This window comes from Alcanivorax sp. S6407 (genome assembly GCF_023016115.1).
Lineage (GTDB): Bacteria > Pseudomonadota > Gammaproteobacteria > Pseudomonadales > Alcanivoracaceae > Alcanivorax.
In genome coordinates this window covers 574,514-625,767 of sequence record NZ_JALKBH010000004.1, presented here as the reverse complement: position 1 = coordinate 625,767, position 51,254 = coordinate 574,514, and the positions used below count along the sequence as shown (strand labels likewise).

Genomic DNA, 51,254 nt, shown 5'->3' with positions numbered 1-51,254 from the left:
CATAATAACCGAAAGGGACAAGTTAAGGGCTAGGAGGAAGTTAATACCCCGCTGGAGGCCAGGAGCCACGGGGGCTGTAGAGGATTATGTCTTTTTAAGACGGAAAATCCCCAGGACCCCAACAGGGAAACGATTCTAGAAGCCATAGATCAATGTGCTCCCGTCAAAGCGTACCTGCATGTTGGCATTCGGCCCGCTGCTGTCACTGATGCGGAAAGCATTGGCGACCCCCTGGGTCTGGTCACGCATGAAACCGTAATCTGTCACCGCATCCGGTCGATGGGGATTACTACCATCACTGTAGGTGGCACCCGGGTTATTGGTTTCCACTACCATGGCGCCAATGTTCAGGAAGGTCTGCATGTCCAGGTATTGTCCCGGGCCTTTCGAGGAAGGGTAACTCATCTCGATGGCGGCCAGGCTCTTTGGATTACAACCTGCAATCATGCAGGAACCATCCGCACGCTTGAATCGATCCGGATCGTGGTAGGCAGTATTACTGGCAGGGAGCGTTACCCCCTCGAAGCGGATATCGGTCAGGTTCAGATAGCCATAGAACTGCTTCATCACCAGCCAGTTGCGTTCCTTGTCGACAAACTCCATGCCCAGGCGGCAGGGACTGTAGCCATTGGTATCAGGAACACAGTGATTCCCCCTGACATGGTTATTGTCATTGGTGGCTATCACATTGTTGTGCATCTTGACGGTCAGCTGGATAGCGTTCTGCCCGGTGACAGCGCCCATTTCCGCATCATTGAGTGGTTCAAGGCTGCCTGCGCGGACCAGGGTTATCGCCATGCCAGCCAGAAGAACAATGCTCTTGGTTATTTTTGTTATCACTTTACCGCCTCCCCTAGCAGAAGGTGCTACTGCCATAACAGTTTTGCGCGCGGTGGAAATTCAGTTCCGGATTCACAATGGGAAAGCCGGGAGCTCCCAACAAGGAAACTGCATCACCAATACTGAGGCTGCCCAGTTCCATATTGTCGTTATAAACATCCACCAGTTTTGCACTGGGCGCATTCATCCACCAACCTGTATTCGCGGGTACAGCATAACCACTGGCACATCGTGGTGTTGCCTGGTTTGTCGTCGCACAGGCATCAAGCGCCACCCCCATCAAACCTGCATCCGCATACTCTTGAGTGGGACTTATCTTGCTGTAACGAGGATATGCGACCGGCTCACGCTGGAAAGAGAGAAAGAAATCACCAGTATTCTCAAATGCAAGACCATGAACGGTACGTGCATCCGCATTCAGCTGGGCGTATACATCGTTCAATCCGATGAACTCAAGGAAAGAAACAACACCATCCCCGTTCAGTTGCAGCTCAGCCGCTCTCAAACCAAGACTTTGCATACGGGTACCGGCCAGATCCACAAAGATTGAATCGCTTTGACTGGTACCACACAGATCCACTGTTGTCGTTGTTCGTCCAGTACACCCCCAGGCATCAAGAGGAACGATTCCAATCACTGCCGCCTTTACTCGCATTGAAAGAGACAGGTCTGTACCGAGGAAACCACTCACTGTATTCAATCCTGAATGACACCCGACCACTCCGCTCCCAGTAAATGCTCCGGGATTGCAGGCACTGCCAAAGCCGGTATTTTCTTCGTTGGCGACTCCTTGGTAATAACGTCTACCCGTGGCCATAAATCCATCCACAGTTGCAGCGCCAATCTTGATCCCCACGACTTCACGCATGGTTCTGGTGTCATCATTCTTGATGGCAAATTCCATATAAGGCCGATCAAGAATCACAGGACTCTGTGGCTCTCCGGGCTTGTAACCATTCCGTCCCATCATGCTCACGTAGTCGATATCAATATCGCAACCCGCATGACCGGATAGAAGGTCATTCACCCCCCCGCAACCCAGCTGAAGTTTTGTCATATTCAGATTGAGCTGCATTTCACCATCCATACCCACGCGATAAAAATTGAAGGGAGTTGAGTATGCATTGGGGTTGGCCAGTTCATCCCCCCGGACCATATCGGCAACAAAAAGGCCCTGTCCTGATACCGTTCTGAGCTCAGACTCTTCCAACTCAACCAGTCCAGATTGATTCAACGCACTGACTTTTGTCGTAGCCAAAACCAAGAACAGGGAGAGTGTTTTTATTGTTTTTTTATTCATACGTTTCCCCTTACGGGCTCCCTGCTCCGTAACTGGTAAACTTCATATAGTTCATCTGTAGACCTTCAATGCGGGAGTCGCCAATGTTCACCACATCGGTACGGATAACGGGTATCCCCGCAAGTTCAGGTCCATAACAAGGTTGAGACCAGAAAAGCCCGCACCCGGATGAACTGGTTTGGATCTCTCTTGTGTAAGGACGGCTAGCAACACCGAATGTGGTTGAGGGGTCTACTTTGCCAGCCACATATACATGCGCTGACCCTGCATCTACTGAGTAACTCCCCCCATAGCCACAACGGTAAGGGTCTCCGGTGGTTGCTGTGCAGCTATCGGACCTCGCGTAATATCGACCATTCGCGTTATAGGAATCGTCATGCAATGTCAGTCCGTTATTTCTGTTAGCGGTAACACCTCTTGGCGTATAACCATCTGCAGTACACTCTTCTCCACCTGGACAAGTGAACTGGCTATTCCCGGGACGCACATCTACTGCCGTCAAAAGATAGGCGAAGGCATCAAAGTCATCGCAGTTTGTACACTTGCGAAAGAACATTCCGTCAGTGGTGCTGTTATAGGTATTACGATCCGGGTGGGAAACAGGTGAAGCGGCACCAACACCATGCATATCCGGGCAACCTATACCACGACATGTCGTCCAGTCCCCCCAGCGGGAATAGCCATGGGTAGTGTTGTATTGGGCAAGCCAGGCTTCTGCACCCGAAAATCCATCGTATAAAGCCCCCCCATGCTGGCTAACAATATATTGTTCGTAATCCGATACGTTGGGACTTCCAATGTTGTGCAAATAGGCAAGCCGTGCAGTGATATAGCCTGCCACACCGTTTTCATAACTCGTTCCACCCAATACATAACTGCCACGAACCAGATCTTCGTCTACGGCATAGGTATAGAAATGTCGCTGTGCATTATTGAGCTGATCGTAGGGACTCGAAGAGGGGTCACGAAGGAACGGGATTTCCATAATGAAATTCCCGTCCTGGTTGGGAACGGCATCCAGTGTCAGTGCCTGATAGAAGTGCTGACCCAATGCCACATAGGCTTCCACATTCTTGAAGTGAAGCCCTTCCTGTTCATCAAATATGACAGGAACGCCAACCTCATCACTGGATGATCTGGCATCCTGGCCAGCCGAGAATCGGAAATCCCCTCGCAGGTGACTGTGATACATGATCGCGAAGGTTTCGTTACCCGGCTGGGTATGCTGGAACATACGGAACACGGACCCGGCCGCGTTGCCCTGAATCAAGGTCTGGCTTTTTAGAAATTCCCCTGCATCACCGGTGACACCCGCCGGCATATTTTGCGCCGTTAGATATTCATTCGGGGCGGTTCTTCCAGCCTCGATCTCGCCCATAAAGGCAAAGTTGTAGTAAGGCTGATTGGTCGGCGCGATATATTCGTAGACCGTCTTGTCAGGGTTATCAGGATTGGCGTTCAGCAAGGTGCCGTCGTAGTGATAACCAAGGGGAGCATAGGCACGCAGCACATAGGGATTATCAAAGGGAGCAAAATTGGCGATCTGACCGCCAAGTGGGCAGGCCAGTCCACCACTGGTACAGGCGGTACCGAAACTGCTGCCTGACTGGTCCCAATGAAACCCCACATTCCCTGCGGCACCACCGGTACCCTCGCCGATAGCGGTAATGCTCAAGCCGTACCAACGCATGTCGGCACGCTGAAAGCTGGTAGCGCCGATGGGAGCCGTGCCCATCTGCTCGTAATAACTGGTGGGTTTGGTGAGCCAGCGGAAGTCTTCAAAGCCCAGGGCAATGCCCGCACCACTGACATCGGCCATGGCGGCATCGTCCAGCTGCTCAAGGGCGGCCAGGCTGGTGGTTGGCAACAACGAGAGTCCGCCAAGCATGAGTGCTCGAAGGCTACTGCGTAATCTCCCTGTGCGGTGATGCGACTGAGTCATCCCGCCTCTCCTTATGCTTTCTCTTATTCTTATTGGTTGTCTGCCATGGGCTGCTTGCAGACTTTTTCTTTGCTTACATAGATACCGAGGGGCGCACTGATCAAACAACGATCAATGTTAAACATTTTGTATACGCAACTTTATGTTATTGATTTTAAAGGTGACTGATTAGTCACAATCCGATAAACGGGGGAGTCAGGATTGAGGCTTTCATACTCCCAGAGGGAGAATCGAGGGGATTTCTGTGTCAGGCCTCAGGCATCCAGCGTTTGGCCTGCTATTTCCCGATACAGAAGGAAGAGAAGATGCGGCCTAGCAGGTCGTCGGCGGTGAAGGCACCGGTAATTTCTTCCAGGGCTTTCTGGGCGGCGCGCAGGTCTTCGGCCAGGAGTTCGCCGGCGGCATGGCCATGCAGCTGGGCCTTGCCGTTGTCCAGCGCCCCGAGAGCCTGTTCGAGGGCGGTGATATGACGGCGGCGGGCGGAGAAGCGGCTTTGCCCCTCCCCCTGATAGCCGGCCACGGCTTTGAGATGATCGCGCAATTCAGGCAACCCCTCACCTGTCGAGGCAGACAGCACAAAGGTTCCGTTATCGGCCTGGCCTGTGGCCAATCCCGACAGATCCGCCTTGTTGAGGATCACAGTAACCGGAAGATCGAGGTTTTCCAGCTGCTGTTGACTCTGTGGTAGCAAGCTGTGGATATCTTGTGGGTCGATTCCACCTTCCCGGGAATCGACCATGACCAGCAAGCGATCGGCCTTTTTCATCTCGGCGTAGGCACGGCGGATGCCTTCTTGCTCCACCACATCACCACTTTCCCGCAGGCCGGCGGTATCGATCAGGTTGAGCGGCATACCGTCCAGCTGGATGGCTTCGCGCAGGACATCCCGGGTGGTGCCGGCAATGTCGGTGACGATGGCCGCATCGAAGCCGGCCAGGGCATTCATCAGGGAGGACTTGCCGGCATTGGGTTTGCCGGCGATCACAAGGGTCATGCCTTCGCGCACCAGTCGGCCCTGACGGGCTTCATCCAGCACTTTTTCGGCCTGTTGATAAACCGCATTCAGATCACCAGCCACCTTGCCATCGGAGAGAAAGTCGATTTCCTCTTCCGGGAAGTCGATGGCCGCCTCCACATAGATGCGCAGACCGATCAGGTCTTCCACCAGCTGGTTTACTTCATTGGAAAAGGCCCCCTGCAGGGAATGCAGGGCGGCGCGGGCAGAGGCCTCAGTCCCGGCATCGATCAGATCGGCAATGGCTTCCGCCTGGGTCAGGTCCATCTTGTCGTTGAGGAAGGCGCGCTGGGAGAATTCCCCGGCACGGGCCTGACGGGCACCGGCATCAATACAGGCCTTGACCAACAGATCGAGGATCACCGGGCCACCGTGCCCCTGCAGCTCCACCACCTCTTCCCCGGTGAAGGAATTAGGGGCCGGGAAGTATATTGCCAGCCCTTCGTCGATAACCTCACCGGCCGCATCCCGGAAGCGGGCGAAATGAGCCATACGCGGTGTCAGCTCACGATCACCGCAGATGACTTTTGCGATGGCTAATACCTGGGGCCCGGACAAGCGCACCACACCCACCCCACCCCGACCGGGTGCGGTAGCAATGGCAACAATGGTGTCCTGGCTAGTATTCGACATGGAAAAGGCAGCTACAAGCGACAAGCTTCAAGCCGCAAGGAAACCCGAAAAAGGGCTAAATGTCACGAAGTTAAAAGGCTCGCGGCGCGGGGAAAGAGTGCCTTGTGTGGCTCCCCATCCGCTCGCGCCTTGTAGCTTGCAGCTTGAAGCTTGCTACTCTCAGCCCTTCTCGATGTTCTTGGTGATCACCCACTGCTGGGCGATGGAAAGGATGTTGTTGGTCAGCCAGTACAGCACCAGGCCGGCCGGGAACCACAGCATGAACACGGAGAAGGCCACCGGCATCCACTTCATCACCTGGGCCTGCATGGGATCTGCAGGGGTCGGGTTGAGGCGGGTCTGCAGGAACATGGAAGCGCCCATCAGGATCGGCAGGACAAAGTAGGGATCCATTACTGACAGGTCATTGATCCACAGGAAGAACGGCGCCTGACGCAGTTCTACCGATTCCAGCAGTACGTAGTACAGGGAGATGAACACCGGCATCTGCACCAGCATGGGTAGACAGCCACCCAGCGGATTGATCTTCTCGCGCTGGAACAGCTTCATGGTTTCCATCTGCGCCTTCTGGCGATCGTTCTTGTGCTGCTCCTTGATGCGCTGCATCTCGGGCGCGACCTTGCGCATCTTCGCCATGGAGCGATAGCTGGTAGCACTGAGCTTGAAGAAGATGGCCTTGATGATGAAGGTCAGCAGGATAATCGCCACACCCCAGTTGACCACGCCGAAGCCCACATCGATATCCATACCGAACACGGATACCTTGCCACTCTGCAGGAACACCAGCAGGGCAAAAATGGGCTGGGCAATGAACCACAGCCAGCCATAGTCCACTGTCATGTCCAGGCCACCGGAAATGGCAGCCAGGTTGTCCTGCTGCTTGGGACCGGCGTAGAACTCGGCGTAGAGCGCTTTCTCTTCGCCCGGGGCCACAGTCACGGTGGGGCTGACGAAGCGTAGCAGGTACTGGTCACGCTTGGGCAGGTAGACACTGGAATAGTGATTACGCTGCTGCGGATCCGGAATCCAGGCCGACACGAAGTAGTGCTGAACCATGGCCAGCCAGCCGCCATTGACGGTCAGGTTGAGAGGCTCTTCCTGCATGTCGTCAAACTTGAGCTTGTTGTAGGGCTTTTCGGAATCCCAGTAGGCTGCGCCCAGGTAGGTGGGCATGGGCACAAAGCCGCCCTTGGCGGTGCCTGGATCATCACTGCCATCACGCTTGATCTGACCGTACAGTGAGCCGGACCAATCGCTCTCGCCACGGTTGCGGACAATGTGGCTGACACGCACCAGGTAGCTGCCCCGTTCGAAGGTATAGCGCTTGATGATTTCGGCGCCATTGTCCTGGGTGAGGGTAAGATCCACGTTCAGTTCATTATCACCGTCAGCCAGCGCATAGCTGTCGAGACGGGAAGACCACTGTGGGCGGCCCTTGCTGGAATCCGTACCGTTCTTGCCTACCAGACCACTCTGAGCCACATAGGTCATGTCGGAGGCCTGCTGCATCAGCACGAAGGGCTGATCCGGGGTCTCGATATGGTTGGGGTAATCCGGCAGAGCCAGTCGAACGATGTCACCACCGCGGGGATCAATCTCGATCCGCAGCACATCGGTGCTGACGGCGATGGGCCGCACTGACACAGCTGCCGTCTGGTCACTTTCTGCTGCTGGGGCGGTTACCGTCGCGGTTTCTGCCGGTGCCTCAGGTACAGTGCTGTCTTCCACCTGGGGAGCTGGCAAATCATCGCCTGGTAGCCCATTGGTTTCGGCAACCTGCTCTACCGGAGTGGGAGTGGCGGGGTTGGCATAGTCCTTCTGCCAGGCCTGAATCATCAGGTAGGAGACGACGGCAATGCCGGTGATCACGAGAGCGCGCTGGATTTCCATAAATGGCTAGTCAGTGGCGTGAAAAACGGGCCGCAGTTTCTCAAGCTTGCCGGCACTTAGCAAGCAGCTTGTCGAATAGTTGACCAAGCTGAAGGGTAACCAGAGCAGGATCCGGGTGATCCACACGGCCGCGGACCAGCAGAATAATGTCCAGGCCGGCCAGTTCCTGCTGACGCAGTCGGAACTGTTCGCGGGCACGACGTTTGACGCAGGCCCGGTCTACCGCACGCTTGGCGCGTTTGCGACCAATCACCAGACCCAATCGCGGGAGGGGCTGATCACTGGGCGTTGCCAGCAACAGAAAGGCCGCATTGCCCACCTTCCATTTGGAGTGGTCAAAGACGGTCTGATATTGGCTACCGGTAAGAAGTCGGAGTTGGCGGGTAAAGGCCTGGGAGCCGGGCACAGTTACCTCTGCCGGAGGGACGGGTAAAACGGTTGGCTTAGGCAGCCAACCGCTTACGACCCTTGGCACGACGAGCGGCCAGAATCTTGCGACCGTTCTTGGTGGCCATGCGGGCACGGAAACCGTGGGCACGCTTGCGCTTGAGTACGCTGGGCTGGAATGTACGTTTCATGTTCGCTTACCTGTGCTAGTAACAGCATTTCAGAAGGGCGGTAAGTCTAGGGAATAGGCTGATCAGTGTCAATGGGTAATCGCTGTTCAACGCCAGTAAATCTGCAGGGTTATCGGGCCATCACAACATGTTGTGGTTAACCGCGCTTACAAGCGGAATCAGAGCGTTCGTGCATATCCTATCCTTTGCGAAATCACTGATCTGTCTCTGCATGGGGAGCCGTATCGGGAAGGACAGCCTGCAGTTCAATGGTGTTCTCATCGAACGGTACGGCAAAGCTCTGATTGCGGACCAGGTTCAATTTAAAGGGAGGGGGTCATCGACTTTTCGCCTGGTATGGCCTCTCTGAAACGGCCAGTGTTAATAGAATTAAATTATTTAAGTATTTATTGATTGTATTAGTAGTTATAAGGGAAGCCGGTTTTCGTGGATAACTCATTATTCCCCTTTTATTTCAACAGGTTGAGACAATGATAACTTGCGTATGAGTATGTGTAACAGCTGGGGGGCGCGCGGGGACGGGTTGTCATTAAATGTGGGTATAACTCATCCACGCAGTTTTCCACCGGGTTGTCCCTGCCCTCCTTCACAGGGTTATGGCCCTGGTTATCCACAGGGAAGTCAAGGAAAAAAATGCCCGTGAGCCTGTGGATAGATGTGCGATTCTGAGGGTAGAATGGCTGGCTCGATTCGGGGGTTTGACCCCTCCATTCATTTCTTTTTGAGCAAGGCGGTTTTGTGTCTGAGGAGCTCTGGCAACGCTGTCTGACGCGGCTTGAGGACGAGTTGCCGTCGCAGCAGTACAACATGTGGATTCGGCCCCTTCAGGTGGCAGCTTCCGCAGATGGCGCAGAGCTGACTCTCTTTGCCCCCAATCGCTTTGTAGTGGACTGGGTGCGCGACAAGTACCTGGAGCGCATTGGCGAGGTGCTGGGCGAGATGCAGACCGGCGCCCTGCCCCATCTTCGTCTGGAGGTGGGGTCAAGCCGAACTCCCGCACCAGCCCCTGCTCCACAGCCCGTCAGCAGCGCTCCTGCGACGTCCTCTGGGCCAGTGCGTACTCCTGAGCCTGCGGAGCCACGCATGGCGGCCCCGCAGGGGGAAGTCGGTGGCGCCCGCAAGCATCGCAGTAACCTCAATACCGGATTTACCTTTGCAACCTTTGTGGAAGGCAAGTCCAACCGTATGGCGGCAGCAGCGGCCCAGCAGGTAGCCGAGAATCCGGCCAGCCATGGCTATAACCCCTTGCTGTTATATGGAGGCGTGGGCCTCGGCAAGACCCACCTGATGCATGCGGTGGGCAATGAGCTGATCCGTCGCAACCCCAATGCCAAGGTGGTCTACCTGCACAGTGAACGCTTCGTGGCGGACATGATCTCTGCGCTGCGTAACAAGACCATCAATGAGTTCAAGCGCTTCTACCGCAGTGTGGATGCGTTGCTGATTGATGATATTCAATTCTTTGCAGGAAAAGAGCAGTCCCAGGAAGAGTTTTTCCATACGTTTAATGCGTTGCTGGAGAATGGCCAGCAGATCATCCTGACCTGTGACAAGTTCCCCAAAGAAGTGGATGGTCTGGAAGAGCGCCTGAAAAGCCGCTTCGGCTGGGGCCTTTCCCAGCCCATGGAACCGCCGGAACTGGAAACCCGGGTGGCGATCCTCAAGAAGAAGGCCGAGGAGGCCAAGGTGGATCTGCCCAACGATGCGGCCTTCTTTATTGCCCAGCGAATCCGTTCTAATGTACGGGAGCTGGAAGGGGCTTTACGCCGGGTGATTGCCCATGTGAGGTTCACTGGCGCGCAGATTGATATCGGCCTGATCAAGGAAGCGCTCAAGGATCTGATCGCCCTGCAGGCGCGCCAGATCAGCATTGATAACATCCAGCGTATCGTGGCTGAGTACTACAAGATCAAGATCAATGACCTGCTGTCACCACGCCGTACTCGCTCTGTTGCGCGTCCACGCCAGGTAGCCATGGCACTGTCCAAGGAGTTGACCAGCCACTCCCTGCCAGAGATTGGTGAGAACTTTGGCGGTCGAGACCACACCACGGTGCTGCATGCCTGCCGCAAGGTGTTGGAACTGCGAGAGTCCAATCCGGAAATTGAAGAAGATTATCAGAACCTGTTACGGACGCTGACGTCCTGAGCAAGGTATAAAAGTGGAAGGGTAAGCCCCAGATAACCAGAACGGGAAAGCGCGATGAAATTCTCAATCAATAGAGAACAGCTCCTCAAGCCTCTGCAGCAGGTCGCGGCGGTGGTGGAAAAACGGCAGACACTGCCGGTGCTGTCCAACGTCCTGCTGGAAGTCGGGGACGGCCAACTTTCCATGACCGGCACCGACCTGGAGCTGGAACTGGTGGCACGCCTGGCGCTGGAAGGCGAATTACAACCGGGCGAAACCACGGTACCGGCACGCAAGCTGGTGGACATTGCCAAGAGCCTGCCGGCGGAAGCCGAGATCCGCTTCGAGGTGGATGGTGAGCGTATGCTGGTGCGTTCCGGGCGTAGCCGTTTCACCCTTTCTACCCTGCCCGCTTCGGAGTTTCCGAGCCAGGACGAAGATGCCGCTGGATCCACGCTGGATATCCAGCCCGGGGTGCTGCGTAGCCTGATCGATCGCACCGCTTTCTCTATGGCCCAGCAGGATGTTCGCTATTACCTGAACGGCATGCTGTTCGAGCTCAAGCCTGGTCGCTTGCGTGCGGTGGCTACTGATGGTCACCGCTTGGCGCTATGTGATGCAGAGCTGGAAGCGCCAGTAGAAGAAGCTTCAGTGATCCTGCCTCGCAAGGGCGTTATGGAGCTGTCTCGCATTCTGGGTGATGCCGGGGAAGCGGCACGTCTTACCATTGGCCGTAATCATGTTCGCATCGTAGTGGGTGCCATCACCTTTACCTCCAAACTGGTGGACGGCAAATTCCCGGAATACGATCGCGTGATCCCCAAGGAAGGCTCCCGTCACGTCATTGCCGATCGCGAGACCCTGCGTCAGGCGCTGGCTCGCGTGGCCATTCTTTCCAACGAGAAATACCGTGGTGTGCGGGTGCAGCTGGCAGAAGGCAGCCTGCGTATCGTGGCGAACAACCCGGAACAGGAAGAAGCGGAAGAGGAAGTGTCCGTGGACTTCAATGGGCAGCCCCTGGAAATCGGCTTCAACGTCAGCTACCTGCTGGATGTGCTTAACACCATGAACGGCACCCAGGCCGAGCTGGAACTGGGTGACAGCAATTCCAGTGCCCTGGTGTTTGATCCCGAGAGCAAGGCGGCCCTCTACGTGGTCATGCCCATGCGACTCTGATCAGCGATGATCCACAAAAAAGCCCGGCTATATGCCGGGTTTTTTTGTAGCCGCTCTGCGGCGGTGACACGCTTCACGCAACACGCTGCACGCAGAAATTCAGCTTTCTCCACCCCTCGTCCGCTTCTTCTTCCCCCAATTCCGCGATCAACTGCTAATAGCTACGAGCCAGAAGCTATGCTTTCGTTCTGTGGATAGTTTTGTGGGTAAGGTGTGTGTCGGTGTGTATGGAATGCCCGTAGTGAAAGGCGGGCAGCTGCTTTGCTCCTGCGATACAATCTGTGGATGATTTTACCTGCCTGCTCTGCCGTCGATAGGATCCGGGATTTATGCTGAGCCGTCTCCAGCTGGGGGATTTTCGCAACTACCGCCATGCCGACCTGAGCCTGTCCCCGTCTCTGAATGTGATCCTTGGTGATAACGGCAGTGGCAAGACAAGCCTTCTGGAGGCCGTGTATTTTATCGGTAGTGGTGGTCGCTCCTTTCGGGGTGGGCGCCTGTCCAGGTTGGTGAGGGATGGTGCTGACGCAGCGACTTTGTATGCTGAGGTCCAGACATCAGATCAGCTGCATCGTCTTGGGGTTCGGCGTACTCCCGGTGGGATTGATGCCTTGAAGCTGGATGGTCAGACCCCAAAGGCTCTTAGCGAGGTTGCTTCTCTTCTCCCGGTTCTTGCCCTCCACCCTACTTCTGTTGAGCTCGTTTTTGGTCCCTCTTCCTTGCGTCGCCGCTTTATGGATTGGGGGATGTTCCACGTGGAACATCAATTCATGCCTCTTTGGCGCCATGCCTCAGCTGCCTTGAAGCAACGTAATGCATTGTTGCGTACGGGGGCCATAAACCCGCGAGAATTGGGCTTTTGGGATCAGCAACTGGCCGAGACTTCTGATAGAATCGAAGGGTTACGCAGAGCCTATTTGGGCGCGTTACAGGAAGGTCTGAATCAGGTGATGGCCATTCTGTCTCCGGAACTGAAAATCCGTATCCGGTTGCAGACAGGGCTGCAGAAAGACGAAACCACGCTGGATGCGCTTCAGCGGTTACGGCAGGACGATATCCGCCGTGGATTCAGTCAGGCAGGTTTTCATCGCAGCGATATCCGAATTGCCATCGGTGATGTGGTGGCCCGGGATAGAGTGTCCCGGGGCCAGGCGAAACTGATTGCTTACGCGATGATGTTGGCTCAACTGCCTTTGATTAGTGAAGCTGGCAAGGTTTGTACCCTGCTTGTGGATGATCTGGCCGCAGAGCTGGACGAGGAACACCGTAATCGGTTGCTTGGCTATCTTGCCGGCACAGGTCACCAAACGTTGATCACAGCCCTGGATGAACCAGCCTGGGCTGCGGTGGTGAATGACAATAACGCACTACAGACGGTGGAAAGCAGAATGTTCCACGTGGAACATGGCCGGATTCGGCCGCTGACCCCAACCGGGAGTGAATAAGGAAAGAGCATGGCGGAGAAAAATTACGATTCATCCAGCATTAAGGTGCTGAAAGGGTTGGATGCCGTTCGCAAACGCCCCGGCATGTACATCGGTGACACGGATGATGGCACCGGCCTCCACCACATGGTGTTTGAGGTAGTTGATAACTCCATTGATGAGGCTCTTGCGGGCTTCTGTTCCGAGATCAAGGTGGTTATCCACCCGGATGAGTCTGTTTCTATTCAGGATAATGGCCGTGGTATTCCGACGGATATCCATGAAGAGGAAGGCGTTTCAGCCGCTGAGGTGATTCTGACTGTCCTCCATGCTGGCGGTAAGTTCGACGACAACACCTATAAGGTATCCGGTGGTCTCCACGGTGTAGGGGTGTCCGTAGTGAACGCCCTCTCAGAAGAGCTCAAGATGACGATTCGCCGTAATGGCCAGGTTCATGAGCAGGTATACCGCCATGGTGTGCCGGACAAACCCCTGGAAGTGGTGGGTAACACCGACTCCAGCGGTACCAGCATTCACTTCCGCCCCTCTGCAGAGACCTTCAGTAATATCAAGTTCCACTACGATATTCTTGCCAAGCGTCTGCGGGAGCTGAGCTTCCTGAACTCTGGCGTGCGTATTCACCTCAAGGACGAGCGCAGCGGCGAAGAGGAAGTTTTCGAGTATGAAGGTGGCTTGAGTGCTTTCGTCAGCTACCTGAACGTGAACAAAACCCCGTTGAACCAGGTCTTTCACTTCCAGTACGAGCGTGAAGAAGACGGGATTGCCGTAGAAGTGGCCATGCAGTGGAATGACTCCTATCAGGAGAGCATCTTCTGTTTTACCAACAATATCCCCCAACGGGATGGCGGTACTCACCTGGCCGGTTTCCGTGGTGCCCTCACTCGTACCCTGAACAACTATATGGAAAAGGAAGGCCTGCTCAAGAAGGAAAAGGCCAACCCATCCGGTGATGATGCCCGTGAAGGTCTCACTGCAGTGATTTCCGTGAAGGTGCCGGATCCCAAGTTCTCCAGCCAGACCAAGGACAAACTGGTGTCCTCCGAGGTGAAAGGTGCGGTAGAGCAGACCATGGGTGAACTGTTCCAGGATTACCTGCTGGAGAACCCGGGTGAGGCCAAGGCCATTACCCAGAAGATTATCGATGCCGCCCGCGCTCGTGATGCCGCCCGCAAGGCCCGCGAAATGACCCGCCGCAAAGGGGCGCTGGATATCGCTGGCCTGCCGGGAAAACTGGCGGATTGCCAGCAGAAGGATCCGGCCCAGTCAGAACTCTACATTGTGGAGGGTGATTCTGCGGGCGGTTCTGCCAAGCAGGGCCGTGACCGCAAGAACCAGGCGATCCTGCCGCTGAAGGGCAAGATCCTTAACGTGGAGAAGGCGCGTTTCGACAAGATGCTGTCTTCCCAGGAAGTAGGCACCCTGATCACGGCGCTGGGCTGTGGCATCGGTCGTGACGAATACAATGTGGAAAAGCTTCGCTACCACCGAATCATTATCATGACGGATGCGGACGTGGATGGTTCCCACATTCGTACCCTGTTGCTGACCTTCTTCTTCCGCCAGATGCCGGAACTGATTGAGCGTGGCTACATCTACATTGCCCAGCCGCCGCTCTACAAGGTCAAGAAAGGCAAGCAGGAAACCTACATCAAGGATGATCCGGCCATGGAGGAGTATCTGACGACTCTGGCGCTGGAAAAAACCGCCCTCTTCCCGGGTAATGATGCGCCGCCAATCAGTGGTGAGCCGCTGGCCAACCTGATTGCGGAATACCGCAATGTTATGAAAATTGTTGACCGCCAGTCCCGTGTCTTCCCGGAGGAAGTGCTGGAACAGATGATCTACATGCCTTCCCTGAGCGAAGACAGCCTGAAAGATCAGGCGGGCATGGAGAGCTGGTGTGAAACCCTGGGTAAGCGTGTGGACGCGATTACCGATGCGACCCAGACTTTTACCATTACAGCCGTCCAGGATGAAGAGCGCGGTCTGTTCCTGCCACGTGTGCAAGTACTCGCTCACGGTGTGCCCCGCGAATACCGGGTGACTATCGACTTCCTGCAGTCTCCGGACTACCAGAAGATCAAGGCGTTGGGTGAAACCCTGGAAGGTCTGCTCGAAGAGGATGCCTATATCCAGCGTGGCGAGTCCCAGCGACCCATTCGTCACTTTGCCGATGCTCTGGAGTGGCTGATGGTGCAGGCCCGCCGTGGTACGGCCATCCAGCGCTACAAGGGGTTGGGTGAGATGAACGCTGAGCAGCTGTGGGAAACCACCATGGACCCGGAAAGCCGCCGCATGCTGCAGGTAACCATCGAGGATGCCATTGCGGCTGACCAGATCTTTACCTGTCTGATGGGCGATGATGTGGACCCGCGTCGTCAGTTCATCGAGTCCAATGCGTTGCAGGTATCGAACCTGGATGTGTAACTAACGCACCAAGCAACACGCATCATGCTTGACGCTGAAAGGCGAAAGGCAGATTAACCACAGAGGGCACAGAGTACACAGAGGTTAGAACCTTCTCCCTCAGTAATCCTGGTGCCCTCTGTGGTAAAACGGCTTTTGATCCAGGTCTCTTGCAAGAACGCCGTTGCGTGAAAATTGGCGATGAACCAATAAAAAAGCGAACCCGATGGGTTCGCTTTTTTGTTTTGCGTGGTGCCTGTTGCGTGAAGCGTGATGCGTCTCTCGCTTATACCGCAAAATCTTCCAGCTTGGCGCCTTTGCTGAGAGCGTCCTGCAACCACAGGGGGCGCTTGCCGCGGCCGGTCCAGGTGTTGCTGCTGTTGTTCGGGTCACGGTACTTCACGGCAGCGGGCTTGCGCACGCCAGCCTTCTTCTTGGCTGCACCTTTCTTGCGGGTGGTCTTCTTCTTCTCGGTAGCACCTTTGAGCAGTTCAGAAGGATCAACGCCCAGTTCCTTGGCCATCTTTTCCAGCACTGCCTGGGCATTTTTCAGCTCAGCCTTACGCTTCTTGTCCAGAGCAGCTTCCGCTTGCTTGATCAGTTTTTCCAGTTCGTCGATGGAAAGTTCATCAAGATTGATGGTCATTACTTTGCCCTTGTGAGTAGTCGTTAAAATGCGCGAATGACTGTAGTTATTTTAACGGGGGTTGGCAATAAGAGGGTTGCTTAAAATGCTGTCAGCTACGAGCTACGAGCTACGAGCTACGAGCTACGAGCTACGAGCTACAAGCTACAAGCTACAAGCTACAAGCTACAAGCTACAAGCTACAAGCTACAAGCTACAAGCTACAAGCTACAAGCTACAAGCTACGCTTGGATTAGGAGAAACAAAAAAGTTCCCGGGTTATTCCGAAGAACCGGTAACGCCTTGCAAATCGTCGAGTTCGGCGAAATCAAACAACCTGTGCCTCCGCAGAATGGTCCAGGCTCAATTCGGCTAACAAGTTGGCTCTCCTAAAAAAACATCTCTCGCCAAGGCTCGGATCTCTTGCAGGCACGTTATTCGCTTCGCTCACCCTACGGACCGCACTTCGTGCGTTACTCCGCTGCGCTACGTTGCTACGGCGGTGCTTTTGATTTTCCTTGCAGCTTGAAGCTTGTCGCTTGCAGCTGCCTTTATTCAGAAAGCTCGCCGGGATAATTATCCCGAATCCATTCCTGTACTTCGGACGTGACCTGCTGGGCTTTCTTTCCTTCGGTGGGTATCAGTGGGCTGATGCGGACGGTGACTGTGCCGGGGTAGCGTACCCAGCTACCCTTGGGCCAGCAATCGCCACTGTTATGGCTGATGGCCACCACCGGAACGCCTGCCTGGCAGGCCAGCATGGTGCCGCCATGGTTGAATTTCCCCATGGTGCCGGGCTGTTGACGAGTGCCTTCCGGAAAGATGACGACAGGCAGGCCTTGCTGCAGGCGTTCCTTGCCCTGTTTGAGCAGGGACTTGAGCGCGGCGTTACCCTTGCTGCGGTCGATGCGGATGGGGTTGAGCAGTGCCAGCCCCCAGCCGAAGAACGGGACCCACAGCAGTTCCTTTTTCACCACAGTGGTCTGTGGACAAATCAGGGTCTGTAGGTAAAAGGTTTCCCAGCTGCTCTGGTGGTTGGCGAGGATCAGGCAGGGTTCGTCAGGCAGGTGCTCTGCCCCTTCCAGCTTGACTTCAACCCGGTTGAGGTGGCGATCCAGCCACATGGCGCAGCGGGTCCAGCCGTTGATAAAACGGTGCCGGGGTCTGAGCGGCAGAAAGGGGCCGATCAGAACACAAAGAAAACTGTAGAGAATACCGGCAAGGTTATAGAGCACGAAAAACAACGCGCTGCGCACCTTGATCGACAGCGACGGAGTATCGTGCTGCATACCTAGTCCTTCACGGTGTGATCAACAAAATCAGCAAGGGAATTGAAAATGGCCACGTCACCCAGGGAATCGGGCAGGCCCTTGTCGAGGGTCTTTTGCCCTTTACCGGTGAGTACCAGCACCGGTTGGCAGTGACGGGAAATCCCGGCTTCCAGATCCCTAAGGCTATCACCAATCAGGGTGGCACCGCTCACATCGCCATAATCGGTAACAATCTGATCAATCAGACCCGGTAAGGGTTTACGGCAGTCGCAGCCGTCATCCGGTGAATGAGGGCAGTGATAGATCCGGCCCAGCTTCCCACCCTGCTCTGCCACCAGCGCGCGCAGTCGCTCATGCATGGCATCGAGGGTGGCTTCATCATAATAACCCCGGCCGATCCCTGACTGGTTGGTGGCTACCACAACGGTATACCCCGCCTGGCTCAGGCGCGCGATGGCCTCAATGCTGCCGGGGATCGGAATCCACTCGTCAACGGACTTGATGTAGGCATCGGAGTCTTGGTTGATGACCCCGTCGCGATCGAGAATGATGAGTTTGTTCATGGTTTGTCAGTCAGGTCCGGGTTGAGTCGAGTTTAAAGTTGAAAGTTCAAAGTTGAAAAGCGCGGCAAAGGTGATAACGCTTTGAACCTCTCTGCCCGCGCCATTACCGGTGAACGCGGGCAGTGCATCCCCTTTCACGATAACGTCTAACGCGTTTCAACTTTAAACTTTGAACTTTCAACTCACACCACTTCGCCAGCTGGCTGGCTCCTACGGCGGTGTAGGGAGCGCAGGCAGCGGAGTGTATAAACAAAGGCCGCAGTAAACTGCGGCCCGGGTTTTGCGTGTTGCCTGATGCGTCTCTTATTCCTGCAACAGACTGATGTCCGCTACATTCAGGAACAGGTCACGCAGGAACGCCAGAATGGCCAGGCGGTTGTTACGCACGGCTTCGTCGTCGGCCATTACCATGACGGTGTCGAAGAAGGCATCCACCGGCTCACGCAGTTCGGCCAGCATTTCCAGAACGCCCTGGTAATCGCCCTGTTCCAGCAGCGGCTCGGACTGTTCGTAGCTGGCCACCACCAGATTGGTGAGGGTCTGTTCGGCCTCGTCTTCCAGCAGGGCACCATCAATCTCTTCCTGTGCATCGCCTTCCAGCTTGGCCAGGATATTGGATACCCGTTTGTTGGCGGCGGCCAGGGCGGCAGCTTCTTCGCGCTGCTGGAAATCGGCTACCGCTTTCACGCGGCGATCGAAATCCAGTGGCTTGCGGCAGGCATCATCGATGGCCAGTACCGACAGGATCACCGGGGTGGCAATACCCTGCTCCTGGTACATGGCGCGATAACGGCCCTTGATGAAGTCGAAGGCTTCATCTACCTGGCCAGCGTCGATGCGCTCACCCAGTTGTTGGGCAGCCTGATCGAGCAAGTCGCGCAGGTCTACCGCCAGACCATTCTCGATGATGATTCGCAGGATACCGAGGGTGGCCCGACGCAGGGCATAGGGATCCTTGGTGCCGCTGGGCTTCTGGCCGATGCCGAAGATGCCCACCAGGGTATCGATCTTGTCGGCCAGGGATACCGCCATGCCGGTCTTGCTTTGCGGCAGGGTGTCACCGGCAAAGCGCGGCAGGTACTGCTCGTAAAGTGCCTTGGCCACTTCTTCCGGCTGCCCTTCGCGTTGCGCCAGGTAGTAACCCATGATGCCCTGCATGGTGTCGAACTCGTACACCATCTCGCTGTTCAGGTCGGCCTTGCTCAGCTCGCCGGCCAGCTTGGCCTGGGCGGCATCGCCACCGATCTGTTCGGCAATGGTGGCTGCCAGGCCACCGATGCGCTGGCACTTGTCTGCCACGGTACCCAGCTGCTGCTGGAACACCACATTGGCCAGACCTTCGCCATGTTGGGCCAGGGTCTTCTTGCAATCGTTGTCGTAGAAGAAAGCCGCATCGGCCAGACGCGGACGGATCACCTTCTCGTTACCGGCGATCACCTGCTCAGCATCCTTGGACTGGATGTTGCTGATGGTAATGAACTTGGGCATCAGCTTGCCGTCGCCATCCAGCACGGAGAAGTACTTCTGGTGTTCTTCCATGGCACTGATCAGCGCCTCCTGGGGAACACGCAGGAAGTCATTGTCGAAGCTGCCGGTGAGGGCTTCTGGCCACTCTACCAGCGCGGTGACTTCATTAAGCAGATCCGGATCAATCTGGGCAACGCCACCGGCAGCTTTACCGGCGGCAATGGCCTGTTCTTCAATCATCGCCTTACGGCGGTTGAAGTCGGCGATCACGTGGCCGTCGTTTTCCATGCGTGCCAGATACTCGCCGGCATTGGCCAGTTCAATGGCGCCGGGAGCGTGGAAGCGATGGCCATAGCTGGTGCGACCGGATTGCAGATCGAGCAGCTCAAACGGAATCACGTCATCACCAAACAGCGCCACCAGCCAGTGAGCCGGGCGCACGAACTGCACCTTGCGCTTGCCCCAACGCATGCGCTTGGGGATCGGCAGTTTCTGGATGGCCTGGGCAAAGAACTCCGGTACCAGTTCCACGGTGGGCTTGCCCTGCTCGGTGATCTTCGCCACCAGACGCTCGCCCTTGCCAGTGTCCTGACGACCCAGCTGATCCACGGTCAGGCCGAGGGAGGCTGCGAAGCCCTGGGCGGCCTTGGTGGGGTTACCGTCCTTGTCGAAGGCGGCCTGCACGGCCGGACCCTGGCGTTCGATATCGCGATCGGCCTGCTTGTCATCCAGGCCACGAACCAGCACCGCAAGGCGGCGGGGAGCGGCAAAGCTTTCTACTTCACCATGATTCAGACCGGCTTCATCCAGTTGGCGGATAAATTCTTCAGTCAGCGCCGCACTCAGGTTGGGCAGTGCTTTCGGGGGCAGCTCTTCGGTACCCAGTTCAATCAGCAAATCCCGGGACATTATTTCTTCCCCTTGTTTTTTTCTGCCTGCTTGGCAGCTTTCTCATCCTGCTTTTGCAGTTCCGCTTCCACTTCCTCGCGAATGGCTTCATCGGCCATGGGAAAGCCCAGCTTGCGGCGCGCATCGAAATAAGCCTGGGCCACGGCCCGGGCCAGGGTGCGCACGCGCAGGATGAAGCGCTGGCGTTCGGTGACGGAGATGGCCTTGCGGGCATCCAGCAGGTTGAAGGTATGGGAGGCCTTCAAAACGTATTCATAGGCGGGCAGTGGCAGGCCAGCCTCGATCAGCTTGGTGGACTCGGACTCGAACAGATCGAACTGTTTGAACAGTGCTTCCACGTTGGCGTGCTCGAAGTTGAAGGTGGACATCTCCACTTCGTTCTGCAGGAACACATCCCCATAGGTGACCTTGCCGAAGGGCCCATCGGACCACACCAGGTCGTAGACCGAATCTACCCCCTGGATGTACATGGCCAGACGCTCGAGACCGTAGGTGATTTCGCCGGTCACCGGGTAACAGTCGATGCCACCCACTTGCTGGAAATAGGTGAACTGGGTGACTTCCATACCGTTCAACCACACTTCCCAGCCCAAACCCCAGGCACCCAGGGTGGGCGATTCCCAGTTGTCTTCCACAAAACGGATATCGTGGACCAGCGGATCGAAGCCGAGCATACGCAGGGAGCCGAGATACAGCTCCTGGATGTTGTCCGGAGACGGTTTCAGCACGACCTGGAACTGGTAGTAGTGCTGCAGCCGGTTGGGGTTTTCCCCGTAACGGCCGTCGGTAGGACGGCGGGAAGGCTGCACGTAGGCGCTGTTCCAGTTCTCCGGGCCGATGGCACGCAGGAAGGTGGAGGGGTGAAAAGTGCCCGCGCCCACTTCCATATCCAGAGGTTGTACGACCACGCACCCCTGCTCTGCCCAGTACTGCTGCAGGGCCAGAATCAGGCCCTGGAAAGTCATGATGTCCGTCTGCGGTTGTTCCGCCATGGTGAATCCTGTTGTTCGATTACGATTTGCCGCCAAAAAGCAGGCGCCAAGTATACCGGGCTGAGGGGGCCGGTGATACCGTATGGGCTGCCTCAGACCTGATAAGGAATGTCAGCCCATGGAACGCTGTCCCTGGTGTGGAACCGATCCGCTCTATCAGCACTACCACGACCATGAATGGGGAGTGCCGGAGTACGATGATCAGGCCCTGTTCGAGTGCCTGAATCTGGAAGGGGCCCAGGCCGGCCTGAGCTGGATCACGGTGCTGCGCAAGCGTGATCGTTACCGGCAAGTGTTCGATGGTTTTGATGCGCAAGCGATTGCGCGTTACGACGAGGCCAAGGTGGCGGAATTACTGGCGGATCCGGGCATTATCCGTAACCGCCTGAAGGTAAGGGCCACCATCGGCAATGCCCGTGCCTACCTTGAGTTACAGGAAGAAGGGCTCAGTTTTGCCGAATATCTATGGAATTTCGTGGATGGAAAGCCACAGATCAACCACTTTTCCAGCATGAAACAGGTGCCTGCCGCCACTCCCCAGGCCGAGGCCATGAGCAAGGCGTTGAAAAAACGCGGCTTCAAGTTCGTTGGCCCCACCATCGTCTACGCCTTCATGCAGGCCACCGGCATGGTCAACGATCACCTCACCAGCTGCCCAAGGCACAAAGCATTGAGTTGAAAGTTCAACGTTTGAAGGCGAGCGGAGCTGAGCCACCAGAGAGGCCGTGCTCGCGACCCCCGGTAAGGGCGTGGGTAACTGGATTTGAATCAGATGATGCCCTTCGATTTGGACTCAATACTCATTCCTCCACGTCGATTCATCATACCGCCAGCGTCTTGTTAACAACCATTGGTCATGGATTGGCCAAAGTTGGTATAGCCCTTGCTCTGTATTTTCTCAGGAGAGTTGCAGGAATAGACAGGATGTCTAAAGGGTGCAAAGACATGAATAACAGCAAACCCATCGCCATTATCAAGACGGGATCCACCTATCCGCAGATCAGCAATCACTATGGCGATTTTGAAGAATGGATTTCACGGGGCCTGGGTGGCTCGGCTCCGATCTGGGTGATCAATGCTCCGCAGGGGGATGCCATGCCGGACCCCTCGGAACTGGCAGGTGTCGTGATTACCGGCTCCCATGCCATGGTGACAGAGCATGCCAGCTGGATGACAGTAGTGATGCGGTGGCTTTATCGCACGATTCACCAGCAGCCTTCATTACCGGTGCTGGGACTGTGCTTTGGGCACCAGTTACTGGCCGAGGCACTGGGCGGTGAAGTGGCCGATAACCCCATGGGAATTGAAGTGGGAACCGTGGCATTGCGCCTGACCCAGGCCGGACACCAGGACGCCCTGTTAAGTGCCATGGAGAATCATCCGTGGGCACAAGTGGTGCATAAACAGTCAGTGCTCACTCCGCCTCCTGGTGCCGCGGTACTGGCCAGTAATGTGCACGATGCCTGTCAGGCGTTCCGCTATGGTGACTGTGTATGGGGGGTGCAATTCCACCCTGAATTCAGTGCCGACGTGATGCGTGCCTATCTTCAGGCACTCAGCGGCGACAGCCTTACCCAACAGCAGGTGGATACCTACCTGCAGGATGTATGCGAGTGCGATGATGCCAGCAGTATCCTGGCGAGTTTTGCGCGCTTGATCCTGCCGCAGGTGGCTTGAGAGCAGGAGCAAGCTACAAGCTTCAAGCTGCAACACGGGAAAGTTCATCGTGTTCGGAAATGACCTCGCCGCGCACCTCGTCCGGGTGCGCGGGCAAAGCGGCCTGATTCATGACGATACTTGCCGCGTTGTAGCTTGCTTCTTATTCCGCCGGCTGGGTGCTTGAGCCGAATACCGCACCGATCAGGGCGCTGCCCTGTTGCATGGGGTTGTTGCGGATCAGGGTTTCCTGCTCGCCGATGCGGGTGTAAAGCTCATCCATGCTGTTGTCGATGACGTAGCTTTCCAGGTTCAGGTTGGGCTTGTCAGTGAGTGGTAACTTATCGTACGCAGCAAGGAATGTCTGATACTGGTCATAAAAACCGGTCTGCTTCAGGCTGTCCTGAACGATCGGCTGGAAGCGCTGACGCAGGCTGCTTTCCGTCTCGCCCCGGAAGTAGCTGGTGGCCGCGGTATCGCCACCCTGAATGATGCCCAGGGCATCGTCCACACTCATGGCATTGATGGCATTCTTGAAGACGGGCGCCCCGGCAGCCACGGCTTTCTCCGCGCCCCGGTTCATGGCCGTTTCCACCTTGTCCACATAGCTGCCAAAGCCGAACTGGCGCAGGGTATTGGCAACCGGTTGCGCGGCTTCCGGCAACTTCAGGTTCATGGCCCCTTCCTGGGAGAGCTGGGCGGCAGCGGCATCAGTGCCCTTGATCAGCGCTTCCTTGATCCCGGCAGCGAGCTTCTCATCGGTGTTGTAGCCAGCACTCTTGGCCATGTCGTTACCCATGCTCACCCAGGGCATCACGGCTTCCATGTTCTGACAGCCAGCAAGCAAAAGGCCCAGTGACAGAGGGACAATCGGCAGAAGTTTCTTCACAGCGTTCTCCTTGTTTTGGATGTTCATGCTACTGCATAGCGAGGGGGCTGCTAAACACTTCTTTGAGGGGCAAGCTGCAAGCCACAAGCTACAACGCGGATCAGGTCGGTTGTAACTGATTGGGTGTGCGCCGCGATTCATGGAATCAATGTTGCGCGGGCACAGCCTTTCAGGGCTCAATAAGCATTCCCGCGCCTTGCAGCTTGAAGCTTGTAGCTTGCTCCTGATTTATGACCGACGACGATTACCGCGAACAGCACAAACAACGCCTGGCTTATATGCCCTGGCTGTATGGCCACCTGAAGCCGAAGCATCGCGCGTGGGCAGAACCCTGGCAGGCGGAGATCCAGCAGCGGTTGATGCAGCTGGAGACCGTACACTTTGCAGATGACTGCTTTGTGGCCCCCCAGGCAGTGCTGCTGGCTGAACCGGGTCGCGACATTATTGTTGGTTTTGGCTGCCAGATCGCTGCAGATTGCGTCATTCATGGCCCTGTTAGTCTGGGGCCGGGTGTCAGCATTAATCACCATGTGAGCCTGGATGGAGGTGCCGCCGGTATTCATATCGGAGAGGGTACCCGCATTGCTGCCTACTCGACGTTGTACGCTTTCAATCACGGCATGGCAGCAGACCGGCCGGTTCGTGAGCAGCCCGTCACCTCCCGGGGGATCCATATCGGCCGGGATGTGTGGATTGGCGCCCGCGCCGGCATCGTCGATGGGGTGACCATCGGGGATCACGCTGTGGTGGGCATGGGCGCTGTGGTCACCAGGGATGTGCCGCCCTGGACTATCGTGGCGGGTAACCCTGCCCGGCCCATCGGCCGCCGTCCGGGGGCTCCTGAACAGGTTGCGAAATAGCCCGTAACATCCTCTTTATTGAACAGTGTTTAGATTCTGTGATCCACTGATTCCAGTTAATTAAACACTGTTAAATAAAAAAGGGAGTTACCCATGGATGAGAGCGCGATCCAACGTCATTCCAGCGGCTGGCTGTTCTATGTCAAAGCGGCCTTTGCCATCAGCCTGGGCCTGATGGTGCTGGGCATCGTCTGGTTGCCCACGGATTTGTGGATCAAGGGTTACCTGGTGATGGGCATCATGTTTGTGGTCGGTTCCACCATCACCCTGGCCAAGACCCTGCGTGACGACCACGAGGCCCGGCGACTGATCAACCGTATCAGCGATGCCAAGACCGAGCGGTTGTTGAAGGAATATACGGACTAAAACGCCGGACGCTGGATGCCTGACGCCTGACGTAGAAGAGCGGTCAGACGTTAGACGTTTATAAAATGGAGAGAATTATGGCTAGTGCATGGACCAAAATGAAAACCCTGATGCGTGGGCAGGCCCGGGTAAGCATGGAACAGATCGTCAACGCCAATGACATGCTGCTACTGGACCAGCAACTGTATGAGACCGAGCAATCCCTGCGTGATGCGCGCAGACAGTTGGCCAGGTTGATGGCGGAAGAGCAAATGAATCAGCGCCGTGCCGGTGAGCTGGGCAGACAGATACGCCATTATGAAGAGGGAGCCCGTCAGGCGCTTGCGGCAGAGAATGACGACCTGGCCCTGGATATCGGCAAACGGCTGGCGGATCTGGAGCAACAGCAGCAGCGACTGGACCAACAGGGGGTGGCTCTGGAACAGCAGAAAACCGAATTCCAGAGTTTTATCAAACAGGCAGCAGACACACTGAAGACCCTGCGCCAGGAACAGTCCATGGCGCGGACCCAGGAAGCCCTGTTCGGTGAATCCCGCCAGCGCAACAAGGAACAGCGCGGCCTGGCCCAGCGTTTGTGCGACAGTCAGCAGACCCTGCAACAGATTCAGCAACGGCAGGAAGAATGCCGGCTGTTGTGGCAAAGTGAAGTCCAGCTGGGGGCCGACCTGAGCGCATCCGGGGGTGATAGTCTGGATCAGCGTATGGCAGAAGCCGGAATCGGCGATAGCCAGACCCGCCGGGCAGAAGAGATTCTGGCGGGGTTGCGCGAAGCAAAAGCGTAGGCATATCCAGTTCGTGGGAGCGTCGTTCGGGGCGTGGTAAACGCAGTTGAAAGTTCAAAGTTTAAAGTTGAAAAGCGCGGTCTGGGTATATGGGGTTTTGGACCTCTGTGCCCGCGCCCTTAACGGTAATCGCGGGCAGGGTCTGCCAATTCGATTCCACGCCTGTCGCGTTTGAACTTTAAACTTTGAACTTTCAACTGCTTCCCTCGCACCACCGTCGAAGCTTCTCCGGATAATCGATAACAGGAATTCCTTGTGGCACGTCGTAATCAACATAGTCGGGAAGAACTGCAGGGCCTGGCCATTCAGGCGGTGCGGGATCTGGTTTCCGAGAACGGGCTGGAAAAGCTCAGCGTACGCAAGGTAGCAGACCGTATTGGTTATACCGCAGGTATGCTTTACCACGTGTTCAGCAATCTGGATGATCTGATTCTTCAGGCAAATGCCGATACGCTGTCGCAACTGCTGGAAGCGATGACGGATACGGCGGACCGTTCGGCACGAGAGCAGCTCCAGCATATGGCAGCGGTGTATGTGGCCATGGCGCGGGAACAGACGCCGCTATGGAAGATGGTCTTCATGCACCAGATGCAGAATGCTGCAGCGGTCCCGGCCTGGTATCTGGAAAGAACCGCTGCCCTGTTTGCCCAGGTGGAAAGCACCATGGCGCAGCTGGCGGGCAAACAGACACCGGAACAGATCCATCTGGCAGCCAGAACCCTGTGGGGTAGCGTGCACGGAATCGCGGTACTGGCGGCGGATGACAAGCTGGTGGTGGCCGGGGATGTGAATGAGCAGGCAATGATTGAATCGTTGCTGCAGCATTATCTGAATAGCTGGGCGGGAAAGTGACCAGCTTCAAGCTGCAACACGAGGACAGTTGGGCTGAATATTAACGCTCGGGACTCCGCGCTGCTGCCTGTTGCGCGGCGACAAACATTACCGTTACCAAAGGAAGTGGTTCGCGTTGTAGCTTGTAGCTTGTAGCTTGCTACTCTGGCCTCGACGAACACAAAAGGCGAGAAAATGAAAAAAGGGTTGTTCTCACTGCTGGCTTCACGTCGTTTCGGGCCGTTCTTTTTCACCCAGTTTCTTGGCGCTTTTAATGACAACGTCTTCCGCCAGGCCCTGATTCTGCTGATTGCCTCGGGTGTCGTCAGCAGCCTGAGCGTAAACACCCTCAACAACCTGGCGCTGGCCCTGTTCATTGTGCCCTTCTTCCTTTTCTCGGCACTGGCCGGGCAGGTAGCGGACAAGTACGACAAGGCGTCTCTGGTGCGCAAGATCAAGTTTGCCGAGATCTGCATCATGGGCATCGCGGCGGTGGGTTTCTATTTTGATGCGGTGTACTTCCTGCTGGGCGTGTTGTTCTGCATGGGGCTGCAGTCCACCTTCTTCGGGCCCATCAAGTATTCCATCATCCCCCAGCATCTGGATGACCGGGAGCTGGTCTCCGGTAATGCGCTGGTGGAGATGGGCACCTTTCTGGCGATCCTGTTGGGTTCCATTTCCGGGGTGCTGCTGAAAATGGATGGCGTCGGTGATGGCGTTGTCGCCACCGCGGTAGTTGGTCTGGCTATATTGGGTTATCTGTCAGCACGGGGCATTCCATCGGCACCGGCCGCCGACGGTGGACTGAGATTGAACTGGAATCTGTTCCGGGAAACCTGGCATATCGTCGGTTACGCCCGGGAAGTGAAATCCGTGTGGATGTGCGTGCTGGGGATTTCCTGGTTCTGGTTCCTTGGCGCTGCCTATACCACCCAGTTGAAGGTCTATGTGGATGATTACCTGTTCGGTACGGAAGGTTTGTACGCCTTGTTGCTGGGCACCTTCTCCATCGGCATCGGCCTGGGCTCTTTCCTGTGTGAAAAGCTCTCTGGCAAACAGGTGGAGTTGGGGCTGGTGCCGCTGGGCTCCATTGGTCTGAGTCTGTTCGGGATTGATCTGTTCTTTTCCTATGCTGGCCTGGCCGGCCAGGAACACGGCGCCGAACTGGTGAGCATTGCCAGCTTTCTGCAGCAACCGGCAGGCTATCGGGTGCTTATGGATCTGCTCGGTATTGGGGTGTTTGGCGGCTTTTATATCGTGCCCCTGTTTGCCTTTATTCAGCACCGTTCCAACCCCCATCATCTGGCCCGGATTATTGCCGCCAACAATATTCTCAATGCGCTGCTGATGGTGCTCTCTGCTGCCGCGGGTATCGTGTTTATCGGCATGCTGGAACTGACTGTACCGGAATTCTTCCTGGCCCTGGCCATCGCCAATGTGGTGGTGGCAGCCTATATCTATACCGTAGTGCCGGAATTCCTGATTCGACTGCTAATCTGGATGCTCACCCACACCATGTATCGGGTGAAGCATGAGGGCATGGACAACATCCCCGATATGGGGCCCTGTGTGCTGGTCTGCAATCATGTGAGCTATGTGGATGCCTTGCTGCTGGGCGGGGCCATTCGCCGCCCGGTGCGCTTCGTCATGTTCAAGCCGATCTATGATATGCCGGTGCTGAACTACATCTTCCGCACCGGCAAAACGATTCCCATTGATTCGAAAACCCGCAACCCGGAGATCTATGAACAGGCGTTTGTGCGCATTCGCGAGGAACTGGAAGCCGGAGAGGTGGTGTGTATCTTCCCGGAAGGCAAGCTGACCCAGGATGGCGAAGTGGATGAATTTCGCGCCGGGATCGAGAAAATCATTGCCGAGACCCCGGTGCCAGTGATTCCCATGGCTCTGTCAGGATTGTGGGGAAGTTTCTTCAGCCATAAGGGCGGCCCTGCCCTGACTCGCTTGCCAAAGCGCTTTTGGTCACGGGTGAAGCTGACCGTCGGGCGGGCGGTAGCACCGCAGGCGGTGAACGCACAGGATCTGCGTAACCGGGTGCTGGCCATGCGCGAGCGTCCCTAGCGGAATGGTTGTTCCGCGCCGGGAGATTGCGCAAAGCATACGCACGGTAACTTGCAGATTGGCGAAAACCCCGCACACTCGATAATAATGAAGGGGGCAGCAACGCCCCGAGACAATAACAACAGGAAATATGCGTGTCGGAATCCACCCTCTCCCCCGCTGGCTTGCGGAATAAACTCCAGCAGCTGCTGTTGCAACTGCCCCCGGTGCAACGGGCTGATGAACGTCTTCACCGGGTCGAGCACGATGTATTGCAAAGTCTCAAGGATCGCCTTGAGGCCCTGGATACCCCCGGTGAACTGGCGGGTCCGCCGGAAACCCTGGGCCAGCTGCTGGAAGTGTCCATGGAGCAGAGTCAGGCCCAGGCCCAGACCATGCTGGTACGCCAGATTCTGGCCGGGTTATCTGCGGATGAAGCCCGAATTCTGGCTGCGCTCTCTGATGGCAGTGCCTTTCCTATGCTGACGGTCTACAGCGGAGGGCGTTTCTCCCGGGGCGACGTGGTCTGCCGGCATTCCAACGTGGGCCGCGCCGCCGGTACCCAGTGCACCGACATGATCGGCTTTTACCTGCATCGACTGTTCGAGCGGGGTTGGCTGATGGCCACCGGTTTCGAGGAAAGCAAGCGCACCGACTATGAACTGCTGGAAGGAGACAGCGGTTTCCGCAAGTCGTTGAGCCGGCTGCAGCAACACTGGCCCAAGCTCAAGCCACAACGGGAGTCCGTGCGCTTCAGCCCGCTGGGGCACCAACTCTGGGAGCAATTGACGGCAGATGGCGAAAGCGACAGGGAAGAGGAATAAGCCATGATCACGGATATTGATCTGATTCTGGCCGATCTTCAGGCCAACTGGATACTCTACCTGGCCATGCCGTTTGTGGCGGCAGCCATTGGTTATGGCACCAAGGTGGTGGCGATCAAGATGATGTTCAAGCCACTGAAGTTCGTGGGTATTCGCCCGTACTTTGGCTGGCAGGGCATTGTGCCGAGCAAGTCTGCCACCATGGCCAGTATTGCCTGTGACCTGATGATGGATCGTTTGCTCAAGCCGGAAGATGTCTTTGACCGGCTGGATCCCAACCGGGTAGCGGCAGAGATTCGCGAGCCCCTGATTCGTTCGGTGGAAGACATTACCCGGGAAGTGGCGGCGAAGTATCAGCCAGGGCTGTGGGAGTCTGCGCCGGAACGGGTCAAGAAGATGATCATCCAGCGTATCCAGAATGAAGCGCCGCACATGGTCGAGCTGATCATGGAGGACATCAAGACCAACATCTCCCGGGTGTTCGATCTCAAGGATCTGGTCATCAATGCGCTGGTCCGTGACAAGGAGCTGCTCAACCGGGTATTCCTGGAAGCGGGCCATGTGGAGTTCAAGTTCATCCGCACGTCCGGGATCTGGTTTGGTTTCGCCATCGGTATTGTTCAGGCGGTGGTGTGGGCGCTGACCCATAATGCCTGGGTGATTCCCTTGTTCGGTCTGTTCACCGGCTGGTTCACTGACTGGCTGGCCCTCAAGATGATCTTCAATCCCAAGCAGCCCACCCGCTATCTGGGGCTGTTCGAGTGGCAGGGCCTGTTCCTCAAGCGTCGCAAGCAAGTGGCGGCCAGTTATGGTGCCCTGGTGGCCAGCGAAATCGTCACACCCGCTGCGGTGATCGAGGCTATCCTCAAGGGACCGCTGTCCGATCGCCTGTTTGGTCTGGTTCAGAAACAGGTGCAGCGCACCATGGATGAACAGGCCGGCCTGGCCAAGCCGCTGGTGGTATTTGCGGTGGGCAGCACCAAGTACCAGGAAATGAAACGCACCGTGGCGGACAAGGTCATGGAGCATCTGCCGGAAACCCTCAGCCACATGGAAGCCTACGCCGAGGAAGCCATGGACCTGAAGAATCTGCTGGTCACCAAGATGCAGGAGCTCACCGAAGAAGAGTTCGAGGGCCTGCTCAGGCCGGCATTCCAGCAGGATGAATGGATCCTGATTACCGTAGGGGCGGTATTGGGTTTCCTGGTGGGCGAACTGCAGGTTCATGTGATGTTGCACTTTGCCGTGCCGGTGACATGAGGCAAGTGCAGGGGGCGGTATTGGCCGCCCTTGTTTTTCTGGGCGGGTGCCAGGTCACTTTCTCCCCGCCTTCCCTCTCCTATCGCCATGACGATGCCAGCGCGGACTCCCTTGAAGAGCAGGATGACACCTGCCGCAGTCCTTATCGGTATAGTGCCGCCCTCGCCGGACACAACAGCAGAACGGCCATGACCGATGAGCTGGGTGAATTCTGGGCAGAGGATCAGCGTTTCTATGAGGACAGGATGGCACAGCACTGCAACGATTGATGGCCCGGGGGATTCCATAATTTCTGCATAATTTCCTGCGATACTTGGGGTTACGGAATCAGGGGGAATACGCATGCTCAACCAGGATCGCACGGAACGTTACGGCACTGTCTCTCGGCTGCTGCACTGGAGTATGGCGTTATTGACAGGCTGGCAGTTTCTCTCTGCCATTGCGCACTACGGTTTTGAGGATAGTGCCTTCGAGGCGTTTTTCTGGCCCAGCCACAAGCCCCTCGGTTTTGCACTGATGATCCTGATTGTGGTTCGGCTGTTGTGGGCCTTGAAGAACCTGGGCAACCGCCCACCGTCCATTAACCTGCCAGCAAAACTTGGGCATCTTGGCCTCTATGCCCTGCTGTTTCTGATACCGGCCCTGGCATTGTTGCGCCAATACGGATCCGGCCGTGCTTTTGAACCTCTGGGGATTCCGGTGATGGTGGGTGGCGGTGAGAAAATCGACTGGATGGTAGATCTGGGGTCGCTACTCCACGGCGAGCTGGGTTGGGTGCTACTGGCGATGATTATTGGCCATGTCGGCATGGCTATCCTGCACCGCAAGCAAGGCCAGACGGATGTACTGCCAAGGATGCTTGGAAAATAGCGAGTCGAAGGTTCCTTGCGTTTAGCAGCCCTGCAATTTTGACTTTCCTTGTAGCTTGTAGCTTGTAGCTTGTAGCTTGTAGCTGAGAGCTGTTACCCCTCCACATTTCACCGAAATGTAAGACATTGGCCACTACCCATCCTGCTCCCGCTCATTAGAATGTCCGCTTCTAATTAAAAAAGGGATAGGGGAATAAGGATGCTGGAAAGAGTCAAGGCACTGATGCCGTTCAAGGGCGTGGCCGGAATGGTGGTGGGGGCGCTGGGGCTGCTGATTGTGGGCCAGAATTCCATTTTTTACGCCGAGCCGGGTTACGTGTATCACGTGCGTACCCTGATGGGTAATGAAGAAGTGGTGTCCGATGTGGGCTACCAGTTCTATCTGTTTGGTCGCTGGAATTCCTGGAAGCGAGCCCTGACCGTTCAGGCGGTTCGTGGTGGCAGCGAAACCCTGGACTATGTGGAAGTGGAAAGCTCGGAAACCTCCGCAGCCCTGCCGCCCCAGAACATCATGTTCCTGGATCAGGTCGACGCCAACGCCCAGGCCACCGTGCGCTTTACCATTCCCACCGATCAGGAAAGCTTCCTGCATCTGGCCCATGAATACCGTACCCCGGAAAACCTGCTGCGCACCGCATTGATTCCGGCCTTCAAGGAAACCCTGCAGGCCAATGCCTCGCTGATGAGCGCTGAAGAGTACTACTCTGGTGGCCGTACCGAATTTAACACCGAGTTCGAGAACCAGATGATCAACGGCATCTATATCGTTCGCCGTGAAGAGGTGAGCGAAAAGCGGGTCGGTGACATCAAGGGCTCAGCGAATGTGGCCATGGGCACCGATCAACAGGAATACGGCGATGACAGCAAGGTCGTCTTCGTGGTGCGCAAGATGACTGACGAAGCCGGTATTCCGCTGCGCAAATCCCAGCGTTTCATCGACTACGGTGTCACGGTGGTGGAAGCCCGTGTTACCCAGATGGATCCCAATCAGCGCTTTGTGGAGCGCATGCAGCTCAAGCAGAAAGCCTCTGCCGACCGCGCCATTGCCCGCGAGCAACGGGTGCAGGAAGAAGAGCAGCGTCTGTTGGCGATTGCCCGTGGTGAGCGTGAAGTGGCCGAGCGTCAGGCCAAGGCCAAGGTAGACCAGATCCAGCGTACCACCGAAGCGGAAACCGAAAAGCAACTGGCCATCACTCAGGCGCAGAAACAAAGAGAGCAATCGGAAATCGAGAAGGAAACGGCCCAGATCCAGTTGGAAAAAGCCCGTATCGAAGCGGAAACCCGCCGTACCCTGGCGGATGCGGAAGCCTACCAGAAGAAAGCGGTGCTGCAGGCGGATAACGCCCTGGCACAGAAGCTGGATGCCGAGATCGAGATCCAGAAAATCTGGGCCCAGGCCTTCGCTAACCGCAAGGTGCCGCAGTACGTGTTCGGCGGTGGTGACGGTGGTACCCCCACCGGTTCCGACGGTGAAACCCGCGCCTTCATGCAGATGCTCACCCTGGACGCGGCCAAGCGCCTCAGCTACGACCGGGATGTGAAGAAGTAAGATTCAAGCTACAAGCATCAAGCTTCAAGCTGCAACGCGACTCATTGTGAGTGCCTGTTTTGACGCCCGGTCCCGCGCCCAAACTATCAGCGCGGAGTCCGGGCAGAAGATGACACAAGGAACAATCTTCGTGTTGTAGCTTGCAGCTTGCAGCTTGAACCCCTTTCCCTGCAGCCGCTACAGTAGCTGCATGCTGCAAATCACCCGCAACCTCGCCATTCCGGAAACCGAAATCGACCTGCAGGCCATTCGTGCCCAGGGCAGTGGCGGCCAGAACGTCAACAAGGTCTCCTCAGCCATCCACCTGCGCTTCGATATCCGCGCCTCCTCCCTGCCGGAGATTTACAAGGAGCGTTTGCTGGCGCTCAGTGATCAGCGCATCAACAGTGATGGTGTGGTGGTGATCAAGGCGCAGCAGTTTCGCACCCAGGAAAAGAACAAGGAAAACGCCCTCGCCCGTCTCGCCCAGTTGATCCAGAGCGTCACCGTGGAGCAGAAAAAGCGCAAGGCCACCCGCCCTACTCTGGGCAGCAAGAAGCGCCGCATGGACAAGAAAACCAAACGGGGCCAGATCAAGTCCCTGCGCGGCAAGGTGGATCCGGGGTGAGCAGCCGCAAGCTACAAGCTTCAAGCTACAACGCGACTCACTATGCGTGCCGGTTTTAAAGCCCGGTACCGCGCCCATACCCGCAGCGCGAAGCCCGGACAAAAAAGCCGGCACCGTCCTTGATCCGTGTTGCAGCTTGTAGCTTGCGGCTTGCAACTCAACTCCATTGACACAATACCTCCCTCCCCTTGGCATTTTCGGACCGCTTTCTTCACCCTGCCCTTTGCTAAGCTAGCGGCTGCACTGACAAACAGGGAGTGACGCCATGAAAGCCATTACCACCACCGGTTGGGGGCCCAACACCAGGCTGGTTCTCAGCGAGACCGATGCGCCGACACGACTGGGCCCGGATGATGTGTTGGTGGAGGTGCATGCGGCATCGGTGAACCCCAAGGACTGGAAGCTGAACTATCATCTGGCCATGGCGGCGACCCCGGTGGGTACCCGGCGTCTGCCACCGATTTTCGGTGATGACCTCGCTGGCGTGGTGATCGGCAAGGGCAGCAATGTTCGCCACTTCGAGATAGGTGATGAGGTCTATGGCATGGACATGCGCCTGCGCACCGCATCCCTTGCCGAGCAGGCCCGCATCAATCAGCATCGCGTCGCGAAAAAGCCCAGCAATCTCAGCTTCAATGAAGCGGCCTCCCTGCCGCTGGCGGCACTGACCGCGCTGCAAGGGCTGCGCAAGGGCGGTGCCAGCGCAGGCAAGTCGGTATTGATCATCGGTGCCTCTGGCGGGGTCGGCACCCTGGCCGTGCAGATCGCCAAACAGATGAAGCTGCATGTCACCGGGGTATGTAGCACCCGCAATCTGGATTTTGTCCGTGATCTGGGAGCCGATGCCCTGATCGACTACAGCAAAGGCGATTACCGCAAGACAGCGGGTGAGTTCGATATCGTCTTCGATGTGACGTCCTACGAGACCCCGCTCACTTGCAAGGCGTTGCTTGGCAAGCAGGGCCACTTTATTTCCACCGGCGGTCAGGGCGCCTCCATGTTTGCCACTCCCCTCTATCGGGTGCTGGGTAAAAAAGCCGGTACCGTGGTGGTGGAATCCTACCGTCAGGATCTCGATACCCTGGCAGACATGGTGGAACAGGGAGCACTCAAGCCCATCATCGACAGTGTTTATCCCCTTGCAGATAGCGAAGCCGCCTATGAACGCAATCGTAGCGGCCGCTGTCGCGGCAAGGTGGTTATTCAGGTTGTGTAGTTGAAGTGCAGAAGCGAGTAACGAGTAACGAGTTTCGAAAACCTTTCATTACTGACGGGTTTTGACTTTCGAAACTCGTTACTCGTGGCTGCCATTAGATTTTGTCGCTTGGACTGATGATCAGCCACGGCGAGAATGTCTCTCAGGCAGCCTTCACTGAATCGAGTACATCAGGCGCTCTTGCTGTGTTTGATGAACAAGACCTTCATCAGAATCATGCCCAGCAGGACCACAATGGAGCTGATGGCCAGGAACGGTTCCATGGTCTGGACGCTGGCAAAGTTGCCATACATCAGGAACAGGCTGATCAGGATAACGATAGTGCCGACCTGATGCAGGTAGTACTGCGCTTTGGCAAGCCCGCTGGTGAGATTGCCCAGCCACAGTTTGTGGCACAGCGCATAGGCCATGGAGATCACAAAGCCGATCAGCATGATATGCGCATGGGTAACGTGTTGAATATGGTTGTGGGTAGCGGCCATATGAATGCCCAGCAGCATGCCGACGATGGCATAGCCCAGAGCGGTCATCATGAATTTACGGTCCATCTTTCATCCTTCCCTGAAAAAACAAAAAGCATAATCCGCTGCTCAGGAAATGGGTATAACTAAAGTTTTGGTGGAATGTTGAGTTGCGTGAAGCGTTGCGTGGATGCCCAGAGTCATATTTCGGGAAGACACAAAGCGGATAGACGGCAGCACTGTCTCGATAGTGCCAATCCGAATAAAAAATGAATTCGTTATAGGTCATCAGGTAAAGCCCATAACCTCCGCTTTGCGATAGAACAAAGTTCAATCATCCATGTCGGAGCATCGCTCGGACAGACGGTGCCAGCAACGCTATAAATCTTGATCTGCATCTATATTGATGTCGTGGTGCCTTGTTAGCGTGAGAGCTTGCATCAATCCCGGAGGTGGATCATGAGAATCGTATGGGGTCCTGAATACGAACTGGATATCCTGGTCATCGACCAGCAACACAAGCGCATTGTGGATTTTATCAATGCGCTGGATCAGCTGGTCGGGAAGCCGGATGCCTATCTGGGTGTCGCCCGCATCCTCTATGACCTGGTGGATTACACCGAATCCCATTTCAGTTTCGAAGAGGCATTGATGGAGCGAGCCGGCTACAAGGAGCTGGACGACCATCACCATGTGCATCGTCAATTTACCCAGCGGATCGAATCCCTGTTACGCAGTACCGAAAAGGGTGAAGACGTGGCAGAAGCCCTGCTGCAGTTGCTGGAAAAATGGTTGCTGCATCATATTCTTGAAGAAGATCGCGCCTATACCGATCAGGTCAGGGATTTTATCGACAGTATTGGTCGAGAAAGCATGGGTGGTTGGGTGAATGACAACGTGCGAAAACATTTTCGTGTTTCCTGACGGGATTGTCCGACGCAACCGTTCCCTGTGATACAGCGATGGGTTAGCCTTTTGGGTGATGGAAAGGGAATGACAATCTGAAAAACGCAGGGAACGCACATGAAATACCTGATTATGGCCGCCGGGATCGCGGTCACCGGGGCTGCTCATGCAGCTGAAACGATCCGTCCTTATATTGGCCTGCAGTACCACTGGACCAATTCTGATATTCACTCCGGGGATGTGATTCCCGGTTCCGATCTGAGCATTGATGACAAGGACAGCGGGCTTGGCATTCGTGGCGGGGTGCTGCAGGAATACCACGCCTTTGATGAACTGATGGGCTTTGTGGGTGCCGAGCTGAGTTTTGTGGATCTTGGCGAAATCACGGCCACCGGCCCCGGCTTCACGGCCAGCACCGAGGCGGATGGCATTGATCTGTCCCTGATCGGGGCTACCGAGGTGGCCTGGCGTAACACCTTCGCTTATGGCCGAATCGGCCTCTTTCAGTGGGATGCGACGTCGCAATCCAGCGGTGCCGGTACCTCCTTCAACGACAGCGATAGCGGCACCGATTTCGTGGTCGGTTTCGGCATGATGTACTTTTTCGACGAGATTCAGATCCGTGGCGGTTTTGATCGTTACCGGATGGAATATGACTCTGACAGTGTCGTTAACGTGGATGCCTGGAACATTGGCGCCCAACTCACCTTCTAGCGTTATGGCATGGCTGGAACGGGGCTGACACAGCCCCGTTTTCAGTGACAGATCAGAATCGGGTGCTGATGCCCAGCATCAGGCTTTCGCGGGGCTCATCGTCCAGCGCCAGGCTGCGATAAGACAGGGCCAGTGCGGTATTGGGCGTGAAGCGCAGCCCCAGGGTGCCGACATACACCGGGGACTGGCCTTCCTGCTCAAACTCTTGCGGCTGACCCATGCTGTACTCCTCACTTTCCTTGACCACATCACGCCACTGCGCATAACCGGCCTTGGGCTCGATATACAGCGCTTTCCACTGCAGGGCGTAACCTGCCAGGGCCTCGATGCTGCGGGTGTACGCCCCTTCGGTCACATTCATCAGGGCTACATTGCTTTGTGTGCTGGCACCGATATCAAGCAGGAAGCGGCTGTTGGTCTGGTATCCCAGGTAGAGATAGAGACCTGCTGCCCGGTCATCATTGAGTTCCTCGGGGATCGGGGTTGAGGCATCCAGATCCACCGCAAAGCGCCCGGCGGTGAGGCCGGTGTTGAAGCGGAACTGACCGGCCTGGCTAAAGGGAGCCAGAAGCAGGAGGCACAGGGTGGCGGTTAGCAAGCGACGCATGGTGAACTTCCATCATTGTTATTGTATGTAACCAAGTGTCAAAAACCTTAAAGAGGGGGCAAAAATTTGCCAAGCCGAAAGTATTAGGTTTGGTGGTTTTTTGACCGTAAAGAGACGGGTTTTTAATTGCCGTTTACCATCAGGGTGTATGGTAAGCTATTGAAAATAAAACAATTTGCACTGCACATTTGAATTTCAGTGCATTTCGGAAAGAAGTGATGGGTCTGGTATCGGGATGGGCCTGCCGGAACCCGGATGGGTCCCGGCAGAGGTCGGGTCTCTATCTCGCGTTCTATTCCGGAAGCGGATCGTGAATGATGGTATGGACGAACTCCACCACGGTGCGGGTATCTTCAGCCTGCTTTACGAAGGCTTCGATATTGCTGCCATCGTAGGGGTCGCTGCCCAGTACCCGTTCCCAGATATCGGCGGTGCGATCGCCATAGGCGCAGTCGGGATCATCAGGCTGACGTTCCACATAACTGACGTCGACACCGGCATACACATCCTGGGTGCGATGGGCAAAACCGCTGTAATCCACATAGCCACTGGGGAGAAGCGTGGCCCCACAGTTATCCGGGTTGCCCTGGCAGGCGACGCTACCGTGCTTGAGGTAGCCCAGTCCTTCCGCATTCAGAATGGCATCGTCGAGGGTGATGGCAGTATTCTTCACTACCATCACGCCGTCTTCCATGATTTCCACCTGACCTTCAAGCTTGCCCCAACGCATCAGCGCCAGGTACATGGCGACGCCGGCACGGGGAGAATCCACGGTCTGGTAGACCACTCCATCGTCAGTCATCACGCCGTAGGCAAGGCGGCCCGCCACATCCAGCTTGACGCCTTCTGACGCATTGATGCTGTTGACCACATCATAGAGGGCGCGGTCGTAAACGCCGGGATTGGTGAGGGCGACGCGGGTGCCATTGAGGCGGCCCAGCTCCACTTCCACCACAAAGGTTTCATAACCGGGGACGATTTCGCAATCACCGTTCTCGTCCAGTTGCATGGGGACGGTATCCTGCTCGATGTCATCCGGCCATACCACCGGGTCAGAGGCCAGCGGTTGCGGGCACTGGTTGGCATCCAGCAGCGGTTCGCCGTTGGCGTTACGCAGGAGTGCCCACAGGTCGCCAAGAATCTCGCCCTTGTAGGTAAATTCCACCTCATTCAGACCGAGTACGGTATTGATCAGCACCAGGCCATCGATGGTGAGCGGCACGGTCTTGTTGGAAGCGCCCCCCAGAAAGGCGGCGGCAGCCTTGTTGACATCAATACGGTCACCAGCCGGTGTGGGCAGAGTAGCGAGATCGGTTACCGGTGGATCCTGGATGATGTCATGGACGAAAACGATCACCCGCCGGTTGTCATCCACCAGACGGGCAAAGCCTTCCATGTTGCTACCGATGTAGGGTTCTTCCTCGAATACCTGTAGCCAGGCATAGTCGATCATGTCCCAGTAAGGGCAGGTCGCCCCGTCGATATACTGGACGAAAGACAGCAACTGTTCCTGAAAGCGGTTCTGGCGGTTGTAGTTGACCGCAGACAGGTCGGCATAGCCATTGATCAACCGCAGTTCGCCCTCTCCATCACGAAGATACGCCAGATCGCCGAGGGGAACCTCCGGATCAATCTCCACCCACTGGGGCGGCAGGGTTTCACCGCCTTCATGTTTTTCCGGGCCATAACCGGCCAGCCGGCCACGGGTCATCAAGGCATGATAGAGCGCCAGGTTTTCCCGCGGAGAATCAATGGTCTTGTCCACCAGTTCGCCGCCATCATCAATGGTCAGTACCAGTCGACCCGCCGGATCCAGGCTGACCGCCTGGGCCTGGTTGATGGTGTTGATCGCTTCAGCCAGACCCCGAGCCAGGGCATCAGGGTTGTTGGCCATATTGCGCACCATGTTCAGACGGCCAATTTCCAGTTCCATGGTGTAGGACTCATAGCCTTCCACCACGGTGCAGGTGAACTCGCCGTCTTCATATTCTTCCACGGTCATGGGTACCGTATCGCGCACCTCCATGTCCGGCCATTCCACAGGTTCGGAAGCCAGAGGTTGCACACAGCCCTGAGCGTCGAGCAGCGGTGCGCCATACTCGTCGCGAAGCAGCAGCCACAAATCGCCATACAGATTCTGTGGGTCGGATTCCACTTCATTGAGGCCCAGCACCGTGTTGATGAACACCACCGTATCCACAGAAACCGGAGTTTCCTTGCCGGTGGCACCGCCCAGGAAACTGGCAGCGGACTTGAGCGTTTCTTCAGTCAGGTAGGCCGGCGCAGAGGCACTGGCAAAACGACTCGCCGAGCTGGAGCTGTCGGAACAGCCGCTGATGGCGACCACCAGTGGCAATAAAAGAGATAATGACAATCTGAAACCATGACGCATGAGAGGTAGTCTCCTTACCTGACGGTGGCTTCAGTCTTCGATAGACAGCCACAATAACCTGCAGGCCGAACGAGCCCTGACTGTCATATATAGTGTATTGGCAGGGAAAATTTTTGACGCAGGTCATAAGAACAGCTCTGCATCAGGAAAAGAGACAAATAGAGGATGTGAGTATAGTTGGTACGGCTAACGATACCGTTTTCAGGGAACCTTGCCTGGGCAAATTCCGTCAGCTTGCCTTCACAGCCGCCCCCGCAAGGGCCGGATAGGTTGTCTGTTTCACAACCTGTCAGGCGTATGTTGTCAGCGTTGCTAAGATAAGCCTCTTATCGTCACCCTTTCCCGGGAGCCCCGCGCCATGCTTTCAAGACTGATCATCACGCTGCGCAGCGTGCTGGCATTTGTGTTGCCACCGCTGATTGGCATGCTGCTGTTTGTGGTTTGCCTGCCAGGCGGACGACGTCGCGCGGTGAATCTGGGCATCACCGTGGTCACCCGTCTCGGCCTTGGTCTGGCAGGGATTCGGCTGCAGGTGGGCGGTGAGACGCAACTGCTGGCCATGCGCCCGGCGATTTTTGTGATCAATCATCAAAGCGGTACCGACCCGATCATTGTGGCCTCACTGGTACGCCGTGACATGGTGGCGATCGGCAAGTACGAACTGCAGTTTCACCCCCTGCTCGGGCCCTTGATGAAAATGTTCGGCACCGTCTTTGTGAAGCGGGAGCAGGGTGTGGGGCCGCAGGTGCTGGCGCCATTATTGCCTGCACTGGCCTCGGGTGATGCGGTGGTACTGGCGCCGGAAGGCAAGCGTAGCCGGGATGGTCAGTTGTTGCCCTTCAAGCCCGGTGCGCTATGGCTGGCTCAACAATCCGGTGCACCCCTGGTGCCGATCGTGTTGCACAACAGTGGCGACATCCTGCCGGCCAAAGGGCTGCTGATGCGGCCCGGGGTGGTGAAGATCACCGTGTTGCCGCCTCAGCCTGCCAGCCTGACCACGGAGCAGCTTCGTCAGGTGTTTGCCGATGCGATGTAAGCGTACGTTAGTCATGACCTTGTTGCTGTTGCCGTTAGTCGGTGTGGCCGACAGGGTGACCCGCACGGCCCTGCCCGGTCCCGATCGCTTCGCACTGGAAGCTGTACTGCCGATATCCCTGACGCAGCTGCTGCCGATTCTGGAACAACCCTGCCATGTACTTCAGTGGATGCCAGGCATTGAAACCCTGAGGATCCTGGAGCGGCCATCGGAAACGCAAACACTGGTCTACATGGCACGCAAGGCACCGTGGCCATTGAGTGGTCGCGATGCCGTCACCCTGTTTGAGCGTCACCCCGGTGCCCCGCTGGTGCTGACCATGTCGGGCAATCCGGCAGCTTATCCAGACCAGCCGGGTCATGTGCGGGTACCCTATACGGAAGGCAGCTGGACACTCTATGCGCTGGGAGACAGTACGCGCGTGGTGTACCGGCAACAGGTAGACCCGGGCGGCGGGATTCCGCAATGGCTGGCAGACCGGCTGGCCCCGGGACAAATGGAAGCGGCCCTGGCCGCATTGGAGACCTATGTACGCGATCCGCACCGGACTGACTGTACTGCTGATTAATCTGACATTGATCGGCCCCCTGGCGGCACAGCCCGACACCCGCTGTGAGCAGGGCTTCTTTGCCCTGCACCAGGCATTGAAAAATGCCGGCATCGAGGATGCCCAGGCGAAGACCCTGCCTGATTATCCGCATCTGGGTATCAATCGCTGGCTGGCGTTTCAGCAACAACAGGCTAAAAGTGCCGCGCAGCAACAGCAATGGATTCGTCTGAGTAGCGACAAGGCCTGGCAAGACCTGTCGGTGATGAGCCAGCGGCTGCCAGACGATGCCGAGCCGTTCAACCCGGAAACCGCACAGCAGTTACTGGACACCTGCCTGCCGGTGCTGGCGGCACGCACCGACTTCGAAACCCTGCCGCAGGCGGAGGTTGAGGATAGCTATGCCACCTGGTTGCGTGTGGTGGGCGTCTACCCGGTTACCGCCTGGCTGGCCACCGGTTCCATTGAAAACTACCACGAAGAAATGAGTGCCCGCTTTGTGGATCCAGTCCCCCCGCCACGGCAGCAATATGCCCCTTTACCTGCGGCTGGCATGCCGGTAACTCCCGCCATGTTGCCGGCGCCGACGCAGTTGGCAAACAACCCGCTGCAGATTCCCCTGCCTGATGAGCTGCAACGCAAAGCCCTTCTAGTGCACTACGCACCTGTACTGACCATGACAGACAGCGAACGCTGGAACCGGACGGGGGAAGTAACGCTGGATAGCTATGGCAAGCCAGGCATCAATGTGGACAACCCGTTGAGTTACACCTGGACCAGCTGGACCCATTTCAAGGGTCAGAATCTGCTGCAACTGAACTATCAGTTCTGGTTCAGTCAGCGACCGAAGAGTGGAGCGCTCGACAGCTATGGTGGAGAGCTGGATGGTCTGATCTGGCGGGTGACTCTGAAGCCGGATGGCGGGGTACTATTCTACGACAGCATTCACCCGTGCGGTTGTTACCACAAGATCTATCCGGTGGACCCGGATCTGCAGCAAGGCGAGATCGAAGGCGACAAGCCGGTGTTCTACCCGCAACGGGTGGCGGATGCAAAAAACCAGCGCCTGAGCCTGCTGGTGGAACCCGATACCCACTACCTGGTGCGGGTGTCACCCGTGGACAGCAGCGTGCCGACGACAGCCTATGGTTTTGCCGATGCGGATCAATTGCGCGCCCTGCCACAACCGGATGGAAAAATGGCGAGCCTGTTCAATGGCAAAGGGCTGGTGCCGGTATCCCGACGCGGCGAACGTTTCTATCTCTGGCCCATGGGCGTACCTTCCGCAGGAGCCATGCGCCAGCCCGGTGAGCACGCGATTGCTTTCAAGGGCCGTCGGCATTTCGATCAGGCAAGACTCCCTGAGACGCTATTTGAATAGGCATGCCGGCGTTCTTTTTTAATGATGCTGGCAGAGCATGGGTCACGGCGCTCGGTCTTGTTGTCACGAGGCTTACGAGCCGGATCGCAGCGCCTTGATTGCATGATGCAACTGATTCCCCAACATCCATACCCCGACCCCGGAAAACAGGATCGCAATCAACCCGATCATGAAATACATGCCCCAGCGGATATCCCGGTACAGCAGTGAATCCTTCGGGTAGTAAGGATCGACAAAACAGCGGAAGGGTTGCTGGCTGTCCCGATGCTCTTCCAGTTCACGCACAATCACCCGGTGATAACTGGTGCCATCCTCCGGTCCATACAGCGACACCCGATCACCCACATACTCTTGCCCGTCAAACTGATAGCGGTATCGAGCGTTACTTTCGTAGGTAATGCTGCCGCTACTGTGATGCTCCTGCAGCTTCACCGTCTCAATGATGGCGGGCACTTCCACCCAGTGCTGAGTGAGCCGCCACTGCTGAATCGGCAGGCCGATCAGGTACCAGGCGGCCAGCAAGGGGATGCCAATAAAGGCCAGGGCGATGATGACGATCTGGTGATCGAAGTTGTTTCGCATTTTCGGCATGGTTTATGGAGATGGAAGTCGTTGAGCTTGTACAAGCTTTTCATCATGAATCATAAAAGGATAATACTTATACCGGGTGATACAAATAGTAAGATGTATTTAGCATGGATCCATCGATTAACTGAAAGTGCCAAATGAAGGTTTTGCGATGATAGTAAAGGGAGTAAGCCTGCAAAGGATGGCCGGGAAGGTTAGGGCTCAAGCGATTTTGGAATTCGAAGGAACGACAAGATTCAAGCATGGAGAAAAGGCGGCAACGCTATGGTTTGAATGGCCTGAAAATTATTTCAATCCTGGCTCTATTGGTATTGAGCCGTTCGTTCTTGTTTCTCTGACGCTAGCTATGGGAGTGGGAGAAAACATCACGCTTGAAGAAGATATAGATCCGATATTCTATCTGAATCTGTTGGAAGCTATCGACATCTATCACAGTTTCTTTCCTGAGGAAACGAGCGTAATTGGTATACATGCAAGATGTAAGAATAAAAGCTATTCCGCATCAGAGAGAGTTGGTTCATTCTTTTCCGGCGGTATCGATTCCCTTTTTAATGTCGCGGATCTAAAAAAAATGAATGCCCTTTCCGGGGTTCATAAGGTTACTGATCTCTGGCTGGTTCAGGGCATGGATATTCCCCTGAACGATAATGAATTTTTTCAAAGTACCTATGACAGGTTGACTGAAATGGCGAGCATAGAGGGCCTCAATGTCATTCCTTTGAAAACGAACGCAAGAGAACTTCAAGACGGTCTGGTTAAATGGACTACATTGGGTTTTGGTGTGATATTGGGAGCCATAGCAAAGATTTTTTCTGATGCGGTTTCAACGGTGCTTATCGGTTCTTTTGAGCAGTATAAAAAATGTATGCCTAACGCCAGTGCACCGCTTATAGACCCGATGTGGAGTTGCAGCAAGCAAACAGTACGACATTATTCTGCGCGCTACAGTCGCATCGATAAGATCAAGGTTATTGCTGATTACGCACCAGGCTTGCTAAGCCAAGCCCGGGTGTGTTGGAAAAATACTAGTGGGAGCTATAACTGTGGCTGTTGTGAAAAATGTTTAAGAACACTTTCTGAGCTTCGTCTGGCCAATGCCAGTCATTTGGTTAACTCATTTCCTGAGGGGGATGTTATAAAGTTAATATCGGGGTTTCGATTGGAAGACAGTGAGATTGCGGGTGAATTTGCGGTTAATTATTGGCGGCAGATTCATGCCGTTGCAGCAGCGCAAGGTGATCAAGCCCTCAAGTCAGCCGTTGAGCCGGTATTGCAATATGCCAGTTCAAGAGGAAAGGTGATAAGGCTGAAAAAAATGGTGCGAGCCTTCATAAGGCGATCATGACCCGGAAATCACTTTAACGCGCGGGTTCCTCATCAGATCCATGTATCCATGAGGGCCAGCTTCGCGCGTTTTATTGGGCTCAATCTATTGATCCAAACACCTGAATGATGTTGCCCAGACGTGCGGTGAACTTGTCGCCGCTGTTCAACGGACCGACGCCCGCCGGGGTACCGGTGAAGACCACGTCGCCCGGTTCCAGGGTGAAGGTCTGGCTGATTTCGGCCAGCAGTTCAAAGGTGGGGAACAGCATCAGGCCGGTGTGGCCGTGCTGTTTCACTTTCTCGTTGATCTCCAGGGTCACGTCCAGGTTCTGGCGTACGGAGATGCCGCGGGCGTCGATGAAACCGGAGACCGGGGCGGCGCCGTCGAAGGCCTTGGCCCTTTCCCAGGGATGCCCTTTCTCTTTTAACTGGTTCTGCAGCTCGCGCAGGGTCAGGTCCAGGCCCACGCCGTAGGCGGCAATGCTGAAGCGGATGTTTTCCAGGTCGGTTTCCTTGCGGATGCGCTTGCCGATCAATACCACCATTTCCACTTCATGATGCACCGGCCCCTGCCCTTTCGGGATCACCACCGGCTCGTGCAGGCTGGCCAGGGCGGTGGCCGGCTTCATGAACAGGATCGGGGATTCCGGTACCTCATTGCCCAGTTCGCGGGCGTGGTCGGCGTAGTTGCGCCCCACACAGACCACCTTGCCCACCGGTATGTCGATGGGCGAGCCGTCGATCCAGCGGTGAACGTAATCGTCTTCGCCGCTGTTGAGGGTGATGGCGTCATCAAACATCGAACAGTTTCCCCGGGTTCATCACGTTGTTGGGGTCGAATACCTGCTTTACGGCTTTCATGCAGGCGATTTCTTCCGGGCTGCGTGAGTATTCCAGGTAGGGCTTCTTGGTCATGCCCACGCCGTGTTCGGCCGAGATGGACCCGTTGTACTTCTCCACGATCTCGAACACCCACTTGGAGACGTTGTTGCACTTGGCGAAGAAGTCTTCCTTGGCCAGGTCCGCCGGCTTGAGAATGTTGAGGTGCATGTTGCCGTCGCCGATGTGGCCGAACCAGACGATCTCGAAATCCGGGTAGGCCTCCTGCACCACGGTGTCCACGTCTTCCACGAAGTCGGGCACCTTGGCGATGCTTACCGAGATGTCGTTCTTGTACGGGGTGTGCGGGGCGATGGATTCGGAGATGCGCTCACGCAGCTGCCACAGCTGGTCCAGCTGCTGCAGGGACTGGCTCATGACGCCGTCCAGTACCCAGCCTTCTTCCACGCATTTCTCGAAGATGGCCATGGCCTGCTCGCCCACCTGCTCGGAGAGCTGTTCGAATTCCAGCAGACAGTAGAACGGGCACTCGGTGTCAAAGGGCTTCGGCACACCGTGGGCCAGTACATGGGCCATGGCCTTGTCGGAGAAGAATTCGAAGGCGGTCAGGTCGATGTCCTGCTGGAAGGCATGCAGGATGCTCATCACTTCACGGAAGCCGGGTGCACCCAGTACCAGGGCGGTCAGGTCTTTCGGCTGGCGGGTGAGCTTGACCGTGGCTTCCACCACAAAGCCCAGGGTGCCTTCTGAGCCGATAAACAGGTGACGGAAGTCATAACCGGTGGCGTTCTTGATCAGGCCCTTGTTCAGATCCAGCAGTTCGCCCTTGCCGGTGACCACCTTCAGGCCGGTGATCCAGTCACGGGTCATGCCGTAGCGAATCACCTTGATACCACCGGCATTGGTGCCGATGTTGCCGCCGATCTGGCTGGAGCCGGCGGAGGCGAAATCCACCGGGTAGAACAGGCCCTTTTCTTCGGCGAATTCCTGCAGCTGCTGGGTAACGACGCCGGGCTGCACGGTGACGGCACGGTCGAATTCGTTGAAATCCAGCACCTTGTTCATGCGATCGAAGGCCACCACCAGCTCATTGTTGGCCGCCACGGCACCGGCAGACAGGCCGGTACGGCCTCCGGATGGCACCAGGTGCAGACCGTGTTCGTTGGCGATTTCCACGATCTGCTGCACTTCCTCGATGGTTTCAGGCAGGGCCACGGCGCAGGGGGACGGTGCCCATACCTTGGTCCAGTCGACCCCGTAGCGCTCGGCGCTTTCCTGGTCGGTAAGCAGGCGTTTGCCAAGCAAATCAGTCAGTTGCTCCATTGCAGCGTGGGCAAAAGCGGTCATCAAGGGTCTCCTGAACGGGGTAAAACGCACGATCTTGAGGCGTTCTCACGCCAACTTGAGCAATCCGACAACGGGACGGCTCTCAATTTGAGCGCGCTATGTTAACATACGCGCCCATTTCACAGGCTACCGAGACTTCAATCATGGCCGATACTTCTCTTGAGAAGGACAAGATCCGCGTTCTCCTGCTCGAGGGCATCCACGAAAACGCCGTGGAGAACCTGAAGGCACACGGTTATACCAACGTGGAGCTGCTGCCCACCGCCCTGACTGGCGACGACCTGAACGCCAAGATCAAGGACGCGCACTTCATTGGTATTCGTTCCCGTACCCAGCTCACCGAAGAGGTGTTCGAGGCGGCGGACAAGCTGATCGGTGTCGGTTGTTTCTGTATCGGGACCAACCAGGTAGACCTGAAGGCGGCCCTGAAGCGCGGTATCCCCGTGTTCAACGCCCCCTACTCCAACACCCGTTCCGTGGCCGAGCTGGTGATTGCCCATACCATCAACCTGATGCGCGGCATTCCCGAGAAGAACGCTTCTGCCCATAACGGTGGCTGGCTCAAGTCTGCCAAGGACAGCTACGAGATCCGTGGCAAGACCCTGGGTCTGGTGGGTTACGGCAACATTGGCGCCCAGGTGTCCGTGCTGGCCGAAGCCATGGGCATGAAGGTGAAGTTCTACGACGTGATCCCCAAGCTGCCGCTGGGTAATGCCGAACAGGTGTCCGACCTGAATGAGCTGCTGGGCATGTCCGACGTGGTCAGCCTGCACGTGCCTGACACCGCGGCAACCCGCTGGATGATCAAGGAAGAGCAGATTCGCGCCATCAAGCCCAAGGGTTACCTGATCAACTACGCCCGCGGCAAGGTGGTCGACATCGACGCCCTGGCGGCGGCGCTGGAAGACGGTCACCTGCTCGGTGCCGCCATCGACGTGTTCCCGGAAGAGCCGAAAGGCAACGACGACGAGTTCGTCAGCCCGCTGCGCAAGTTCGATAACGTGCTGCTGACTCCGCACATTGGTGGTTCCACCCAGGAAGCCCAGGTGAACATCGGCACCGAGGTGTCCGAGAAGCTGGCCCGCTACTCCGATAACGGCGCCACCCTGGGCGCAGTGAACTTCCCGGAAGTGGCCCTGCCCGCGCACCCGGACATGCACCGTCTGCTGCACATCCACAAGAACGTGCCCGGCGTCCTTACCCAGATCAACACCATCTTCTCTGAAAATGGCATCAACATCTGCGGTCAGTACCTGCAAACCAATGAAGACATTGGTTATGTGGTGATCGACGTGGACAAGGAATACAGCCAGCTGGCGCTGGAAAAACTGCGCACCATCGAAGGCACCATCCGTACCCGGGTGCTGTTCTGATCATGGGGTGAAGAGCGCCTCGGCGCTCGACAAAAAGCCGGAGCCGGACTACCTTGTCCGCTCCGGCTTTTTTTATGGGCGCGGTTTGCCGGACGCCACATGCCTGGCGAGAAAAAGCGGTTTTGAACCGCTACAAGAACAGGTTGTCTGACTTTTCATGGCCTTTGGCTGATATTCGGGAACAGGGAACACAACACCTCTATGGATGGGATGAGCAAAGCATGTCTGACGCTGATGTGCGTGGCCCTGCTGACTGGCTGCGCCAGCCGGTCGTTGTTTGTGTCTTACCCCAGTCAGGCCGCCAAATGGAAGGCCGAGCTTGCGATGGCACCGGTGGCGGTCACACCGCCTGAGGCTGGCCCGCAAGATAACCCTCCCCCTGAAGAAAACGCAGCCTCGTCTGCGTCCGGAGACAGCCTTGTCCCAGCCAATCTGGCGGCTGAGCCCCCCGCCAGCCCGGTGATCAGCAAGCTGGAAGCGGCCAGCAGTGGTGCCGATGGCGTGCTCTATCTGCAGGAGCTTGGCCGGGTGAATCAATTGCAGGGTCGTCGCGAGGCCAGTCGCCAGGCGTTTGCCGGCGCCGTGGCAGCCTACGACGAAGAAGATGCCAGTGCCCGTATCCAGGTGTCGTCCCTGGCCGCCACCGGCACCTCCATGCTGACCAATGACAACGCCCGTGCCTACATCGCCCCGGATTACGAGCGCATCTTTACCCGTGCCTATCAGGCCCTGAACTACTGGGCGGCCAACGATGCCACCGGTACTGCAGTGGAATTACGTGCTGCCGCCCTTGAGCAGCAAGTGGCGGCCAACAAGCGGGAAAAGGAAATCGCCAAGGCCGAGCAAGAGGCGGAAGAAAACAATGTGGATGTGGGCCAGTTCGATGGTTATTTCGAAGGGCTCAATGCGGTGGCCGGGGATGTGAAATCCAGTTTCCAGAATGCCTGGACCTTCTACCTGTCGGCCCTGTTCTGGGAGGCCCACGGCGAGTACAACGACGCCTTGGTGGACTACAAGAAAGCGCTGGAAATCCACCCGGATGCGGACATGCTCAAGGAAGATGTCCAGCGGGTCTCCGCCGCCATGAATGGCAAGAAACCAGACGGCGGCATGGTCGCGATTCTCTACGAGCAGGGCTACGTGCAGCCCCGGGCGGAGTTCAGTCTGCCGATACCCACGGTTCACGGCTTCTTTTCCGTGGCCTTCCCCACCTACGCCCTGCAGGACAAGCCCAGGCCCAACAGCCTGCGGGTACTGGATACCGCCATGCAGCCACTGGGTGAAACCCGGGTGCTGGCGGATGTGGGGGGCCTGGCGGCCAAGGATTTGAAAGAGCGACTGCCGGGCATGCTGGTACGTCAGACTCTGCGAGCCACCGCAAAGTACAACCTGCAGAAAGAAGCCAATAATAACTATGGTGCGCTGGGCGCCTTTGCCACCCAGATCTACAACCTGGTCAGTGAACAAGCCGACCGGCGCAGCTGGTTGAGTCTGCCAGCCTACGCCCAGGCAACCCGTTTTACCCTGCCCCAGGGCGAACAGACCCTGATATTGAGCACCCCGCAGGGCGATGCTACGTTGACGGTACCGGTGGTGAACCGGGGCCTCACCGTGATTCATGCCGTGGCATTGCCCGGCCGTTTGATTACTCGCGTGTTACCCGTTCAGGAGGGACCCCTATGAGTATTTTCCGCCCGATGATGGCGTTGCTGGTAGCGTTGCTGCTGGCTGCCTGCTCGGCCAGCAACATGGGCCAGATGGAAGTGGACGAGAACGGTGAGACCGTCACCAAGGTGTATTCCAACAACAGTCTGTTGGGCAGCCGGATCTCCATTGCCGATCTCAAACAGAAGAAAGTCGGTGATCTGCTTTATGTGCAGGCGACGCTGGAAAACGACTGGAAGTTCCAGCTCGACTTTCAGTACAAGATCAAGTTCTTCGACGCGGATGGCTTTGAACTGGAGCCTGAAGCCCAGCCCTGGCGGCAGGTCGTCATGGCGGGTCGCAGCATGAACAGCGTCAAGGCTCTCGCCCCGAATCCCAGTGCCGTACGGTTTGAAATCTGGGTTCAGGAGTAATTTCAGGTTATCCGCGGTCCAACCGCTTAAAGGAGAAAAACATGCAACGCGTACTTTCCATGATGATGCTGGGCGCCGCACTGGTGCTGAGCGGTTGTGCGTCCAAGGTGGACTACGGGGATGCCCAGGGTCGAGAGACGGTGAATACCGATTTCGGTTCTACCGACCTGCAGATGATTGCCGCCAAGATGGTGGACGACATGCTGGTATTTCCGCCCATCGTGCAGCTCACCCAGAATCGCCGTCCGGTGGTGTTTGTGGACAGCATCAAGAACAAGACCACCGAACATGTGGATACCGAGTCCATCACCGACACCATCCAGTCCAAGCTGCTCAACTCCGGCAAGTTCCGTTTCGTGGACATGACCAAGGTAGAGAGCGTGCGCCAGCAGCTGGATTACCAGAGTGAGTCCGGCCTGGTGGATCCCAATACCGCTGCCCAGATGGGTCGCCAGATCGGCGCCGAGTTCATGATGTATGGCAACTTCTCGTCCATCGTGAAGCGTGAAGGCAGCACCAAGGATGTGTACTACAAGTTCACTCTGAAGCTGATGAATATCCAGACCGGCATCATCGAGTGGGCCAACGAGAAAGAAATCCGCAAGACCAAGACCAAGAGTCTGTTTGGGTTGTAAAAGAGACGCGGCACGCAGCACGCTCCACGCGGAACAGCCTCTGCTGTAGGAGCGTCGCTCCTACGGCTGGAGCTGCC

At 56.5% G+C, this 51,254-nt stretch carries 47 protein-coding genes; 28 read left to right on the top strand and 19 right to left on the bottom strand.

Features of this window, described 5'->3' with window-relative positions:
* Positions 1-135: 135 nt before the first annotated feature.
* The 7 genes from MWU49_RS12560 to rpmH form a co-directional block, all read right to left on the bottom strand.
* Positions 136-840 carry a hypothetical protein gene (locus tag MWU49_RS12560; protein WP_246972874.1) on the bottom strand — a complete coding sequence of 235 codons (705 nt, stop codon included), beginning with the start codon at positions 838-840 and terminating at the stop codon, positions 136-138.
* Between the two features lie 13 nt (positions 841-853).
* A complete protein-coding gene (locus tag MWU49_RS12555; RefSeq protein WP_246972867.1) occupies positions 854-2,140 on the bottom strand; it encodes a hypothetical protein in 1,287 nt (428 codons plus the stop codon).
* A 10-nt stretch (positions 2,141-2,150) separates the two neighbouring features.
* Entirely contained in the window at positions 2,151-4,082 is a 1,932-nt protein-coding gene (locus MWU49_RS12550) for a hypothetical protein (RefSeq protein WP_246972864.1), read from the bottom strand.
* Between the two features lie 277 nt (positions 4,083-4,359).
* Positions 4,360-5,730, bottom strand: coding sequence for a tRNA uridine-5-carboxymethylaminomethyl(34) synthesis GTPase MnmE (gene mnmE / locus MWU49_RS12545; protein WP_246972862.1), 1,371 nt, complete (start codon positions 5,728-5,730; stop codon positions 4,360-4,362).
* Between the two features lie 159 nt (positions 5,731-5,889).
* Positions 5,890-7,620: a membrane protein insertase YidC gene (gene yidC / locus MWU49_RS12540; RefSeq protein WP_246972860.1), complete on the bottom strand. Its 1,731-nt coding sequence runs from the start codon at positions 7,618-7,620 to the stop codon at positions 5,890-5,892.
* 40 nt (positions 7,621-7,660) lie between these two features.
* Positions 7,661-8,026, bottom strand: a complete 366-nt coding sequence (gene rnpA / locus MWU49_RS12535; RefSeq protein ID WP_246972858.1) for a ribonuclease P protein component — start codon at positions 8,024-8,026, stop codon at positions 7,661-7,663.
* A 37-nt stretch (positions 8,027-8,063) separates the two neighbouring features.
* Entirely contained in the window at positions 8,064-8,198 is a 135-nt protein-coding gene (gene rpmH, locus MWU49_RS12530) for a 50S ribosomal protein L34 (RefSeq protein ID WP_011590025.1), read from the bottom strand.
* 738 nt (positions 8,199-8,936) lie between these two features.
* Here rpmH and dnaA point away from each other — a divergent pair.
* From dnaA to gyrB, 4 genes are all read left to right on the top strand, one after another.
* Entirely contained in the window at positions 8,937-10,346 is a 1,410-nt protein-coding gene (gene dnaA / locus MWU49_RS12525) for a chromosomal replication initiator protein DnaA (RefSeq protein WP_246972855.1), read from the top strand.
* A gap of 54 nt (positions 10,347-10,400) precedes the next feature.
* Positions 10,401-11,501 (top strand): DNA polymerase III subunit beta, encoded by a 1,101-nt coding sequence (gene dnaN / locus MWU49_RS12520; protein ID WP_246972851.1) that lies wholly within the window; start codon positions 10,401-10,403, stop codon positions 11,499-11,501.
* A gap of 329 nt (positions 11,502-11,830) precedes the next feature.
* Positions 11,831-12,946: a DNA replication/repair protein RecF gene (gene recF, locus MWU49_RS12515; protein WP_246972849.1), complete on the top strand. Its 1,116-nt coding sequence runs from the start codon at positions 11,831-11,833 to the stop codon at positions 12,944-12,946.
* Positions 12,947-12,955: 9 nt separating this feature from the next.
* Positions 12,956-15,373, top strand: a complete 2,418-nt coding sequence (gene gyrB / locus MWU49_RS12510) for a DNA topoisomerase (ATP-hydrolyzing) subunit B (protein ID WP_246972847.1) — start codon at positions 12,956-12,958, stop codon at positions 15,371-15,373.
* Positions 15,374-15,638: 265 nt separating this feature from the next.
* Here gyrB and MWU49_RS12505 read toward each other — a convergent pair whose 3' ends face one another.
* The 5 genes from MWU49_RS12505 to glyQ all read right to left on the bottom strand — a co-directional run bounded on the left by MWU49_RS12505 (position 15,639) and on the right by glyQ (position 21,179).
* Positions 15,639-15,998, bottom strand: a complete 360-nt coding sequence (locus MWU49_RS12505) for an H-NS histone family protein (protein ID WP_246972845.1) — start codon at positions 15,996-15,998, stop codon at positions 15,639-15,641.
* Between the two features lie 530 nt (positions 15,999-16,528).
* Positions 16,529-17,266 carry a lysophospholipid acyltransferase family protein gene (locus MWU49_RS12500; protein WP_246972844.1) on the bottom strand — a complete coding sequence of 246 codons (738 nt, stop codon included), beginning with the start codon at positions 17,264-17,266 and terminating at the stop codon, positions 16,529-16,531.
* A 2-nt stretch (positions 17,267-17,268) separates the two neighbouring features.
* Complete coding sequence (gene gmhB / locus MWU49_RS12495; protein ID WP_246972843.1) at positions 17,269-17,811, bottom strand: D-glycero-beta-D-manno-heptose 1,7-bisphosphate 7-phosphatase; 543 nt, start codon at positions 17,809-17,811, stop codon at positions 17,269-17,271.
* A 303-nt stretch (positions 17,812-18,114) separates the two neighbouring features.
* A complete protein-coding gene (gene glyS, locus MWU49_RS12490) occupies positions 18,115-20,187 on the bottom strand; it encodes a glycine--tRNA ligase subunit beta (RefSeq protein WP_246972841.1) in 2,073 nt (690 codons plus the stop codon).
* Positions 20,187-21,179, bottom strand: coding sequence for a glycine--tRNA ligase subunit alpha (glyQ, locus tag MWU49_RS12485; protein WP_246972839.1), 993 nt, complete (start codon positions 21,177-21,179; stop codon positions 20,187-20,189). The genes glyS and glyQ overlap by 1 nt, the downstream gene beginning before the upstream one ends.
* Positions 21,180-21,297: 118 nt before the next feature.
* Here glyQ and MWU49_RS12480 point away from each other — a divergent pair, with 118 nt between their 5' ends.
* Both MWU49_RS12480 and MWU49_RS12475 read left to right on the top strand, forming a co-directional pair.
* Complete coding sequence (locus tag MWU49_RS12480; protein ID WP_246972837.1) at positions 21,298-21,858, top strand: DNA-3-methyladenine glycosylase I; 561 nt, start codon at positions 21,298-21,300, stop codon at positions 21,856-21,858.
* 266 nt (positions 21,859-22,124) lie between these two features.
* A complete protein-coding gene (locus MWU49_RS12475; RefSeq protein ID WP_246972835.1) occupies positions 22,125-22,856 on the top strand; it encodes a glutamine amidotransferase in 732 nt (243 codons plus the stop codon).
* Between the two features lie 142 nt (positions 22,857-22,998).
* Here the strand turns inward: MWU49_RS12475 and MWU49_RS12470 are convergent, their stop codons facing one another.
* A complete protein-coding gene (locus MWU49_RS12470; protein ID WP_246972833.1) occupies positions 22,999-23,724 on the bottom strand; it encodes a DUF4197 domain-containing protein in 726 nt (241 codons plus the stop codon).
* Positions 23,725-23,954: 230 nt separating this feature from the next.
* Here MWU49_RS12470 and MWU49_RS12465 point away from each other — a divergent pair, with 230 nt between their 5' ends.
* The 12 genes from MWU49_RS12465 (at position 23,955) to MWU49_RS12410 (ending at position 34,946) form a co-directional block, all read left to right on the top strand.
* A complete protein-coding gene (locus MWU49_RS12465) occupies positions 23,955-24,584 on the top strand; it encodes an acyltransferase (RefSeq protein ID WP_246972831.1) in 630 nt (209 codons plus the stop codon).
* A gap of 93 nt (positions 24,585-24,677) precedes the next feature.
* Positions 24,678-24,950, top strand: coding sequence for a YiaA/YiaB family inner membrane protein (locus MWU49_RS12460; RefSeq protein WP_246972829.1), 273 nt, complete (start codon positions 24,678-24,680; stop codon positions 24,948-24,950).
* 77 nt (positions 24,951-25,027) lie between these two features.
* Positions 25,028-25,732, top strand: a complete 705-nt coding sequence (locus tag MWU49_RS12455) for a PspA/IM30 family protein (protein WP_246972826.1) — start codon at positions 25,028-25,030, stop codon at positions 25,730-25,732.
* Between the two features lie 255 nt (positions 25,733-25,987).
* Positions 25,988-26,584 (top strand): TetR/AcrR family transcriptional regulator, encoded by a 597-nt coding sequence (locus MWU49_RS12450; RefSeq protein ID WP_246972823.1) that lies wholly within the window; start codon positions 25,988-25,990, stop codon positions 26,582-26,584.
* Between the two features lie 174 nt (positions 26,585-26,758).
* Complete coding sequence (locus MWU49_RS12445) at positions 26,759-28,642, top strand: MFS transporter (RefSeq protein WP_246972820.1); 1,884 nt, start codon at positions 26,759-26,761, stop codon at positions 28,640-28,642.
* 134 nt (positions 28,643-28,776) lie between these two features.
* Positions 28,777-29,445 carry a hypothetical protein gene (locus tag MWU49_RS12440; protein ID WP_246972815.1) on the top strand — a complete coding sequence of 223 codons (669 nt, stop codon included), beginning with the start codon at positions 28,777-28,779 and terminating at the stop codon, positions 29,443-29,445.
* 3 nt (positions 29,446-29,448) lie between these two features.
* The gene (locus MWU49_RS12435; RefSeq protein WP_246972812.1) at positions 29,449-30,705 is read left to right on the top strand and encodes a DUF445 domain-containing protein; all 1,257 of its coding nucleotides are present in this window, start codon (positions 29,449-29,451) and stop codon (positions 30,703-30,705) included.
* A 20-nt stretch (positions 30,706-30,725) separates the two neighbouring features.
* Positions 30,726-30,974: a hypothetical protein gene (locus tag MWU49_RS12430; RefSeq protein WP_246972811.1), complete on the top strand. Its 249-nt coding sequence runs from the start codon at positions 30,726-30,728 to the stop codon at positions 30,972-30,974.
* Positions 30,975-31,047: 73 nt separating this feature from the next.
* Complete coding sequence (locus tag MWU49_RS12425; RefSeq protein WP_246972810.1) at positions 31,048-31,575, top strand: cytochrome b; 528 nt, start codon at positions 31,048-31,050, stop codon at positions 31,573-31,575.
* A gap of 198 nt (positions 31,576-31,773) precedes the next feature.
* Positions 31,774-33,123, top strand: a complete 1,350-nt coding sequence (locus MWU49_RS12420; protein WP_246972809.1) for an SPFH domain-containing protein — start codon at positions 31,774-31,776, stop codon at positions 33,121-33,123.
* Positions 33,124-33,313: 190 nt separating this feature from the next.
* Positions 33,314-33,730, top strand: a complete 417-nt coding sequence (gene arfB, locus MWU49_RS12415; RefSeq protein WP_246972807.1) for an alternative ribosome rescue aminoacyl-tRNA hydrolase ArfB — start codon at positions 33,314-33,316, stop codon at positions 33,728-33,730.
* 265 nt (positions 33,731-33,995) lie between these two features.
* Positions 33,996-34,946: an NAD(P)-dependent alcohol dehydrogenase gene (locus MWU49_RS12410; RefSeq protein WP_246972805.1), complete on the top strand. Its 951-nt coding sequence runs from the start codon at positions 33,996-33,998 to the stop codon at positions 34,944-34,946.
* Positions 34,947-35,116: 170 nt separating this feature from the next.
* Here MWU49_RS12410 and MWU49_RS12405 read toward each other — a convergent pair whose 3' ends face one another.
* Entirely contained in the window at positions 35,117-35,494 is a 378-nt protein-coding gene (locus tag MWU49_RS12405; RefSeq protein WP_246972802.1) for a TonB-dependent receptor, read from the bottom strand.
* Between the two features lie 372 nt (positions 35,495-35,866).
* Between MWU49_RS12405 and MWU49_RS12400 the strand changes: the two genes are divergently transcribed.
* Together MWU49_RS12400 and MWU49_RS12395 are read left to right on the top strand one after the other, a co-directional pair.
* Entirely contained in the window at positions 35,867-36,331 is a 465-nt protein-coding gene (locus tag MWU49_RS12400; protein ID WP_246972798.1) for a bacteriohemerythrin, read from the top strand.
* A gap of 99 nt (positions 36,332-36,430) precedes the next feature.
* Positions 36,431-37,027: an outer membrane beta-barrel protein gene (locus MWU49_RS12395; protein WP_246972796.1), complete on the top strand. Its 597-nt coding sequence runs from the start codon at positions 36,431-36,433 to the stop codon at positions 37,025-37,027.
* A 52-nt stretch (positions 37,028-37,079) separates the two neighbouring features.
* Here the strand turns inward: MWU49_RS12395 and MWU49_RS12390 are convergent, their stop codons facing one another.
* Both MWU49_RS12390 and MWU49_RS12385 read right to left on the bottom strand, forming a co-directional pair.
* On the bottom strand, positions 37,080-37,634 hold the full coding sequence (locus tag MWU49_RS12390) for a hypothetical protein (RefSeq protein WP_246972793.1): 555 nt from the start codon (positions 37,632-37,634) through the stop codon (positions 37,080-37,082).
* 292 nt (positions 37,635-37,926) lie between these two features.
* The gene (locus tag MWU49_RS12385) at positions 37,927-40,026 is read right to left on the bottom strand and encodes a hypothetical protein (RefSeq protein ID WP_246972790.1); all 2,100 of its coding nucleotides are present in this window, start codon (positions 40,024-40,026) and stop codon (positions 37,927-37,929) included.
* 358 nt (positions 40,027-40,384) lie between these two features.
* Between MWU49_RS12385 and MWU49_RS12380 the strand changes: the two genes are divergently transcribed.
* The 3 genes from MWU49_RS12380 to MWU49_RS12370 are packed head-to-tail and all read left to right on the top strand — an operon-like array spanning position 40,385 to position 42,990.
* A complete protein-coding gene (locus tag MWU49_RS12380; protein ID WP_246972788.1) occupies positions 40,385-41,062 on the top strand; it encodes a lysophospholipid acyltransferase family protein in 678 nt (225 codons plus the stop codon).
* Positions 41,052-41,630, top strand: coding sequence for an START domain-containing protein (locus tag MWU49_RS12375; RefSeq protein WP_246972786.1), 579 nt, complete (start codon positions 41,052-41,054; stop codon positions 41,628-41,630). The genes MWU49_RS12380 and MWU49_RS12375 overlap by 11 nt, the downstream gene beginning before the upstream one ends.
* The gene (locus MWU49_RS12370) at positions 41,590-42,990 is read left to right on the top strand and encodes a hypothetical protein (protein WP_246972784.1); all 1,401 of its coding nucleotides are present in this window, start codon (positions 41,590-41,592) and stop codon (positions 42,988-42,990) included. The genes MWU49_RS12375 and MWU49_RS12370 overlap by 41 nt, the downstream gene beginning before the upstream one ends.
* A gap of 72 nt (positions 42,991-43,062) precedes the next feature.
* Here the strand turns inward: MWU49_RS12370 and MWU49_RS12365 are convergent, their stop codons facing one another.
* Positions 43,063-43,581: a DUF3592 domain-containing protein gene (locus MWU49_RS12365; protein ID WP_246972781.1), complete on the bottom strand. Its 519-nt coding sequence runs from the start codon at positions 43,579-43,581 to the stop codon at positions 43,063-43,065.
* Between the two features lie 148 nt (positions 43,582-43,729).
* Here MWU49_RS12365 and MWU49_RS12360 point away from each other — a divergent pair, with 148 nt between their 5' ends.
* Positions 43,730-44,923, top strand: coding sequence for a hypothetical protein (locus MWU49_RS12360; protein ID WP_246972779.1), 1,194 nt, complete (start codon positions 43,730-43,732; stop codon positions 44,921-44,923).
* A gap of 79 nt (positions 44,924-45,002) precedes the next feature.
* On the opposite strand, the gene MWU49_RS12355 is transcribed toward MWU49_RS12360, so the two are convergent.
* Both MWU49_RS12355 and MWU49_RS12350 read right to left on the bottom strand, forming a co-directional pair.
* Positions 45,003-45,704 (bottom strand): fumarylacetoacetate hydrolase family protein, encoded by a 702-nt coding sequence (locus tag MWU49_RS12355; protein ID WP_246972776.1) that lies wholly within the window; start codon positions 45,702-45,704, stop codon positions 45,003-45,005.
* Positions 45,697-47,091 carry an FAD-binding oxidoreductase gene (locus tag MWU49_RS12350; RefSeq protein ID WP_246972774.1) on the bottom strand — a complete coding sequence of 465 codons (1,395 nt, stop codon included), beginning with the start codon at positions 47,089-47,091 and terminating at the stop codon, positions 45,697-45,699. Before MWU49_RS12350 ends, MWU49_RS12355 begins: the two co-directional genes overlap by 8 nt.
* Before the next feature lie 143 nt (positions 47,092-47,234).
* Between MWU49_RS12350 and serA the strand changes: the two genes are divergently transcribed.
* From serA to lpoB, 4 genes are all read left to right on the top strand, one after another.
* A complete protein-coding gene (gene serA, locus MWU49_RS12345; protein ID WP_246972772.1) occupies positions 47,235-48,464 on the top strand; it encodes a phosphoglycerate dehydrogenase in 1,230 nt (409 codons plus the stop codon).
* A 210-nt stretch (positions 48,465-48,674) separates the two neighbouring features.
* Positions 48,675-50,147 carry a hypothetical protein gene (locus MWU49_RS12340; RefSeq protein WP_246972770.1) on the top strand — a complete coding sequence of 491 codons (1,473 nt, stop codon included), beginning with the start codon at positions 48,675-48,677 and terminating at the stop codon, positions 50,145-50,147.
* Positions 50,144-50,542, top strand: a complete 399-nt coding sequence (locus tag MWU49_RS12335) for a YcfL family protein (RefSeq protein WP_246972769.1) — start codon at positions 50,144-50,146, stop codon at positions 50,540-50,542. Before MWU49_RS12340 ends, MWU49_RS12335 begins: the two co-directional genes overlap by 4 nt.
* A gap of 41 nt (positions 50,543-50,583) precedes the next feature.
* Positions 50,584-51,177 carry a penicillin-binding protein activator LpoB gene (gene lpoB, locus MWU49_RS12330; RefSeq protein ID WP_246972768.1) on the top strand — a complete coding sequence of 198 codons (594 nt, stop codon included), beginning with the start codon at positions 50,584-50,586 and terminating at the stop codon, positions 51,175-51,177.
* The last annotated feature ends 77 nt before the right edge of the window (positions 51,178-51,254 follow it).

Coding starts and splice junctions, on each gene's coding strand:
- MWU49_RS12555 (WP_246972867.1), bottom strand. CDS start 2,140: ATGAATAAAAAAACAATAAAAACACTCTCCCTGTTCTTGGTTTTGGCT.
- MWU49_RS12550 (WP_246972864.1), bottom strand. CDS start 4,082: ATGACTCAGTCGCATCACCGCACAGGGAGATTACGCAGTAGCCTTCGA.
- mnmE (WP_246972862.1), bottom strand. CDS start 5,730: ATGTCGAATACTAGCCAGGACACCATTGTTGCCATTGCTACCGCACCC.
- yidC (WP_246972860.1), bottom strand. CDS start 7,620: ATGGAAATCCAGCGCGCTCTCGTGATCACCGGCATTGCCGTCGTCTCC.
- rpmH (WP_011590025.1), bottom strand. CDS start 8,198: ATGAAACGTACATTCCAGCCCAGCGTACTCAAGCGCAAGCGTGCCCAC.
- dnaN (WP_246972851.1), top strand. CDS start 10,401: ATGAAATTCTCAATCAATAGAGAACAGCTCCTCAAGCCTCTGCAGCAG.
- recF (WP_246972849.1), top strand. CDS start 11,831: ATGCTGAGCCGTCTCCAGCTGGGGGATTTTCGCAACTACCGCCATGCC.
- gyrB (WP_246972847.1), top strand. CDS start 12,956: ATGGCGGAGAAAAATTACGATTCATCCAGCATTAAGGTGCTGAAAGGG.
- MWU49_RS12505 (WP_246972845.1), bottom strand. CDS start 15,998: ATGACCATCAATCTTGATGAACTTTCCATCGACGAACTGGAAAAACTG.
- MWU49_RS12500 (WP_246972844.1), bottom strand. CDS start 17,266: ATGCAGCACGATACTCCGTCGCTGTCGATCAAGGTGCGCAGCGCGTTG.
- gmhB (WP_246972843.1), bottom strand. CDS start 17,811: ATGAACAAACTCATCATTCTCGATCGCGACGGGGTCATCAACCAAGAC.
- glyS (WP_246972841.1), bottom strand. CDS start 20,187: ATGTCCCGGGATTTGCTGATTGAACTGGGTACCGAAGAGCTGCCCCCG.
- glyQ (WP_246972839.1), bottom strand. CDS start 21,179: ATGGCGGAACAACCGCAGACGGACATCATGACTTTCCAGGGCCTGATT.
- MWU49_RS12480 (WP_246972837.1), top strand. CDS start 21,298: ATGGAACGCTGTCCCTGGTGTGGAACCGATCCGCTCTATCAGCACTAC.
- MWU49_RS12475 (WP_246972835.1), top strand. CDS start 22,125: ATGAATAACAGCAAACCCATCGCCATTATCAAGACGGGATCCACCTAT.
- MWU49_RS12465 (WP_246972831.1), top strand. CDS start 23,955: ATGACCGACGACGATTACCGCGAACAGCACAAACAACGCCTGGCTTAT.
- MWU49_RS12460 (WP_246972829.1), top strand. CDS start 24,678: ATGGATGAGAGCGCGATCCAACGTCATTCCAGCGGCTGGCTGTTCTAT.
- MWU49_RS12455 (WP_246972826.1), top strand. CDS start 25,028: ATGGCTAGTGCATGGACCAAAATGAAAACCCTGATGCGTGGGCAGGCC.
- MWU49_RS12445 (WP_246972820.1), top strand. CDS start 26,759: ATGAAAAAAGGGTTGTTCTCACTGCTGGCTTCACGTCGTTTCGGGCCG.
- MWU49_RS12435 (WP_246972812.1), top strand. CDS start 29,449: ATGATCACGGATATTGATCTGATTCTGGCCGATCTTCAGGCCAACTGG.
- MWU49_RS12425 (WP_246972810.1), top strand. CDS start 31,048: ATGCTCAACCAGGATCGCACGGAACGTTACGGCACTGTCTCTCGGCTG.
- MWU49_RS12420 (WP_246972809.1), top strand. CDS start 31,774: ATGCTGGAAAGAGTCAAGGCACTGATGCCGTTCAAGGGCGTGGCCGGA.
- arfB (WP_246972807.1), top strand. CDS start 33,314: ATGCTGCAAATCACCCGCAACCTCGCCATTCCGGAAACCGAAATCGAC.
- MWU49_RS12410 (WP_246972805.1), top strand. CDS start 33,996: ATGAAAGCCATTACCACCACCGGTTGGGGGCCCAACACCAGGCTGGTT.
- MWU49_RS12405 (WP_246972802.1), bottom strand. CDS start 35,494: ATGGACCGTAAATTCATGATGACCGCTCTGGGCTATGCCATCGTCGGC.
- MWU49_RS12400 (WP_246972798.1), top strand. CDS start 35,867: ATGAGAATCGTATGGGGTCCTGAATACGAACTGGATATCCTGGTCATC.
- MWU49_RS12395 (WP_246972796.1), top strand. CDS start 36,431: ATGAAATACCTGATTATGGCCGCCGGGATCGCGGTCACCGGGGCTGCT.
- MWU49_RS12390 (WP_246972793.1), bottom strand. CDS start 37,634: ATGCGTCGCTTGCTAACCGCCACCCTGTGCCTCCTGCTTCTGGCTCCC.
- MWU49_RS12385 (WP_246972790.1), bottom strand. CDS start 40,026: ATGCGTCATGGTTTCAGATTGTCATTATCTCTTTTATTGCCACTGGTG.
- MWU49_RS12380 (WP_246972788.1), top strand. CDS start 40,385: ATGCTTTCAAGACTGATCATCACGCTGCGCAGCGTGCTGGCATTTGTG.
- MWU49_RS12375 (WP_246972786.1), top strand. CDS start 41,052: ATGCGATGTAAGCGTACGTTAGTCATGACCTTGTTGCTGTTGCCGTTA.
- MWU49_RS12370 (WP_246972784.1), top strand. CDS start 41,590: ATGTACGCGATCCGCACCGGACTGACTGTACTGCTGATTAATCTGACA.
- MWU49_RS12365 (WP_246972781.1), bottom strand. CDS start 43,581: ATGCCGAAAATGCGAAACAACTTCGATCACCAGATCGTCATCATCGCC.
- MWU49_RS12360 (WP_246972779.1), top strand. CDS start 43,730: ATGATAGTAAAGGGAGTAAGCCTGCAAAGGATGGCCGGGAAGGTTAGG.
- MWU49_RS12355 (WP_246972776.1), bottom strand. CDS start 45,704: ATGTTTGATGACGCCATCACCCTCAACAGCGGCGAAGACGATTACGTT.
- MWU49_RS12350 (WP_246972774.1), bottom strand. CDS start 47,091: ATGACCGCTTTTGCCCACGCTGCAATGGAGCAACTGACTGATTTGCTT.
- serA (WP_246972772.1), top strand. CDS start 47,235: ATGGCCGATACTTCTCTTGAGAAGGACAAGATCCGCGTTCTCCTGCTC.
- MWU49_RS12340 (WP_246972770.1), top strand. CDS start 48,675: ATGAGCAAAGCATGTCTGACGCTGATGTGCGTGGCCCTGCTGACTGGC.
- MWU49_RS12335 (WP_246972769.1), top strand. CDS start 50,144: ATGAGTATTTTCCGCCCGATGATGGCGTTGCTGGTAGCGTTGCTGCTG.
- lpoB (WP_246972768.1), top strand. CDS start 50,584: ATGCAACGCGTACTTTCCATGATGATGCTGGGCGCCGCACTGGTGCTG.